The sequence below is a fragment of the Streptococcus sp. Z554 genome, assembly GCF_053010305.1.
In genome coordinates this window covers 1-57,671 of the sequence record NZ_JBRKNV010000008.1, presented here as the reverse complement: position 1 = coordinate 57,671, position 57,671 = coordinate 1, and the positions used below count along the sequence as shown (strand labels likewise).

50 protein-coding genes and 2 tRNA genes (1 of these 52 running past the window's edge) are annotated in these 57,671 nt (G+C 39.5%); 37 read left to right on the top strand and 15 right to left on the bottom strand.

What is annotated here, in order from left to right; all coding sequences use genetic code 11:
- On the top strand, window positions 1-3 hold the 3' portion of the coding sequence (gene nadE, locus ACVC7R_RS07535) for an ammonia-dependent NAD(+) synthetase (RefSeq protein ID WP_447264181.1). Its footprint begins 822 nt before the window's first position; the window shows 3 of its 825 coding nt (coding positions 823-825); its start codon lies beyond the left edge, outside the window; its stop codon occupies window positions 1-3.
- A gap of 338 nt (window positions 4-341) precedes the next feature.
- On the opposite strand, the gene ACVC7R_RS07530 is transcribed toward nadE, so the two are convergent.
- From ACVC7R_RS07530 to ACVC7R_RS07515, 4 genes are all read right to left on the bottom strand, one after another.
- A complete protein-coding gene (locus ACVC7R_RS07530; protein WP_447264180.1) occupies window positions 342-1,424 on the bottom strand; it encodes a M24 family metallopeptidase in 1,083 nt (360 codons plus the stop codon).
- A 114-nt stretch (window positions 1,425-1,538) separates the two neighbouring features.
- The gene (gene gatD, locus ACVC7R_RS07525; protein ID WP_447264179.1) at window positions 1,539-2,321 is read right to left on the bottom strand and encodes a lipid II isoglutaminyl synthase subunit GatD; all 783 of its coding nucleotides are present in this window, start codon (window positions 2,319-2,321) and stop codon (window positions 1,539-1,541) included.
- Window positions 2,321-3,664 (bottom strand): lipid II isoglutaminyl synthase subunit MurT, encoded by a 1,344-nt coding sequence (gene murT, locus ACVC7R_RS07520; RefSeq protein WP_447264178.1) that lies wholly within the window; start codon window positions 3,662-3,664, stop codon window positions 2,321-2,323. The genes gatD and murT overlap by 1 nt, the downstream gene beginning before the upstream one ends.
- Before the next feature lie 97 nt (window positions 3,665-3,761).
- Window positions 3,762-5,078, bottom strand: a complete 1,317-nt coding sequence (locus ACVC7R_RS07515; protein WP_447264177.1) for an FAD-containing oxidoreductase — start codon at window positions 5,076-5,078, stop codon at window positions 3,762-3,764.
- Between the two features lie 342 nt (window positions 5,079-5,420).
- Between ACVC7R_RS07515 and ACVC7R_RS07510 the strand changes: the two genes are divergently transcribed.
- From ACVC7R_RS07510 to ACVC7R_RS07420, 19 genes are all read left to right on the top strand, one after another.
- Complete coding sequence (locus ACVC7R_RS07510) at window positions 5,421-6,995, top strand: DEAD/DEAH box helicase (RefSeq protein ID WP_447264176.1); 1,575 nt, start codon at window positions 5,421-5,423, stop codon at window positions 6,993-6,995.
- Window positions 6,996-7,265: 270 nt separating this feature from the next.
- Complete coding sequence (gene codY / locus ACVC7R_RS07505) at window positions 7,266-8,054, top strand: GTP-sensing pleiotropic transcriptional regulator CodY (RefSeq protein ID WP_214262154.1); 789 nt, start codon at window positions 7,266-7,268, stop codon at window positions 8,052-8,054.
- The gene (locus ACVC7R_RS07500; protein ID WP_142557803.1) at window positions 8,054-8,629 is read left to right on the top strand and encodes a cysteine hydrolase family protein; all 576 of its coding nucleotides are present in this window, start codon (window positions 8,054-8,056) and stop codon (window positions 8,627-8,629) included. The genes codY and ACVC7R_RS07500 overlap by 1 nt, the downstream gene beginning before the upstream one ends.
- Before the next feature lie 77 nt (window positions 8,630-8,706).
- Window positions 8,707-8,792: transfer RNA gene (locus ACVC7R_RS07495), tRNA-Leu, on the top strand.
- Window positions 8,793-8,925: 133 nt separating this feature from the next.
- Window positions 8,926-10,203 (top strand): ABC transporter permease, encoded by a 1,278-nt coding sequence (locus ACVC7R_RS07490; RefSeq protein WP_447264175.1) that lies wholly within the window; start codon window positions 8,926-8,928, stop codon window positions 10,201-10,203.
- 117 nt (window positions 10,204-10,320) lie between these two features.
- Window positions 10,321-10,953, top strand: coding sequence for an ABC transporter ATP-binding subunit Vex2 (vex2, locus tag ACVC7R_RS07485; protein ID WP_006150586.1), 633 nt, complete (start codon window positions 10,321-10,323; stop codon window positions 10,951-10,953).
- A gap of 258 nt (window positions 10,954-11,211) precedes the next feature.
- Complete coding sequence (vex3, locus tag ACVC7R_RS07480) at window positions 11,212-12,591, top strand: ABC transporter permease subunit Vex3 (protein WP_447264174.1); 1,380 nt, start codon at window positions 11,212-11,214, stop codon at window positions 12,589-12,591.
- Between the two features lie 71 nt (window positions 12,592-12,662).
- A complete protein-coding gene (locus tag ACVC7R_RS07475; RefSeq protein ID WP_447264173.1) occupies window positions 12,663-13,319 on the top strand; it encodes a response regulator transcription factor in 657 nt (218 codons plus the stop codon).
- Window positions 13,316-14,635: a sensor histidine kinase VncS gene (gene vncS, locus ACVC7R_RS07470; protein ID WP_447264172.1), complete on the top strand. Its 1,320-nt coding sequence runs from the start codon at window positions 13,316-13,318 to the stop codon at window positions 14,633-14,635. The genes ACVC7R_RS07475 and vncS overlap by 4 nt, the downstream gene beginning before the upstream one ends.
- 147 nt (window positions 14,636-14,782) lie before the next feature.
- Window positions 14,783-15,664: a class II fructose-bisphosphate aldolase gene (locus ACVC7R_RS07465; RefSeq protein ID WP_061862871.1), complete on the top strand. Its 882-nt coding sequence runs from the start codon at window positions 14,783-14,785 to the stop codon at window positions 15,662-15,664.
- Between the two features lie 167 nt (window positions 15,665-15,831).
- Window positions 15,832-16,179: a hypothetical protein gene (locus tag ACVC7R_RS07460; RefSeq protein ID WP_447264171.1), complete on the top strand. Its 348-nt coding sequence runs from the start codon at window positions 15,832-15,834 to the stop codon at window positions 16,177-16,179.
- A 36-nt stretch (window positions 16,180-16,215) separates the two neighbouring features.
- Window positions 16,216-16,614, top strand: a complete 399-nt coding sequence (locus ACVC7R_RS07455) for a hypothetical protein (protein WP_447264170.1) — start codon at window positions 16,216-16,218, stop codon at window positions 16,612-16,614.
- A gap of 53 nt (window positions 16,615-16,667) precedes the next feature.
- The gene (locus tag ACVC7R_RS07450) at window positions 16,668-17,075 is read left to right on the top strand and encodes a hypothetical protein (RefSeq protein ID WP_447264169.1); all 408 of its coding nucleotides are present in this window, start codon (window positions 16,668-16,670) and stop codon (window positions 17,073-17,075) included.
- 219 nt (window positions 17,076-17,294) lie between these two features.
- Window positions 17,295-18,287 carry an ABC transporter ATP-binding protein gene (locus ACVC7R_RS07445; RefSeq protein ID WP_447264168.1) on the top strand — a complete coding sequence of 331 codons (993 nt, stop codon included), beginning with the start codon at window positions 17,295-17,297 and terminating at the stop codon, window positions 18,285-18,287.
- 1 nt (window position 18,288) lies between these two features.
- On the top strand, window positions 18,289-19,107 hold the full coding sequence (locus ACVC7R_RS07440) for an ABC transporter permease (RefSeq protein WP_447264167.1): 819 nt from the start codon (window positions 18,289-18,291) through the stop codon (window positions 19,105-19,107).
- 1 nt (window position 19,108) lies between these two features.
- Window positions 19,109-19,894, top strand: coding sequence for an ABC transporter permease (locus ACVC7R_RS07435; protein WP_447264166.1), 786 nt, complete (start codon window positions 19,109-19,111; stop codon window positions 19,892-19,894).
- Between the two features lie 38 nt (window positions 19,895-19,932).
- Complete coding sequence (locus tag ACVC7R_RS07430; protein ID WP_447264193.1) at window positions 19,933-20,394, top strand: GNAT family N-acetyltransferase; 462 nt, start codon at window positions 19,933-19,935, stop codon at window positions 20,392-20,394.
- A gap of 47 nt (window positions 20,395-20,441) precedes the next feature.
- Window positions 20,442-20,514 (top strand) — tRNA-Thr (locus tag ACVC7R_RS07425).
- Between the two features lie 175 nt (window positions 20,515-20,689).
- Window positions 20,690-21,004 carry a hypothetical protein gene (locus tag ACVC7R_RS07420; RefSeq protein WP_447264165.1) on the top strand — a complete coding sequence of 105 codons (315 nt, stop codon included), beginning with the start codon at window positions 20,690-20,692 and terminating at the stop codon, window positions 21,002-21,004.
- Window positions 21,005-21,036: 32 nt separating this feature from the next.
- Here the strand turns inward: ACVC7R_RS07420 and ACVC7R_RS07415 are convergent, their stop codons facing one another.
- Complete coding sequence (locus tag ACVC7R_RS07415) at window positions 21,037-22,731, bottom strand: N-acetylmuramoyl-L-alanine amidase (protein ID WP_447264164.1); 1,695 nt, start codon at window positions 22,729-22,731, stop codon at window positions 21,037-21,039.
- 106 nt (window positions 22,732-22,837) lie between these two features.
- Window positions 22,838-23,197 carry a DUF3397 domain-containing protein gene (locus ACVC7R_RS07410; RefSeq protein ID WP_447264192.1) on the bottom strand — a complete coding sequence of 120 codons (360 nt, stop codon included), beginning with the start codon at window positions 23,195-23,197 and terminating at the stop codon, window positions 22,838-22,840.
- A 350-nt stretch (window positions 23,198-23,547) separates the two neighbouring features.
- Here ACVC7R_RS07410 and ACVC7R_RS07405 point away from each other — a divergent pair, with 350 nt between their 5' ends.
- Window positions 23,548-24,798, top strand: a complete 1,251-nt coding sequence (locus ACVC7R_RS07405; RefSeq protein WP_447264163.1) for a dicarboxylate/amino acid:cation symporter — start codon at window positions 23,548-23,550, stop codon at window positions 24,796-24,798.
- A 13-nt stretch (window positions 24,799-24,811) separates the two neighbouring features.
- Window positions 24,812-25,753, top strand: coding sequence for an ATP-grasp domain-containing protein (locus ACVC7R_RS07400; RefSeq protein ID WP_447264162.1), 942 nt, complete (start codon window positions 24,812-24,814; stop codon window positions 25,751-25,753).
- 63 nt (window positions 25,754-25,816) lie between these two features.
- On the opposite strand, the gene ACVC7R_RS07395 is transcribed toward ACVC7R_RS07400, so the two are convergent.
- The 5 genes from ACVC7R_RS07395 to ACVC7R_RS07375 are packed head-to-tail and all read right to left on the bottom strand — an operon-like array spanning window position 25,817 to window position 30,521.
- Window positions 25,817-26,680, bottom strand: coding sequence for a YihY/virulence factor BrkB family protein (locus ACVC7R_RS07395; RefSeq protein WP_447264161.1), 864 nt, complete (start codon window positions 26,678-26,680; stop codon window positions 25,817-25,819).
- A gap of 39 nt (window positions 26,681-26,719) precedes the next feature.
- Window positions 26,720-28,774, bottom strand: a complete 2,055-nt coding sequence (locus ACVC7R_RS07390; RefSeq protein ID WP_447264160.1) for a cation:proton antiporter — start codon at window positions 28,772-28,774, stop codon at window positions 26,720-26,722.
- A gap of 11 nt (window positions 28,775-28,785) precedes the next feature.
- A complete protein-coding gene (locus ACVC7R_RS07385; RefSeq protein ID WP_447264159.1) occupies window positions 28,786-29,040 on the bottom strand; it encodes a hypothetical protein in 255 nt (84 codons plus the stop codon).
- Window positions 29,033-29,590: a tRNA (mnm(5)s(2)U34)-methyltransferase gene (locus ACVC7R_RS07380; protein ID WP_447264158.1), complete on the bottom strand. Its 558-nt coding sequence runs from the start codon at window positions 29,588-29,590 to the stop codon at window positions 29,033-29,035. The genes ACVC7R_RS07385 and ACVC7R_RS07380 overlap by 8 nt, the downstream gene beginning before the upstream one ends.
- A complete protein-coding gene (locus ACVC7R_RS07375) occupies window positions 29,574-30,521 on the bottom strand; it encodes a TIGR01212 family radical SAM protein (protein WP_447264157.1) in 948 nt (315 codons plus the stop codon). The genes ACVC7R_RS07380 and ACVC7R_RS07375 overlap by 17 nt, the downstream gene beginning before the upstream one ends.
- 190 nt (window positions 30,522-30,711) lie before the next feature.
- Between ACVC7R_RS07375 and ACVC7R_RS07370 the strand changes: the two genes are divergently transcribed.
- The 5 genes from ACVC7R_RS07370 to ACVC7R_RS07350 all read left to right on the top strand — a co-directional run bounded on the left by ACVC7R_RS07370 (window position 30,712) and on the right by ACVC7R_RS07350 (window position 36,493).
- A complete protein-coding gene (locus tag ACVC7R_RS07370) occupies window positions 30,712-32,898 on the top strand; it encodes a PTS transporter subunit IIBC (protein WP_447264156.1) in 2,187 nt (728 codons plus the stop codon).
- 52 nt (window positions 32,899-32,950) lie between these two features.
- Window positions 32,951-33,769 carry an endonuclease/exonuclease/phosphatase family protein gene (locus ACVC7R_RS07365; protein WP_447264155.1) on the top strand — a complete coding sequence of 273 codons (819 nt, stop codon included), beginning with the start codon at window positions 32,951-32,953 and terminating at the stop codon, window positions 33,767-33,769.
- Window positions 33,770-33,917: 148 nt separating this feature from the next.
- The gene (locus ACVC7R_RS07360; RefSeq protein WP_447264154.1) at window positions 33,918-34,643 is read left to right on the top strand and encodes a CppA N-terminal domain-containing protein; all 726 of its coding nucleotides are present in this window, start codon (window positions 33,918-33,920) and stop codon (window positions 34,641-34,643) included.
- On the top strand, window positions 34,640-35,572 hold the full coding sequence (locus ACVC7R_RS07355; protein WP_447264153.1) for a serine hydrolase domain-containing protein: 933 nt from the start codon (window positions 34,640-34,642) through the stop codon (window positions 35,570-35,572). The genes ACVC7R_RS07360 and ACVC7R_RS07355 overlap by 4 nt, the downstream gene beginning before the upstream one ends.
- 9 nt (window positions 35,573-35,581) lie before the next feature.
- On the top strand, window positions 35,582-36,493 hold the full coding sequence (locus tag ACVC7R_RS07350; RefSeq protein ID WP_447264152.1) for a DMT family transporter: 912 nt from the start codon (window positions 35,582-35,584) through the stop codon (window positions 36,491-36,493).
- 79 nt (window positions 36,494-36,572) lie between these two features.
- On the opposite strand, the gene ACVC7R_RS07345 is transcribed toward ACVC7R_RS07350, so the two are convergent.
- Both ACVC7R_RS07345 and rsmG read right to left on the bottom strand, forming a co-directional pair.
- On the bottom strand, window positions 36,573-37,856 hold the full coding sequence (locus ACVC7R_RS07345; RefSeq protein ID WP_447264151.1) for a uracil-xanthine permease family protein: 1,284 nt from the start codon (window positions 37,854-37,856) through the stop codon (window positions 36,573-36,575).
- A gap of 515 nt (window positions 37,857-38,371) precedes the next feature.
- The gene (gene rsmG / locus ACVC7R_RS07340) at window positions 38,372-39,085 is read right to left on the bottom strand and encodes a 16S rRNA (guanine(527)-N(7))-methyltransferase RsmG (protein ID WP_447264150.1); all 714 of its coding nucleotides are present in this window, start codon (window positions 39,083-39,085) and stop codon (window positions 38,372-38,374) included.
- 94 nt (window positions 39,086-39,179) lie between these two features.
- Here rsmG and ACVC7R_RS07335 point away from each other — a divergent pair, with 94 nt between their 5' ends.
- A complete protein-coding gene (locus ACVC7R_RS07335) occupies window positions 39,180-39,740 on the top strand; it encodes a LemA family protein (RefSeq protein WP_447264149.1) in 561 nt (186 codons plus the stop codon).
- 1 nt (window position 39,741) lies between these two features.
- Window positions 39,742-40,641 carry a zinc metalloprotease HtpX gene (htpX, locus tag ACVC7R_RS07330; protein ID WP_447264148.1) on the top strand — a complete coding sequence of 300 codons (900 nt, stop codon included), beginning with the start codon at window positions 39,742-39,744 and terminating at the stop codon, window positions 40,639-40,641.
- Window positions 40,642-40,684: 43 nt separating this feature from the next.
- Here htpX and ACVC7R_RS07325 read toward each other — a convergent pair whose 3' ends face one another.
- Both ACVC7R_RS07325 and ACVC7R_RS07320 read right to left on the bottom strand, forming a co-directional pair.
- On the bottom strand, window positions 40,685-42,244 hold the full coding sequence (locus ACVC7R_RS07325; RefSeq protein ID WP_447264147.1) for an ATP-binding cassette domain-containing protein: 1,560 nt from the start codon (window positions 42,242-42,244) through the stop codon (window positions 40,685-40,687).
- A gap of 243 nt (window positions 42,245-42,487) precedes the next feature.
- A complete protein-coding gene (locus ACVC7R_RS07320; protein WP_447264146.1) occupies window positions 42,488-42,817 on the bottom strand; it encodes a helicase BlpT in 330 nt (109 codons plus the stop codon).
- A gap of 320 nt (window positions 42,818-43,137) precedes the next feature.
- On the opposite strand from ACVC7R_RS07320, the gene ACVC7R_RS07315 reads away from it, so the two are divergent.
- The 8 genes from ACVC7R_RS07315 to ACVC7R_RS07280 all read left to right on the top strand — a co-directional run.
- A complete protein-coding gene (locus ACVC7R_RS07315; RefSeq protein ID WP_447264145.1) occupies window positions 43,138-43,407 on the top strand; it encodes a hypothetical protein in 270 nt (89 codons plus the stop codon).
- Window positions 43,408-43,527: 120 nt separating this feature from the next.
- The gene (locus ACVC7R_RS07310) at window positions 43,528-44,070 is read left to right on the top strand and encodes a YceD family protein (RefSeq protein ID WP_447264144.1); all 543 of its coding nucleotides are present in this window, start codon (window positions 43,528-43,530) and stop codon (window positions 44,068-44,070) included.
- The gene (gene nth, locus ACVC7R_RS07305) at window positions 44,071-44,700 is read left to right on the top strand and encodes an endonuclease III (protein ID WP_447264143.1); all 630 of its coding nucleotides are present in this window, start codon (window positions 44,071-44,073) and stop codon (window positions 44,698-44,700) included.
- A gap of 209 nt (window positions 44,701-44,909) precedes the next feature.
- Entirely contained in the window at window positions 44,910-45,431 is a 522-nt protein-coding gene (gene pyrR / locus ACVC7R_RS07300; protein WP_000850020.1) for a bifunctional pyr operon transcriptional regulator/uracil phosphoribosyltransferase PyrR, read from the top strand.
- A gap of 17 nt (window positions 45,432-45,448) precedes the next feature.
- A complete protein-coding gene (locus tag ACVC7R_RS07295; protein WP_447264142.1) occupies window positions 45,449-46,372 on the top strand; it encodes an aspartate carbamoyltransferase catalytic subunit in 924 nt (307 codons plus the stop codon).
- Between the two features lie 49 nt (window positions 46,373-46,421).
- A complete protein-coding gene (locus ACVC7R_RS07290; protein ID WP_447264141.1) occupies window positions 46,422-47,501 on the top strand; it encodes a carbamoyl phosphate synthase small subunit in 1,080 nt (359 codons plus the stop codon).
- 336 nt (window positions 47,502-47,837) lie between these two features.
- Complete coding sequence (gene carB / locus ACVC7R_RS07285) at window positions 47,838-51,014, top strand: carbamoyl-phosphate synthase large subunit (protein ID WP_447264140.1); 3,177 nt, start codon at window positions 47,838-47,840, stop codon at window positions 51,012-51,014.
- Between the two features lie 394 nt (window positions 51,015-51,408).
- Window positions 51,409-57,671: SspB-related isopeptide-forming adhesin (locus ACVC7R_RS07280; protein WP_447264139.1), on the top strand; the 6,263-nt coding region annotated here is incomplete at its 3' end.

Below are 57,671 nucleotides of genomic sequence, written 5' to 3'. Positions count from 1 at the left end.
TAAAAACCTCCAGTGGAGGTTTTTACCCCGAGTCTAGAAACAGGAAAACGAGGAAGGTCCGGTAACTCGAAGAGTTCGAGTTCGATTTCCTTGTCTCACCCCCGCAAGGCTGACTAGGCTTGAAAAAGCTTGACAAAGTGTATTTCAAGCCAGACAGCTACTGCGTCAAAGTGTTATACTCAATGAAAATCAAAGAGCAAACTAGGAAGCGAGTCGTAGACTGTACTTGAGTACGGCAAGGTGAAGCTGACGTGGTTTGAATTTGATTTTCGAAGAGTATTAATGTCAGAAAAGGACGAGATTTTACATCCCGTCCTTTTTTATATTTGATATAATTCAGCTTAATCAAAATAAAGCAAATCTTTACTGGTGCTTGTAAAGAGGTCAAAACCATCCTTAGTTACGACACCACAGTCTTCGATACGAACACCGACTTTACCAGGGATGTAGATACCAGGCTCAACTGAGAAGCACATGCCTTCTTCGATAACCATGTCGTTTCCTTCCATGATGGATGGGAATTCGTGTACATCCATACCGATACCATGGCCGAGACGGTGGTTGAAGTACTCACCGTAGCCAGCTTTTTCAATCACTTCACGAGCCGCACGGTCTACTTCATGAGCAGTCACACCAGGTTTGATAAAGTCAAGGGCAGCTTGTTGGGCTTCTAGAGTTAAGTTGTAAATATCTTTCTTGAACTGGTCAGGTTTACCAACAGCGACTGTACGAGTCATATCTGATGCATAACCATTGACCATCACACCGAGGTCAAAGAGGAGAAGGGCATTGTTTTCAACCTTGTTAGCTCCAGGAATACCATGTGGATTCGCAGCATTATCACCAGTCAAGACCATGGTATCAAAGCTCATTTCATAGCCTTCACGTTTCATAGCAAAGTCAATCTGCGCAATGATATCAGTTTCCGTATTATCAAGAGAGATATTGTCAAAACCAACTTTGACAGACTTGTCGGCGTAAACACCTGCAACCATCATCTTTTTCACTTCGTCTGCTGATTTAATGAGGCGCATGCGTTGGATCAATGGAGTCAAGTTTTCAAACTCAGCAGTTTCAAAGACAGTTTTCAAACCATGATATTTAGTCAAGATCAGGTTGTCAAACTCAACTGCTACACGTTTGAAATCAATCTGTGGTAAGGCATTTTGGATTTTTTTCCAAGGGTTTTCAGAGTCCACATAGCCAACTACTGGGAAAGAGACAGTGCTAGTTGCACGCTCAACCTCAAGTGCTGGAACAAAGAGTAATGGTTCCTGGTCAGCAAGGACAAAAAGGAACATTTGGCGTTCGTGTGGATCACTGTAAAAGCCAGTGAGATAATTGATAGTGACGGGGTCAGATACGACAGCGACGTCTAGCTTTTCTGATTCGAGATATGTTAGGATTTGTTGTAATTTAGACATATGCTACCTTCTTTCTACCCCTCTATTTTGGCAAAAAATACTAGAAAAAGCAAGGGAGAAGGGGAAAAGAGCATAAAAAAATTCCAATTGCCGAAGCATATTGGAATCTAATGATTAGTTGAATTCTGCCTTGCTTTTCACATCACTATATTCTTCAGCGACTTCTTGGCTAAGAATATCCTCGTAAGTTGGTAGAACGATGTCCTGACCGTATTTTTTCTTAAGAGCAGTAGTGACCAAGCGATAGGCTAGATTTGCATTGCGGGATAAAATAGGTCCGTGGAAATAAGAACCGAATACATTTTTATAGTGAACACCTTCACCGATTTTCTCTTCGTTATTTCCATTTCCGTAAACAACATGGCCCAGTGGTTTTTGGTCATCTGAGAGGAAGGTACGACCCTGGTGGTTCTCAAATCCATAATAAGTTTCATCAAATTCTTGATTATGAATTTTAATATCACCGATAAAGCGGTTATTGGTTTGGTTGAGTGTGTAGTGTCCCATGACACCCAATCCTTCGATGCGTCTTCCGGAAGCCTCTATATAATATTGCCCCAGTAATTGGAAGCCACCGCAGATTGCAAGAACGACACCGTCATTTTGGATAAAGTTGTCGATACTGTCTTTTTTTGCAGGCAAATCACCAGCAATGATACTCTGTTCGAAGTCTTGACCACCACCGAAAAAGGCGATATCGTAGTGATTTTCATCGAAGCTATCATGGAGTGAAACGATATCAACTGTTACATGAGCCCCAAGTTTTTCAGCTACGTACTTGAGCATGAGGATATTCCCATTATCCCCGTAGGTGTTCATGAGATTTCCGTAGAGGTGGGCGATATTTAGCTGGTATGGATAGTTGCCGTCTTTTGAGGAAAGTGAAGTATAAACCATTAGTTCATCTCCTTTCTAACAATCTGACGATTAGCCAGTAATTCTCGGAATTCCAGCATAGCTGTATAGGTCGCAAGAATATAGGCATGCTTGCAGTCTTGAGCTTCAATCGTTTTAAGGACTTGTTCCAAGCTACTTGTTTCAGTAATCTTATCGGCTGGATAGCCTGTAACACGAAGGCGACGAGCGATTTCTGAATGACGTACTCCTCCGGCGTTAATTTCTGGAATATCCATGTCAGTTATCTGTTCAAAATCAGCATCCCAAATCCAACTAGTATCAATCCCGTCTGCATAGTTGGCATTGAGGAGAACAGATAGACTAAATGGATAAGGTGCTAGTTTGATCATTTCAATAGCCTGTGTAGCACCGACAGGATTTTTAATAAGAACCAGTGTACATTCCTTATCCCCGAGATGGAAGGTTTCTTGGCGTCCAAAAACAGCTCGACTCTTATCGAATCCCTGCTTAATCAGTTTAGAATCAGCGCCTAGGTGACGGGCGATAGCAACCGCAGCCAGGGCGTTGTAGATGTTGTAGAGACCACCGATTTGAATACCATATTCCTGACCGTCAATAACAAAACGAGAACGATTGTTGGTTAACTCAACCAATTCTGTCAGACGGTAGTCCAAGTCAGGACGTTTACATCCACAATTCTCACAGATATAAGCTCCCAAGTTAGCATAAGTGTTGAGCTCATATTTCAGAATACTTTGACATTCAGGACAGAGAATACCTTCAGTATTGTAGTGAGCAAGTTGCGCTGGACCTTTTTCTAGATCAAAACCAAAATACTGAACAGGATTTGAAATTGCGGGCTTGTAGAAAAGCGGACTATCACCGTTCAGCAGAACAGTAGCAGTAGGAACTTTTCGAATAGCATCCAAAATCATGTTATAGGTCGTATAGATCTCACCATAGCGGTCCATCTGATCGCGGAAGATATTGGTAATGACGAAAAGACTGGGCTGGATGTAGTCACAGATATGAGAGAGACTAGCTTCGTCGATTTCAAGGACTGCAATATTTTTTCCAGTTTTTGAAGATTTTGCCGTCAAGAAAGTCGTTGTAATCCCTGTAATCATGTTGGCACCACTAGGATTCGTTAAAACCTGACCATAAATTTCCTTTAGGATGCCGACAGTGAGAGCGGTCGTCAAGGTTTTCCCATTGGTACCAGTTACCACAACAATCTCGTAGTTCTTAGCTAAATGTTGTAAAATATCTTTATCAAATTGAAGGGCAAGTTTTCCAGGGAGCGTACTTCCACGTCCAAGATGACTCAAAATAAAATGAGAAGAACGCCCAGTAAGAAGGCCCAAAGTAGTTTTTAATTTCATGTTTCTATTATATCATAAAAGCCAGAAAAGATAGATTTGAGATTTTGGATAAAAAAACAACCCTAAGGAGGTTGTTTTTTCATAAGTGTATCTTAGGTTAAATCGCAAACAAGTCATTCAAGTTTTCAGCCAAGGTTGGGTGAGTGAAGATTTGTTTTGTGAAGTAAGTGTATGGGATTTTGTTGTCCATTGCAACAGTAATGATGTTGATGATTTCTTGTGATCCTTCAGAGAAGATAGTTGCACCGAGAATTTCTTTAGTTTCAGTATTGACAACAGCTTTGAAGGCTCCACGAAGGTCTCCGTTTACGTGACCACGAGGCATAGCAGCAACAGGGATTTCCTTAACAGCGTATGGAAGTTTCAAATCAGCTGCTTGACTTTCAGTCAAACCAACTTGTGAAAGTGCTGGTGTGATGAACATGGTGTTTGGCACATTGAGACGGTCTTCAAGTGTGTAGCTGCCATCTCCGGCAAGGTAGCTGAAGACAACACGGAAGTCATCTAGTGAAATGTAAGTGAATTGAAGTCCACCGTTGACATCTCCAACTGCAAAGACACCAGGAACGTTTGTTTGACAGTGTTTGTCGACCTTGATAGCACCACGCTCCGTTAGTTCAATATCTGTATTTTCAAGTTGAAGTGGTTCTACATTCGGTTTACGTCCTGTTGCATAGAGTAGGGCATCGAAACGATAAGTTTCTGTTTCAGTTACGACAAGAACTTGGTCACCGTCGTTTTTGATTTCAGTAGTATGGATATTTTGAAGCAGTTCAATGCCATCTTCTTCCATGTATTGTTTAGCAAGAGCAGCAATAGAGGATTCTGCGCGAGGCAAGAAAGTGTCCATTGCATCTAAGACTGTTACCTTGCTTCCAAGTTTGTTGTAAAGGCCTGCAAATTCAAGACCGATGTTTCCACCTCCAAGAATTCCAAGTTTTTCAGGCAATTTGTCCAAGCTTTGGATCTCTGTTGAGTCAAAGACATTCTTACTTGTAGCAAGTCCAGGAATTGGCAAGACGTTTGAAACAGCACCAGTGTTGATAACAATTGTTTCAGCAGTTAGTTCTTGTTTTTCGTCACCTGCTTGGATTTCGATCACCTTATTTGACACGAAATGTGCCTCTGCATCAATGACATCAACGCCATTATCGGCCAACATTTTATAATTCTTAGCGTTAAGACGACCAGTCACCGCACCACGCTCTTTCATAGTATCGTCAAATGACCAGCCCTTTTCAGCCGCTACAATCATAGTCTTGGTTGGGATACAAGCAATATTAATGCAAGTACCACCATACATCGCTTTACTGCGCTCGATGACAGCAACTTTTTTTCCAGCCGCATTCATCTTAGCAGCCAAAGTCTTACCGGCTTTACCAAATCCGATAACAATTAAATCGTATGTTAACATTTTTAAATCCTCCTATTTGATTTCATTCTAGCACAAGAAAAAAACTTTTGCACAAATCTGCTACGGGAAAAAATATTGGACTAAAATAGTCTCACGAAAGCTTTCGGGAATCAAGTTCAAAAAATAGAAAAATCGTTTACATGATTTTCCTTAAAGATTCTACTATCTTTTGGCTCTCTCTTGTGTTATACTAGATAGGTTGCAAAGAAAGCAGTACTTTTCTTTAGTGGAAAAGAAGCAACACGATCTTTCATAAAAAGATATGAAAAACCGTCATGAAAAGAAAAGTATAAATTAAGTGCTATAGGATGGCTTCGCACCATCTTTAGAAAGAAGAAAAACGTGAAATTTAATGAATTTAACTTATCTGCTGACCTTTTAGCAGAAATTGAAAAAGCAGGATTTGCAGAAGCAAGTCCTATCCAAGAGCAAACCATTCCTTTAGCTCTTGAAGGGAAAGATGTTATCGGTCAAGCACAGACTGGTACAGGGAAAACAGCAGCCTTTGGCTTGCCAACCCTTGAAAAAATTCGTACAGAAGAAGCAACTATCCAAGCTTTGGTAATTGCTCCAACTCGTGAACTTGCAGTTCAAAGCCAGGAAGAGCTTTTCCGTTTTGGTCGAAGCAAGGGTGTGAAAGTCCGTTCAGTATACGGAGGTTCAAGTATTGAAAAACAAATCAAAGCTCTTAAATCAGGGGCTCATATCGTTGTAGGAACACCTGGACGACTACTTGACCTCATCAAACGCAAGGCTTTGAAATTACATGATATTGAAACCTTAATTTTAGACGAAGCTGATGAAATGCTTAACATGGGATTCCTTGAAGACATCGAAGCGATTATCTCTCGTGTCCCAGAAAATCGTCAAACTCTACTCTTTTCAGCAACCATGCCTGATGCCATCAAACGTATCGGTGTTCAATTTATGAAAGAACCTGAGCATGTCAAGATTGCTGCTAAGGAATTGACAACAGAATTGGTCGACCAATACTATATCCGTGTCAAAGAACAAGAAAAATTTGACACAATGACACGTCTTATGGATGTTGATCAACCTGAGTTGTCAATCGTTTTTGGTCGTACGAAACGTCGTGTAGACGAGTTAACTCGTGGACTGAAGATCCGTGGTTTCCGTGCAGAAGGGATTCATGGAGATTTGGACCAAAACAAACGCCTTCGTGTCCTTCGTGATTTTAAAAATGGCAACCTCGATGTCCTCGTTGCAACAGACGTTGCTGCTCGTGGTTTGGATATCTCAGGTGTGACCCATGTCTACAACTATGATATTCCTCAAGACCCTGAGAGTTATGTTCACCGTATTGGTCGTACAGGGCGTGCAGGTAAGTCAGGTCAGTCAATAACCTTCGTTTCACCTAATGAAATGGGTTATCTACAAATCATTGAGAACTTGACTAAGAAACGCATGAAAGGTCTCAAACCTGCAAGTGCAGAAGAAGCCTTCCAAGCCAAGAAACAGGTTGCTCTCAAGAAAATTGAACGTGATTTTGCGGATGAAGCCATTCGTGGGAACTTCGAGAAATTCGCAAAAGACGCTCGTAAACTTGCTGCAGAATTTAGTCCAGAAGAATTGGCTATGTATATCTTGAGTCTGACTGTTCAGGATCCAGATAGTCTTCCAGAAGTTGAAATTGCGCGTGAAAAGCCATTACCATTTAAACCATCTGGTGGTGGATTTGGTGGAAAAGGCAAGTCTAGTCGCGGTGGCCGTCGTAGTGATGATCGCCGAGATCGTGATCGCCGTGGCAATGGTCGCCGTGATGATTATCATAAAGGTGGACGCTCAAAGGATCGTTTTGATAAAGAGAAGCGTTACCGTAAGGACAATAAAAAACCACGCAATACTTCAAGCGAGAAGAAAACAGGCTTTGTTATTCGTAACAAAGGAGATAAATAACAAAAAAGCGATTCACTGAGGTGAATCGCTTTTCTATATAAGGAGACCGAGAGTCATAAAAAAATTCATACGAGAATTTAGATTTATAAATTTGTTATCTTGTAATATTATCTTATCAAAAAAATAAAAAGCTGTCAATAAGAAAAATAAAAAAATTAGCAAAAATTTTCCAATAGTCATGAATTGCAATTCAATAAACAATTTTCAGATAATTGTTGAAGTAGTCAGAATTTTATGATATAATGAAAGCGATTATATGCGAGGTAAATAATGGTACATTTATTAGAAAAAACAAGAAAAATCACATCAATCCTAAAGCGTTCTGAGGAGAAGTTGCAAGATGATCTTCCCTACAATGCAATTACACGTCAATTGGCAGATATCATTGATTGCAACGCCTGCATTTTAAATAGTAAAGGACGCCTCTTGGGATATTTTATGCGCTACAAGACCAATAATGACCGTGTAGAGCAATTTTTCCAATCAAAAATTTTCCCTGATGAATATATTCAAGCGGCAAATATGATTTATGATACGGAATCTAACCTTCCAGTAGAACATGATTTGAGTGTTTTTCCAACTGAAAGTCGTTCGGACTTTCCAGATGGTTTGACAACGATTGCTCCAATTCATGTGTCTGGTATTCGCTTGGGTTCTTTGATTATATGGCGTAATGATAAGAAGTTTGAAGAAGATGATTTGATTCTTATTGAGATTGCAAGCACTGTAGTAGGGATTCAACTCTTGAATTTCCAACGCGAGGAAGATGAGAAAAATATTCGTCGTCGTACGGCTGTAACGATGGCGGTTAATACCCTTTCTTACTCTGAACTTAGAGCAGTATCAGCTATTTTAGCTGAATTAAATGGTAATGAGGGTCAATTAACAGCTTCAGTCATTGCGGACCGTATTGGTATCACTCGTTCTGTCATTGTAAATGCCCTTCGTAAACTTGAATCTGCAGGGATTATTGAAAGTCGTTCTCTTGGTATGAAAGGAACCTATCTCAAAGTTCTAATTCCAGATATTTTTGAAGAAGTGAAAAAGAGGGACTATTAATGGCTAAGGCACTAATTTCTATTGACTATACAGAAGATTTCGTAGCGGATCATGGGAAACTGACTGCGGGCGCTCCAGCTCAAGCAATATCTGATGATATATATGGGGTGACCCAAAAGGCTTTTGAACGTGGAGATTATATCTTTTTTACCATCGATGCCCATGAAGAAAATGATGTTTTTCATCCTGAAAGTAAACTATTCCCACCACATAATATTATTGGGACTAGTGGACGAAATTTGTATGGCAAACTAGCTGAGTTCTATCAGGAATATGCTGATGATAGTCGTGTTTTCTGGATGGACAAACGTCACTATTCTGCTTTTTCTGGAACAGATTTGGATATCCGTCTCAGAGAGCGTAGAGTAGATACAGTTATTTTGACAGGAGTTTTGACTGATATCTGTGTCTTGCATACGGCGATTGATGCTTATAATCTTGGTTATCAAATAGAAGTGGTCAAACCAGCAGTTGCATCCATTTGGCCTGAAAATCATGCCTTTGCACTTGGACATTTTAAGAATACACTTGGTGCGAAATTGGTTGATGAAAATTTGCTTGAAATTGCAGAATAATACATTTCAAGATGAAAAAATCTGAAAAAAGTCTTGACAATTTTTTTCAAAGTTGATATACTAGTAAAGTAATCGACGCGGGGATGGCGGAATTGGCAGACGCGCAGGACTAAGGATCCTGTGACCGCTTTAGGTCGTGAGGGTTCAAGTCCCTCTCTCCGCATAGTAGTGAGCTAGCTTTGGCTAGCTTTTTATTTTTCATAAAAAGAGCAAAAATATTTTTGCTCTTTTTTTGGTATTTCATAAACATTTCATATTTGAATATTATAATGGTTTTACAAATATGGAGGTGCTATATGAATCCCACTCAAAGAGCTTGGGCTTACGTCAGCAGAAAACGACTGAGAAGTCTCATATTATTCTTGATTCTATTTGTCTTATTGGCTGGAATATCGGCTTGTTTGACGCTCATGAAGTCCAACAAAACAGTAGAAAATAATCTCTATCGCTCATTGAATACATCTTTTTCTATTAAAAGAATAGAAGCAGAACAGACCTTTCAACTGTCTCAACTAGATGACCTTAAAAAGATAAAGGGTCTTGAGAAGATTTCACCTGAGCTAGAAACAATAGCTAAGTTAACTGATAAAGAAGTCGTTACTGGAGAACAAAGTATTCAAAGGGATGATTTGACAGAGGCTGAAAAAAATCTCATCAGTTTGGTAGCTTTAGAAGATTCCTCTAAGGATGTCTCCTTTACTAGCTCTGCCTTTACCCTTAAAGAAGGAAGACATATCGAAAAAGGGGATAGTAAAAAAATCTTAATCCATGAAGATTTAGCTAAGAAAAACAATCTAAAGCTAGGAGATAAGATTAGTTTAAATCCTGGACCAATTGAAGGAAATAGTGGACAAAAGCTAGACTATGAAATCGTAGGTATTTTCTCAGGTAAGAAACAAGAGAAATTCACTGGTCTTTCTTCAGATTTTAGTGAAAACACGGTCTATACAGACTACGAAAGTAGCCAAACTCTCCTTGGAAATAAGGAAGATCAAGTTAGCGCCGCTCGTTTTTATTTAGAAAATCCAAAAGAGATGGATAGTATCATTCAAGAGGTTGAAAAGTTATCTCTGGAAAACCAAGGTTACCAAGTCGAGAAGGAAAATAAGGCGTTTGAACAAATCAAGGATTCAGTTTCGACCTTCCAAACCTTCTTACAAATTTTCCTCTATGGCATGATGATTGCTGGTGTAGGAGCGCTAGTCTTGGTCTTGTCCCTTTGGTTACGAGAGCGTATTTACGAGGTTGGTATTTTATTGGCACTAGGGAAGGGAAAAGGAGCAATCTTTAGCCAATTCTGCCTAGAAGTCATCCTAGTTTCATTGGCATCCATTTTGCCTGCATTTGTTGCTGGGAATGCTATTACTTCCTATCTCTTGAAGACTGTACTAGCAAGCGGTGACCAAGCTGCACTACAAGATACTCTGGCAAAAGCAACGAATCTTACAACAAGTCTTCTATCATTTGGAGAATCTTATATCTTCCTACTGATTATTAGTTGCTTGTCAGTTGCACTTTGTTTCCTATTTTTATTTAGAAAATCACCGAAAGAAATTTTATCATCTATTAGTTAATACTCTTCGAAAATCTCTTCAAACCACGTCAGCTTCGCCTTGCCGTACTCAAGTACAGCCTGCAGCTAGCTTCCTAGTTTGTCCTTTGATTTTCATTGAGTAGAAGAAGGAGAAATCATGACTTTACTACAATTACAAGATCTTACTTATCGTTACAAGAACACTGCAGAAGCAGTATTATATAAAATCAATTACGATTTTGAACCTGGCAAGTTTTATAGTATTATCGGAGAATCAGGAGCTGGGAAGTCAACACTCTTATCTCTATTAGCAGGACTTGATAGCCCAGTCGAAGGTGCCATCCTATTCGAAGGCAAGGATATTCGGGAACAAGGTTATTCTTATCACCGCATGCACCATATCTCTTTGGTTTTCCAAAACTATAACTTGATTGATTATCTTTCACCCTTGGAAAATATCCGCTTGGTTAATAAAAAAGCTAGCAAGGACACCCTTCTTGAACTTGGTTTAGATGAGAGTCAAATCAAGCGGAATGTTCTCCAATTATCAGGAGGGCAGCAACAACGTGTTGCCATTGCTCGTAGCCTTGTATCGGAAGCACCAGTGATTTTAGCAGATGAACCAACAGGGAACCTAGATCCTAAGACAGCTGGAGATATCATCGATTTGCTCAAATCTCTCGCTGAGAAAACAGGCAAGTGTGTAATCGTTGTGACCCACAGTAAGGAAGTAGCACAAGCATCAGATATTACACTGGAATTGAAGGATAAGAAACTGACTGAAAAATAGAGTCTACTTCTTAAACTTTTGGAATTGCTTTAGTAAACTATTAAGTAATTATAAACGAAGTGATTCTTAAACAGTTATTTCCCGCTATAGTGGTATCCTAGATAATAACTTTGTTATTATCTAGGACGGGATTTTTGAGACAGATGGCTCAAAAATTAGGGATGAAATTCTAAAATGAAGTTGCTCCCGTCCGCACTATTTAAGGGAAATAAAGAAATATAAAAACATATAAGCGAAGTAAATCTAGAAAGGAATCTTATGTTACACAACGCATTTGCCTATGTCACAAGAAAATTTTTCAAGTCTATTGTGATCTTTCTTATCATTCTTTTGATGGCTAGTTTGAGTTTGGTCGGCTTGTCTATCAAGGGAGCGACAGCCAAGGCTTCTCAGGAAACCTTTAAAAATATCACCAATAGTTTCTCCATGCAAATCAACCGCAGGGTCAATCAAGGTACTCCACGTGGTGCGGGGAATATCAAGGGTGAAGATATCAAAAAAATTACCGAGAATAAAGCTATTGAATCCTACATCAAACGGATTAATGCTATCGGTGATTTGACAGGCTATGAACTGATTGAAACGCCTGAAACCAAGAAAAATCTAACTGGAGATCGAGCTCAACGTTTTGGAAGTAGCTTGATGATAACAGGTGTCAATGACTCTTCTAAAGAAGACAAGTTTGTGTCAGGCTCTTACAAACTAGTCGAAGGTGAGCATTTAACAAACGACGACAAATACCAAATTCTCATGCACAAAGACTTGGCTGCTAAACATGGCTGGAAGGTAGGAGACAAGGTCAAACTGAACTCCAATATCTACGATGCAGATAATGAAAAAGGAGCCAAGGAAACAGTAGAAGTAACGATCAAAGGACTTTTTGATGGACATAACAAATCTGCTGTGACCTATTCACAAGAACTTTATGAGAATACAGCTATCACAGATATTCACACAGCTGCCCAACTCTATGGTTATACAGAAGATACAGCTATTTATGGAGATGCTACCTTCTTTGTAGCTGGAGATAAGAACCTAGATACTGTCATGCAAGAATTAGGGTCTATCAATGGTATCAACTGGAAGATGTATAGCTTGATTAAGAGTTCATCTAACTATCCTGCCCTTGAACAATCTATCTCAGGCATGTACAAGATGGCTAATCTTCTCTTCTGGGGTAGCTTGAGCTTCTCTGTTCTTCTACTGGCTCTCTTACTGACACTATGGATTAACGCCCGTCGTAAAGAGGTTGGAATTCTCCTTTCAATTGGTCTTAAACAAGCAAGTATTCTAGGACAATTTATCACAGAAGCAGTTATGATTGCAATTCCAGCACTAATTTCAGCTTATTTCCTAGCCAACTATACTGCTCGTACTATTGGAAATACAGTTCTTGCAAATGTCACATCAGATGTGGCTAAGCAAGCTAGTAAGGCAGCCCAAGCCTCTAATCTTGGTGGTGGTGCAGAAGTTGATGGTTTTAGCAAAACACTATCAAGCCTGGATATTTCTATTCAACCCACAGACTTTGCTATCGTTTTTGTACTTGCTTTAGTTCTTGTAATAATTGTTATGGCGCTTGCTTCCAGCAATCTCCTCTTTAAACAACCAAAAGAACTCTTGCTGGATAGTGAATAAAAAAACCTGCTACCTATTCTCATGCAAATGAGATATAATATAGGTAGCATTTTTGATAGAAAAGGATTTATATGAACATTCTAATTGTAGAAGATGAAGACATGATTCGCGAGGGAATAAGTGATTATTTGACGGATTGTGGCTATGAAACCATTCAGGCAGCAGATGGCCTGGAGGCCTTAGAGCAATTTTCAAATCACCAAGTTGCCCTGGTTCTCTTGGACATTCAAATGCCTAAACTCAATGGTTTAGAGGTTTTGTCAGAAATCCGAAAAAGCAGCCAAGTTCCGGTCTTGATGTTGACAGCCTTTCAGGACGAAGAATATAAGATGAGTGCCTTTGCTGCATTAGCAGATGGTTATTTGGAAAAGCCTTTTTCTCTATCTTTGTTAAAAGTACGAGTGGATGCCATCTTTAAACGTTATTATGATGTAAGTCGTATTTTTACCTATAGGGATACCGAGGTAGACTTTGACAGCTATAGCGCCAAAGTGGCTGGTCAAGAAGTTGCAGTGAATGCAAAAGAACTGGAAATTTTAGATTATCTGGTAAAAAATGAAGGTCGAGCCTTAACACGGTCGCAGATTATCGATGCTGTATGGAAGATGACAGATGAGGTTCCTTTTGACAGAGTGATCGATGTCTATATCAAGGAACTACGGAAAAAATTGGATTTAGACTGTATTCTTACCGTACGCAATGTTGGTTATAAATTGGAGAGAAAATGAGACGTTCAGGTTTATTTAAAAAAATTTTTATCTATACCTTCTCGGTATTTTCTACCTTGGTCATTTGTTTGCATTTGGCCATCTATTTCCTATTTCCTCCGACCTATCTCAGTCACCGTCAGGAGAGCATAGGGCAAAAGGCTACAGAAATTGCCCAGTCCCTCCAAGGTAAGGACAGTCAAGCTATTCAGGAAGTCCTTGAACTTTATTCTAAAAGCAGTGATATTAAGGGAGCTGTTAAGGGGGAGATGACTCAGGATAAGTTGGAAGTCAATGATAATCTTCCCATTGATAAACAACGACAAACGGCCTCCTTGGTTATTGAGGAAAGAGAAGTTCAAACTAAGGATGGTCAGACGATGACCTTGCAGTTTTTAGCTTCTATGGATTTGCAGAAAGAAGCAGAAGACATCAGTCTTCAATTTCTGCCTTATACTTTATTAGCGTCTTTTATCATTTCGCTCCTCATCGCCTTTATCTATGCTAGAACCATTGTTGCTCCTATTTTGGAAATTAAACGAGTGACTCGACGGATGATGGATTTGGATGCAGAAGTGAAGTTGCGCGTGGATTCTAAGGATGAAATTGGCGATCTTAAAGAACAAATCAACAGCCTTTATCAGCATCTCTTGACGGTCATTGCAGATTTGCATGAGAAAAACGAGGCCATTCTCCAGCTGGAAAAGATGAAGGTTGAGTTTTTGCGAGGTGCTTCCCACGAACTGAAAACACCTCTAGCTAGTCTAAAGATTCTTCTGGAGAATATGAAAGCCAATATTGGACGCTATAAAGATCGTGACCATTATCTGGGAGTTTCTTTGGGTATCGTGGATGATTTGACTCACCACGTTCAGCAAATCTTATCTCTTTCTTCAGTGCAAGAATTGAGAGATAAGAAAGAACAAATCAACCTTCTTGAAATGACAGATTTTCTCTTAAAGGATTATGATTTATTAGCCAAAGAGAGGGAAATCTCAGTTGTGAATCAACTGACTGATCAACAAACTTATCTAAATCCTTCGGTACTCAAGCTGATTCTTTCCAATCTTATCAGTAATGCTGTGAAACACTCTGTTCAAGGTGGTTATTTAAAAATTGGAGCAAAAGATGGTTGGGTCTTTATTGAGAACGCCTGTACACCTGAGGAGCAAGATAAGTTTGAACAATCCTTTGCGGTTTCTAGTCGACAAAGTAAGGGAGCTGGCTTGGGACTTTTCGTAGTTAAAAGTTTATTGGAAAACGAAGAAATTGACTATCGATTTGAACGCTATGAAGACCACTTAGCCTTTTATATGAACCTACCTAAAGGCCTATAAAATTAGGACTTTGAGGAGAGTTACATATTTTAAGATAGAAGAAATTCAATTCAAACTACAGGAAAAACTAGCTTTTTTTGTTAAAAAGTGATAAAATGAACAATGTAAATGGGATGTCCCATAAAAATATACAGGAGGCCTGATAAAATGGCAATCGTTTCAGCAGAAAAATTTGTCCAAGCAGCTCGTGACAACGGTTATGCAGTTGGTGGATTTAACACAAACAACCTTGAGTGGACTCAAGCTATCTTGCGTGCAGCAGAAGCTAAAAAAGCTCCAGTTTTGATCCAAACTTCAATGGGTGCTGCTAAATACATGGGTGGTTACAAAGTTGCTCGCAACTTGATCGCTAACCTTGTAGAATCAATGGGTATCACTGTACCAGTAGCTATCCACCTTGACCACGGTCATTACGAAGATGCACTTGAGTGTATCGAAGTTGGTTACACTTCAATCATGTTTGACGGTTCACACCTTCCAGTTGAAGAAAACCTTAAATTGGCTAAAGACGTTGTTGAAAAAGCACACGCTAAAGGTATCTCAGTAGAAGCTGAAGTTGGTACTATCGGTGGTGAAGAAGACGGAATCATCGGTAAAGGTGAATTGGCTCCAATCGAAGACGCTAAAGCAATGGTTGAAACTGGTATTGACTTCTTGGCAGCTGGTATCGGTAACATCCACGGTCCTTACCCTGCAAACTGGGAAGGTCTTGATCTTGACCACTTGCAAAAATTGACAGAAGCTCTTCCAGGATTCCCAATTGTATTGCACGGTGGATCAGGTATTCCTGATGATCAAATCCAAGCAGCTATCAAACTTGGTGTTGCTAAAGTTAACGTTAACACTGAATGCCAAATCGCATTCGCTAACGCAACTCGTAAATTTGCTCGTGACTACGAAGCAAACGAAGCAGAATACGACAAGAAAAAACTCTTCGACCCACGTAAATTCTTGGCTGACGGTGTAAAAGCTATCCAAGCATCAGTTGAAGAACGTATCGACGTATTCGGTTCAGAAGGTAAAGCTTAATCTAGCTGAACCATATAAAAAGAAACCTGCCCATTGGGTGGGTTTTCTCATTTTTCAACTCTTCTCAACCTTATTTAAAAAGTGATATAATGAAGATGGAACGAATCATTTAGTGAATTTTTGGGTAAAACTAGTTTTTTAATCAAACTTTGAAAGGAAAAATAGCCATGATATTCGATCAGTCCTTACAAGCCTACCTTCATGAAGTAGATGATGTTCTTGTAGCTTGGGAAGAAAAGCCAAGTGGAAACTTTGAGGTGGAAGCTCAGTTGCTTGCAGCCAATTACCATAAAAATAGGTCTCGTATTCTTGCATTTATACTGCCTCATTTACAAGAATTTTATGGGTATTTCACAGATAAAGAAGTTACTGAAAAATTGGGCAAACCAATCATCGAGCCAGAGAGACAAACCGTTACTTTCTGTGACCAAACTTTTGATGATATTCATATCTTTTCTTTTGACTATCAGGGGCAGGCATTTGAGCGTCTGGAGAATTTTGCCATTGATGGTTAAGGTCTGTTTTCAGTTTAAAAAGAAGGGGAGAGACTAATGAGTACTGCTGATTTTGTTTTTATTGAAAGTAAAGAATCCATATTCCTAGATTTACAAGCTTTTTGTACTGCTTTGAGAGAAAAATTCCCAGGTATTTTGATCAGAGCAAGGACGAATCCTGAAAAAGCTTACTCGCTTTCTTGGGATTATCAAAGTCCTCAGCTTACCTTGGAAAGTTCACTGAGTAGCAAGAAAAATGTTTTTGTGATAAATTACTTTGATTCAACAAACAGGTTACAAGATTATGCTTCCTATATCATCTGGCTTCGGAAATGGTTTCCAGCTGAAGAGAAGGTTTCCCTTTGTGATGAAGGTTATGAGTATGTGTTTGAACTTCCTAGTGGTTTAGCCCAAAAGGAGTTGGAAAACTACTTACGAACAAGATTTGATGAGTGAAGAAGAAGTTCGAAAACGAACAAGGATATGGAAAAGTGAAAAAGGAGAATCGGATGCTTACAAGAGATGATATTTTACTTGCTTTACAAGATGCAATTGCTGAAGACCAAGAATTTGAGTTGGCAGACGAGATTATCGATGCCATGGAGCTTTATGATCAACCCTTTGATTTGGTTGCCCCCATCTTAGATTTTATTTCCAAGCATCCAGAAGTAGATTTTGGATCTCCAGGTGAGTTAGTTCACTTTGTAGAGAGATTTTATCATCATGGTTATGAGGAATTATTGATGGAGTCAGTTCTGAAAAGACCTACTATGCATAATATCTGGATGCTTCATCGATGCTATAATGCCAATGATCCAGATCTAGTCCGGCAGATTCAGGCTTTGGTTGGAGAACTTAAGCAGGATAAGACTCTTGATTCACAAGTAAGAAGCATGATTGAAGACTTAAATTGGTAGAGGAAGGTGATGCAGCATCACCTTTTTATCTTTTCTTAGGGATTCAAATTTTTGATATAAATTAACACTTGTTTTCTTTAGATATTTGCACTATAATAGGGTGTTATTAGGGCTTTCTTTCCTTATGTTGAAAAAGAAGGCAAGATTTTAGGAGATAAGAAATCGTGTTTGAATGCTCAGGGACATGATTTTACGATTTTTTACGATAGGGAGATCAATATGCCAATGATAGAAGTGGAACATCTTCAGAAAAATTTTGTGAAGACAGTAAAGGAACCAGGCTTGAAGGGAGCTTTGCGCTCCTTTATTCATCCTGAAAAGCAGACCTTTGAAGCGGTCAAGGATTTGACCTTTGAGGTACCAAAGGGGCAGATTCTAGGTTTTATCGGAGCAAATGGTGCTGGGAAGTCAACCACCATTAAAATGCTGACCGGAATTTTGAAACCAACATCTGGTTTTTGTCGGATTAATGGCAAGATTCCCCAGGACAATCGCCAAGATTATGTCAAGGATATTGGAGTCGTTTTCGGACAACGCACCCAGCTATGGTGGGATTTGGCTCTGCAAGAGACCTACACGGTCTTGAAGGAGATTTACGATGTGCCAGACTCGCTTTTCCATAAGCGCATGGATTTTTTGAATGAAGTCTTGGATTTGAAGGAATTTATCAAGGATCCTGTGCGTACTCTTTCATTGGGTCAACGGATGCGGGCGGATATTGCGGCTTCCTTGCTTCACAATCCCAAGGTTCTCTTTTTAGATGAGCCGACTATTGGTTTGGATGTGTCGGTCAAAGATAACATTCGTCGGGCTATCACTCAGATCAATCAGGAGGAAGAGACCACTATTCTCTTGACCACTCACGACCTGAGTGATATTGAGCAACTCTGTGATCGGATTTTTATGATTGACAAAGGGCAAGAGATTTTTGATGGAACGGTGAGCCAGCTCAAGGAAACCTTTGGCAAGATGAAGACTCTCTCCTTCGATCTGATGCCAGGTCAAAGTCATTTAGTCTCCCACTATGAAGGCTTGCCTGATACATCCATTGAAAGACAAGGAAATAGCCTGACTATTGAATTCGATAGTTCTCGCTACCAGTCAGCCGATATTATCAAGCAAACCTTATCTGATTTTGAAGTCCGTGATTTGAAGATGGTAGATACGGATATTGAAGATATTATCCGTCGCTTCTACCGAAAGGAGCTCTAAGATGGTCAAATTGTGGAGACGTTATAAACCTTTTATCAATGCAGGGATTCAGGAGTTGATCACCTATCGAGTCAACTTTATTCTCTATCGGATTGGCGATGTCATGGGGGCTTTTGTGGAATTTTATCTCTGGAAGGCTGTCTTTGATTCCTCGCAGGAGTCTTTGATTCAGGGCTTCAGTATGGCAGATATCACCCTTTATATCATCATGAGTTTTGTGACTAATTTATTAACTGAGTCAGATAGCTCCTTTATGATCGGTGATGAGGTCAAGGAAGGTTCCATTATCATGCGTTTGTTGCGACCAGTGCATTTTGCGGCTTCTTACCTCTTTACCGAGCTTGGTTCCAAGTGGTTGATTTTTATCTCTGTTGGACTGCCATTTTTAAGTGTCATCATTTTGGTGAAAATCTTGTCTGGACAAGGGATTGTAGAAGTACTGGGATCGACGGTTCTATATCTCATTAGCTTAACGCTCGCCTATCTGATTAACTTTTTCTTTAATATCTGTTTTGGATTTTCAGCCTTTATATTTAAAAATCTATGGGGTTCTCAAGTATTTAAGGCTTCTCTAGTATCCTTTATGTCTGGAAGTCTGATTCCCTTGGCTTTCTTTCCAAAGGTGGTTGCAGATATTCTTTCCTTCTTGCCTTTTTCATCCTTGATTTACACTCCGGTCATGATTATTCTTGGGAAATACAATGCCAGTCAGATTCTTCAAGCGCTTTTGCTCCAGTTCTTCTGGCTGTTAGTGATGGTGGGCTTGTCTCAGTTGATTTGGAAACGAGTCCAGTCATTCATCACCATTCAAGGAGGTTAGTATGAAAAAATATCAACGCATGCATCTGATTTTTATCAGGCAATACATCAAACAGATCATGGAATACAAGGTGGATTTTGTGGTTGGTGTCTTGGGAGTCTTTCTGACTCAAGGCTTGAACCTCTTGTTTCTCAATGTCATCTTTCAACATATCCCATCCCTAGAAGGATGGACCTTTCAAGAGATTGCTTTTATCTATGGTTTTTCCTTGATTCCCAAGGGATTGGACCATCTCTTTTTTGACAATCTATGGGCGCTAGGTCAACGCTTGGTGCGAAAAGGGGAATTTGACAAGTATTTGACTCGTCCTATCAATCCTCTCTTTCACATCCTCGTTGAGACCTTTCAGATTGATGCTTTGGGCGAACTCTTGGTCGGTGGAATCTTACTAGCAACAACGGCGACTAGCATTGCTTGGTCTATTCCTAAATTCCTGATTTTTCTAGTTTGTATTCCTTTTGCAACCTTGATCTATACTTCCTTGAAAATTGCGACAGCCAGCATCGCGTTTTGGACCAAGCAGTCAGGCGCCATGATTTATATTTTTTATATGTTCAATGATTTTGCTAAGTACCCGATATCTATTTACAATTCGCTTCTTCGTTGGTTGATTAGCTTCATTGTGCCTTTCGCCTTTACCGCCTACTATCCTGCTAGTTATTTATTGCAGGGCAAGAATGTGCTCTTTAACATTGGTGGTTTGATTTTGATTTCCCTTGTTTTCTTTGTTATTTCCCTCAAACTCTGGGACAGGGGATTGGATGCTTATGAAAGTGCTGGATCGTAAGAGGTAAAGTTAGACCAAAATCAAGAAAGGAACTAATGATGTTTATAATTAAAGAAGTCAAGGATGAAGAGCAAAAAATGGCAGTTGTCGCTGAGATTTTAAGGGATTTGCCAGAATGGTTTGGAATACCCGAAAGCACGCAAGCCTACATCGAAGGAGCCAAGGGCTTGCAAGTGTGGGCCGCCTATCAGGATGGTGATTTGCTTGGCTTTGTAAGCTTGGCCTATTCTAGTGAAGATTGTGCAGAGATTGACTGTCTCGGTGTAAAAAAAGCTCATCAAGGTAGAGGAATTGGTAGTCGCTTACTTGCTACTTTAGAGAGTGAAGCCAGTAAAAATGTTGATTATTTGCAAGTGAAAACAGTAGCAGAAGGCTCTAATAAAGATTATGATCGAACAAATGTCTTTTATCGCAGTCTTGGCTTTAAAAAATTAGAGATTTTTCCACAACTTTGGGGGCCTCAAAATCCTTGTCAGATTTTGATTAAAAAGATGGGTTAAGAATCCCTTGACATCCTTCCTTATAGTGCTATACTATAAGGGTAAATGCCGATTTAGCTCAGTTGGTAGAGCAAGGCACTCGTAAAGCCTAGGTCACAGGTTCGATCCCTGCAATCGGCAGTGTGAAAGAAGTCCTCTTGGACTTCTTTTTTCCTTTTTATAAAATTCTGACCACATAGTCTGCGATGTCTACCAGATAGGCAAAACCTATTGTTTGTGTTTTTTATTTCTGTTATAGTAGTAATTGTCAAAGGGAGATAAAGCTTCCTAACAAATTAGAAAATGAGGTAGAATCATGAAAAAAGTATTAGGTATCGGATTTTTGGTAGTTGCGGCTGCAGTTTTGTATTTTGGAATGGTTGGATGGCCAAGTTTTGATGTTAACATCTGGGCACTTTTTCCAGTAGGTCTTTTCTTATTCTTTACTCTTGAGAATTTGGTTAAAAAAGATTATAAGGCTAGTCTCATGAGCTTGATTATTGCCTTTATCATTGCAAATGCTATTTTTGACATCTTGCCACTTTCAAGTGGTTTGGTTATCGGTGCAGGAGTGCTAGCTTGCGTGGGAATTGGATTTCTCTTTCCTGACGCTAATAAGAAAGAATCATAATACAAAAAGTCTCGAGATTTCTCGAGACTTTTTTACTTGCCTGCGTAATATTTTTGAATACCTTTGACAATACCAGCCACCAATCTATTCTGGTAAGCATCGCTCCGAATTTGTTGGTTTTCGTTGAAATTGTCCATATAACCAAGCTCTAGGAGAACTGCTGGTTTATCTGTTTCTCGAAGGACAGCAAAGCTACTTTGGAGGAGACCTGCATCCTTAGCACCTGTTTCAGCTAGGAGAGAAGAGTGGATATCAGCAGCAAGGCGTTTACTTTCACTGATACGATCAGGATGGTTATGCCAGTAAGGATTTATCTTAGCGCGATAGCCCGGAGCGTCTTCGTAAGAATAGGTCTGAATTCCAGAACGGTTAGAAGCAGGGTTGCCACTAGCATTAAAGTGGATACTAATGAAAATATCTGAGTTTGTACTATTCACCATTTTTGAACGTTCAGTGATAAAGTCGACATAGACATCACTATCTCTCGAAGAAAGAACGGTATAACCAAGTCCCTCGAGTTCCTTGCGAAGTTTCTTGTAAATTTGCATAGTGAGGTCTTTTTCATTCGTGTTATAGTAAACAGCACCTGGATCTTTACCACCGTGTCCTGGATCTAAGAAAACAGTTTTCGTGTATTTTCCTTTTTCAAAACCACGGCTTACAGGAATTTCGCCAATCCATTTCCCATTACTTTGGAACTGCTGAGTTTTTCCGTCGATTTTGCGAGTTCCTGTGACATAAACGCCATTTTCATCTAAATAGTAACGAGCATTGTAGTAGCTGTCGTCAATCCATTCACTCTTAGCCATGTAACCACCTGACTTGAGGTAGTAGGAGCCAATCCATTCACGCGCTGCATAAGTACCACTAGATTTCAAGTAGAACCAGCTATTATAGCCTTTATCGAAAATCCATTCTTTTTCAGCCATAACACCGTTAGCTTTTAGGTAGTAGTTCCCTTGCCATTGGTTGTTTGCCATGCTGGCATCTTTGTTAAAGTAGTACCATGCACCACCAATTTTTTCCCATTTTTGTTGTGCAGCTTTGCCAGAAGCGAGGGCATAATATGATTTTCCATCATGTTTTACCCAAGAGTTTTCAGCCATAGCACCACTGTTAGAAAAGAGATAACCATTGAAAATTGTGTTGCTGAGCATGATACCTTCTTTATCAAAGTAGTACCAAACACCACCAATTTTCTTCCATTCTTGTTTAGCAATTTTTCCAGATGGTTTAGCGTAGTACCATTTATCTTTGATTTTGCCCCAGCCACTATCGACCATAGCACCACTGCTAGTCAGGATATACCCATCATAGATAGTATCGCTGAGCATGATACCGTTTTTGTCGAAATAGTACCATTTTGCGTGGATTTTCTTCCAATTTAGAGCAGGTTTATTAGCTTCATAGAAACGCCAGACATTTTCTTCAAATACCCATCCATTTTTTTTGACTTCTGGAGCTTTAGTCTCTTCTTTCTTGTCTGAACTTGTACTTGGATTTGTAGTTGTAGTTGTAGAAGTTATAGACAGACTTGAACTTGTTTCAGTAGAAGGGGCAGTTTCCTTGGTTGAAGGGGTGTTCTTTTCTGCTTTTTCTGTAATGGTCGTTTCTTGTATCTTTTCTGCTGAAGTAGTCTCTATGTTTTTTTCTTCGGCTAAAGCTGAGTTTGTTGCGAATCCGAGAAAAGAAAGCGTGATGGCACTTGCCAAGAGCGTTTTTTTCACTTGTTTTATCTCCTATTTTTTTAATAATCTCTTTTTTAATATCATAAGAAAAGCACCTCATGTGGAAAACTTGTCACCAACTGTTGAGGTGCTGGCATGCTTTGTATTATTTCATCATAAAGATTTGAACAATCATGATGATGTAGATGAGCAATGTGAGTAGAAATCCAGCTCTCCAAAAGAATTTAAGGAATTTTGGATAATAAAAGCTACGTTTTTTGCTCAGGAAGAAAAAGACTAGAATAATGGCTAGCAAAGATAGGGCTGCTCCCAAAATGGGAAGTTGATTGTGTGTAAAAACCTTCCCAGTAATCAAATAGTATTCAAAAATTAGGAAAGGAAAAGCCAAATCTGCAAAGTTAATCCCCTTTTTCTTTAACTTAAAAAATCTACTAAAGATAATAGCCAAAGCCAAGGTTAATACCAAAAGCAAGACGGAAGCGAGTTTCATTAAAATCATAACAATATTGTATCATAAAATCTGAATAAAAGAAAAGCATATTCCTTGATTTAACAGTGTTTTTCTAAAAATTTTTGTTTAGAAACTGATTTTTTATACTAACTTGAGCATCAATGAGATTCACACTGCAAAACGAGAACAGTTTGAAGGTTCATTATAAATCTTTTTTATGGTGACAATAAAAAATATATATTAGTCAGGATAGATGAATCGTAGTAGAATGAGTAGCAAATAATACTCTTCGAAAATCTCTTCAAACCACGTCAACGTCGCCTTGCCGTACTCAAGTACAGCCCGAGGCTAGTTTCCTAGTTTGCTCTTTGATTTTCATTGAGTATAAAGCAAAGGAGTATCTTATGAAATTAGTTAGTTTATGGTCAAAACTCTCACTTGGCATCCAATTATTGGTGGCTTTAATCTTAGGTGTTGTCGCTGCGGTCATCTGGCCACAATTTGCAGGCTTTTATCAATTTTTAGGTCAGGCCTTTATTAAACTGATCAATATGGTTATTATTCCGCTAATCTTCCCAACCATTGTTGTTGCAGTTGCCAGTGTTATCGGGAAAAAATCTTTTGGAAAAATCTTGACCAAGAGTCTGGTTTACTTTTTCGCAGTCACAACTGCCATTACTCTTTTGTTTGTATTATCTAGTTACTATTTAGGATTTGGACAAGGAGTGAACATCGGTCAAACTGGTGGGAATCTTGATGGGATTGCCAACAATGTAAAATTTAGCGAATTTCTACTTGGTTTTATTCCATCAAATATCGTCAAGTCTCTTTCAGAAGGTGCCCTTTTACCAATTATCGTTTTTGCCATCTTTCTTGGTTACGGAATTGGGAATCTTAAGTCTGATAAATCTCAGAAGATTATCGAAGGTTTCCAAATCTGGATTGAAGCCATTTACAAGATTGTTGCAGTAATTATCAAACTATCACCGATTGGTATTTTTGGATTTATCGCTAAAGATGTTGCAACTACGGGTGTCGACAAGTTGATTGGGCTTGGTCAGTTTGTAATTGGAACTTATCTGGCTTATGCTGTTTTGGTTCTCCTTATTTTCCCTTTGATTGCTGTATTCTTTAAAGTACCGTATTTATCAGCCTTTCGTGAAAATTGGAGTCTCTTGACTTTGGCTTTTGTTACTGGAAGTTCTAGTGTGGTCTTGCCATCACTTCTTAAAGATTTGAAAAAACAGGGGCATGACGAGCATACAATTGATTTAGTTGTTCCTTTAGGATATACTTTTAACTTAGAAGGAGCAGCGGTTTATTTCTCAGTAGCGACAATTTTTATCGCCCGCGCCTATGGTATTCAATTTTCTTTATCAAGTCTCTTGTTTACTGTTTTATTGTTGACTTTGATTGGAAAAACTGCAGCAACTGTGCCATCAGGAGCTATCGTAGTTTTATTAGCTGCAGCACCTCAATTGGGCTTGCCAGTTGAAGGAGTGGCCTTGATTTTTGCAGTTGATTTCTTTGTCAATGCTGGCCGTACTATGATCAATGTTTTGGGTCAAATCTTAACAGTTAGCGTTATCGAAAAAACAGAAGGATATATTTTAGAAGAAGAAAAGGAAAGCCAATTATCAGTCAGCTTTTCTTAGGGAGATATGAATAATGAGTGAAGCAAAAGTTTATGTGATTCATGAGAATATAGAATGGACCCAGCATTTAGTCAAATGGTTGGAAGAATTAGAAGTCCCTTATGAACTATGGGATTTGTCTAGTGGGATTTTAGATTTGCAAAGCCCACCGCCGCAAGGTATCTTTTACAATCGCATGTCTGCATCTTCTCATACCAGAGGTCATCGCTATGCACCAGAATTTACAGAGCAGGTGATTACTTGGTTAGAAGCACACGGACGCAAAGTCGTGAATGGTACTGGTGCTATCAACCTTGAAATCAGTAAAGTCAAACAATATTTGAAGTTAAACGAGTCTGGTATTGAAACGCCTGCGACAGTTGCAGTTTTGGGTCAAGAAAATATCATTGAAGCGGCAAGAAAATTAAATATCTATCCTTTGATTACCAAGCATAATCGAGCTGGAAAAGGCTTAGGAGTTCAACTCTTCCAAAATGAAGAGGAACTGGAGGCTTATGTCAATAGTCCCCTCTTTGAACCTTCAGTGGACGGGATTACCTTGTTACAAGCCTACATCAAGCCAAGTGATGGACGTATCCGTCGTTCAGAGTTTATCAATCAAAAGTTCCTCTATACTGTTTCGATTGATTCTTCAGACGGTTTCCAACTTTGTCCCGCAGATGGTTGTCAAATCGGCAAGAGACCAGAACAACTGGAAACGTCTGAGAAATTCCAGATTACAGAACCTCTACCAGATTCTCGAAGAGAGGCCTATGAAAAATTCCTCAAAAATGCTCAGATTGAAGTTGCTGCTATTGAATGGGTTCAGTCAGAGAGTGGAGACATTTATGTTTATGATGTAAATACTAACACCAACTACAATCCTACAGCAGAAAAAAATGGCAATATTTTTGCTCACCAACACTTGGCACAGTATTTAAAAACAGAATTGCAAGCCCTCACGAGTGGACAATAAAGTAGGAAATTCAAAAATCCCCCAGTATCAAATGACTGGGGGATTTGTTTAATCGGTAAAAAATTATTGATTTGTTTTAAAGCCTGGATCCTTCAAGCTTTGAACACTAGCATTGATGACGGCACCGATAATTAATATCTTGGCAATGATAATGAACCAGAACATCATAACAACGACGACGATTGAACTGAAAAATCTGACGTCAACGAGATAATTGACATAATTGTTGAAATAAGCTGCAAAGATGTTTAATAAAGCAATAGTGGTAACGAGTACAAACAGACTTCCAGGTATGACGTATCGAATCCGACTGACTTTAACATTTGGTAGGAAATAATAGAGCATAATCACGGTAGCAAAAAGAAAGGCATAGATCAGCGGTCCTGTAAAATCTTGTAGATAAGAAAACAGAGCACTATCGGATTTCCAGTAGTTTTTAAGCAAGTCCAATAACATATGGCCGAACATACTGAGGAATAAGGCAAGGGCAAAGAGAATTTGAAGGCCAAAGCTAACCAAGAGACTCATCAGCTGGTGTGAGATAATTCCTCTATTTTTTGCAACTCCATAGGCTTTATTAAAGGCCTTCTGAAGAAAATCCATGGATTTGGAGAAAGTCCAAAGTGCTGATAAGATAGCAAAACTTAGTAAACCTGTTGATGGTTGAGTCAGAACTTCTCTGACAATTTTTGCAACAACTTCATAGATTGTATCTGGTAAAAATTCCTTGATTGTTAATAGAAAGTTTGAGATGGGAATTTGAAAGTAGGGTAAGATATTGACCACTATCATAAGTAAAGGGAAGATTGAAATCAACCAATAGTAGGCAACAGCAACGCTAGTTAACTCACTATCGGAGGCTTGATAGTAGTGCAAAAAAGCTTTTAATAAGGGTCTATCAGTCAGCTGTTTCCACAACTTTTTCATGTTACAATCCTCCAGTTTTTCTCTTGTTTTCTATAGATTTTAATTTCTTCGGACTAATTCCATCATATCATAAGGTAAGGTATTAGCAGATTCTTTTAAGGAATAGGTTTCTAAATTATTGACATTTTGGCGTAGCTTTTTGGCATATTGAGCTGAAATGAGTTTTTGAGCTTCGTATTCAAAGATACACTTACGCTCAAGGTAGTATCCTCTAAGCATTTCATCAATGTTATTGGGTTTGATACGATTGATAACCCGTTCCACAAAGGCTCCACTAGTAATCTGACTGGTTTCGCGAAGACGAGATTCCTGCATAAAGCTGATTAAAGAACTCTTATAAATCCCTTTGAGGTTTTCCAAACTTTCGATGATGATTTCCGTGTTGGCCAGGTAGAGCTCTGCAATCTGATCATAGTCAATAGCCTGAAGTCTTTGTTTTTCCTTGTCTTTCCATGAACGCAATGTTTTTCCAAATGTGAGCAATTCATGAAGTAGAAAACGAAGAATGCGTATGGAAACAAGGAAGTAGTAGGTTAGTCGAGAAGCAAAGTTTCGCTTAATATTTTTCTCCATGTTTTTCAGATAGCGTTGGTAGACACGATAAGCACGATCTCCAATCTTTCCTTCTTCATAGGCTTGCTCCAAACCATCGCTTTCAATACTAAGAATCAAGAGTTTAAGAGCTTCCCAGTCTTCCTGAATTTCTTTGTTTTCTTGACTAAGAATAAGATTTTCAATACGGCCATGATAGTTGTCAATAGCTGCATAGAGTGGAACCTTGTTTTTGGTGTGCTCTAAATCCTTCTCTAGTTCCATGGCGACATCGTTTAAGATAGCGATGTGCATGAGCTGATCCTTAGAGGGTTCTTTCTCTTCAGAAAGGTGCGGGAGTACGAGTAATCCTGTAAGGAAACTGACCAGGGTGACACCAGCTACGAGGAAGAGAAGAAGAGAGTATTCCTGCTCTAAATCGGACGGTATCAAGAGAATAGTGGCAATGGATACCGTTCCTTTAACGCCAGAAAACGTCAGGAGGAGCATGTCTTTGACATACTTATCTAAACTTTTATGAAGCTTCTTAATCCGAAAAGCGTAAAATCCATAGATCATGACAAAGCGGATGGCAAAGAGTAGGAAGGTCAAGAGGAACACACTGACTAAGAGAAGCACTTTGTTGTAAAAAGCACTCTTGAGAATTGGTTCTGCAATCATTTCCAGTTCCATTCCAAGAACGACAAAGACAGAACCATTGAGCATAAAGGTTACAGTGTTCCAAACAGTCTCAGTAACTGTATCAACTTGTGCTTCAAGGAGATTTATTTTCTTGAAACGACTGGCTTTCAGAATCCCAGCAACAACAACAGCGATGATGCCTGAAACATGAATCTCTTCGGCTATGAAAAAAGTCAAGAGAGGTAAACTAAGTTCCAATAAGAGCTCACTTGCGATATCTGTTGCACGGACGCTGAGTAGAAAGGTATGAAGGAAGCGATTGATTAGGGCTGTTATACAGCCGACTGCAAATCCCCCAACGATGGAAATGGCTAATGAAGTTCCGGCTTGGGTAAGAGAGAATGTTCCTGTTGTCCAAGCGATGAGAGCCATCCGAAAAGCTACGAGTCCAGAAGCATCATTCAGAAGACCTTCCCCTTTTAGGATATTAGAAACCCGCTTCGGGAAGGAAAAGCGTTGAGAAAGGGATGCGAAGGCGACTAGGTCAGTAGGACCTAAAGCAGCACCAACTGCTACGCAGGCGGCCAACGGAAGGCTAGCCCAAAGGACATGGGCGACTCCTCCCATGCTCAGGGCTGAGATAAAGATAACTGGGAAAATCAAGTAGAGGACAATGCGCCAGTGTTTTAGGATAGAAGTAATGTCTGCTTCTTGAGCCTCGCGAAAGAGTAGTGGACCAATGACTAAAGCTAGAAATAACTCGGTATCTAAGTGATATTGGTTGTTGGGTAAACAAAGTCCAAGCCCAATTCCCAGCAAAATCTGAATCAGAGGCATGGGTAAAAAAGGAAGCAGCTTGTTGGTTGTACTAGAAACAATGAGAACTAGTAAAAATACCAAGAGATAAAAAAGTAAATTCATTTTCCACCTCCCTATTTTTGTTTACGATAATTTTCAAAAAGTTCCTTTTGTTCTTGGATTTTTTGATCAATTTTTGAGCAGTCCCTATGCTCGATTTTCTTCTGAGAACGCTCCATTTCAAGTGAAATCATTTTCTTCTTAATTTTCAGCATTTTTTTGCTCATATGGGCTTCATCCAAAACACCAACTGCACGTTCGTGTTGGGTTGATTCAACGAATTTGTGACGTAGAGTTTCGATTTTATCTTTTAGGTATTGTTTATCCATGTCGATACCTTTCTAATTTTTCAATCATCACTAAAAATGGTGGATGGTTAATTTGGTTGAGGGTGCGATAGATAGTAGCAGTATATTCTTGTTGCGGTAACTGACTGACATAATCCATGACTGCATCGCGTTCTAAATCTCCACCTTCATGCCCGTAATAAATCATAACAGCTATTCGTCCGCCTTTAACGAGCATCTGACAGAGCTTTTCAAGTGCCTCGATGGTTGTTTGAGGTTTAGTAATGATAGACTTATCAGCAGAAGGAAGATAACCTAAGTTAAAGATAGCTGCTTTTAGCACAGTTACAAACTGATCTACGGTTTCATGACCTTGTAGAAGTAACTCAACATTTGTTAAACAAGCTTCTTGTAGCCGTTGACTAGTCTGTTTCAAAGCTTGTTCCTGTATATCAAAAGCGTAGACTTGTTTCGCTAACTTAGCAAGAAAAAGAGTATCATAGCCATTTCCCATGGTCGCATCAACGACAATATCTTCTTGAGTGATGACTTGGGCAAGAAAATCATGTGCCATTTCAAGTGGTTTTTTCATTCATAAACTCCTGTTTTACAGCCTTGCATCCTTGGACACTACCTCGACGTCTCATTTCAGCTTCTATGCTATTTAGAACTTCCCATTTATTGAGACTCCACATAGGACCAATCAGCATATCTCTAGGCGCATCACCCGTAATCCTATGGATGACTATATGTTTGGGAATGATTTCTAGTTGGTCACAGATAACTTTCACATAGTCATCTTGACTCATAAGCTGCAGTCTACCCTCGTGATAATCACGTTGCATCCGAGTATTGGTCATGAGATGAAGTAGGTGAAGTTTAATCCCTTGAATATCATTGTCAGTCACACAACGGCGAACATTTTCCACCATCATTTCATGAGTTTCACCTGGCAAGCCATTGATTAAATGGGCGACAATCTCAATTTTCGGATACTTTCTCAAGCGCTTGACCGTTTCCACGTAGAGTTCATAGGAGTGGGCACGGTTAATCAATTCAGAAGTTGCTTCATATGTGGTTTGTAAGCCTAACTCTACAGTAACGTGCATTCGTTCTGACAGCTCTGCCAAATATCGGATAGTCTCATCAGGAAGACAGTCTGGTCGTGTACCGATATTAATGCCAACGACACCAGGTTCATTGATAGCTTGTTCATAGCGTTCGCGAATGACTTCGAGCTTTTCATGAGTATTGGTAAAATTCTGGAAATAAACCAGGTATTTTCTGACATCTGGCCATTTGCGGTGCATAAAGTCAATTTCCTTGTAAAATTGCTCGCGGATAGGTGCGTCAGGAGCAACGATAGCATCTCCAGAGCCAGAAACCGTACAGAAAGTACAGCCTCCATGAGCTACCGTACCATCACGATTGGGACAATCAAAGCCAGCATCAATAGGAACTTTAAAGGTTTTTTCTCCAAATAAGTTACGATAATAATCATTCAAGGTATTATAGGATTTCATAGTTCATATTATATCAGAAAACACTAGTAAACTCAAAGTCAGCAAACGAGTGACGGATATCGAAATGATAAAACTAAAAAAATCTTTTAAAAAAACCTTTACAAAAAAATAAAAAGTGGTATAATAGAGTCATAAATAAGTGCAAACGCTTTCGTAAAACGTTTGCCGAATAAATATAAAGGAGATTTGAATGATGAAAGATACATTCAAAAATGTCTTGTCTTTCGAATTTTGGCAAAAATTCGGTAAGGCTCTAATGGTGGTTATCGCTGTTATGCCAGCGGCTGGATTGATGATTTCAATCGGTAAGTCACTTGCAATGATTGACCCAAACCTTGCTCCCCTAGTTATTACTGGTGGCGTACTAGAGCAAATTGGTTGGGGAGTTATCGTTAACCTTCATATCTTATTTGCCCTCGCTATTGGAGGAAGCTGGGCTAAAGAACGTGCTGGTGGTGCTTTTGCTGCCGGTCTAGCATTTATCTTAATCAACCGTATCACTGGTACAATCTTTGGCGTATCAGGAGACATGCTGAAAGATCCAAATGCCATGGTTTCAACACTATTGGGTGGTTCAATCAAAGTTTCTGATTACTTTATCAGTGTTATGGAAGCTCCAGCACTGAACATGGGTGTTTTCGTAGGGATTATTTCTGGTTTTATAGGGGCAACTGCCTTTAATAAATACTACAACTTCCGTAAGCTTCCTGATGCACTTTCATTCTTTAACGGAAAACGTTTTGTACCATTCGTAGTTATTCTTCGTTCAGTAATTGCTGCAATTCTTCTTTCAATTTTCTGGCCACTTGTTCAAACAGGTATTAACAACTTTGGTATCTGGATTGCTAACTCTCAAGAAACAGCTCCAGTTCTAGCACCATTCTTGTATGGTACTTTGGAACGCTTGCTCTTGCCATTTGGACTTCACCACATGCTGACTATCCCAATGAACTATACAGCTCTTGGTGGTACTTATGATGTCTTAACTGGTGCAGCAAAAGGTAGCCAAGTATTTGGTCAAGATCCACTTTGGCTTGCATGGGTAACTGACCTTGTAAACCTTAAAGGTACTGACGCTGGTCAATACCAACACTTGTTAGATACAGTACATCCAGCTCGTTTCAAAGTTGGACAAATGATTGGTTCGTTCGGTATTTTGATGGGTGTGGCTGCTGCGATTTACCGTAATGTTGAAGCAGACAAGAAACACCAATACAAAGGAATGATGATTGCGACAGCTCTTGCAACTTTCTTGACTGGTGTTACTGAGCCGATTGAATATATGTTCATGTTCGTTGCAACTCCTCTTTACCTTGTATACTCATTAGTTCAAGGTGCTGCCTTTGCTATGGCTGATATTGTGAACCTTCGTGTGCACTCATTCGGTTCAATCGAATTCTTGACTCGTACTCCACTGGCTGTTAACGCAGGCCTTGGAATGGATATTATTAACTTTGTTTGGGTAACTGTCCTCTTTGCAGTTATCATGTACTTCATTGCTAATTTCATGATTCAAAAATTCAACTATGCTACTCCAGGACGTAATGGAAATTACGAAACAGCTGAAGGTGCTACTGAAGAAGGATCTAACGGAGAAGGGCAAGTTGCTGCAGCTTCTCAAGCTGTAAATATTATTAATCTTCTTGGTGGACGTGCTAATATCGTCGATGTTGACGCTTGTATGACTCGTCTACGTGTTACTGTACAAGATGCTGAAAAAGTTGGTTCAGAAGCACAATGGAAAGCAGAAGGAGCTATGGGGCTTGTCATGAAAGGACAAGGTGTCCAAGCTATCTACGGACCTAAAGCAGACGTTTTGAAATCAGATATCCAAGATATTCTTGACTCAGGTCAAGTAATTCCTGAAACTCTTCCAAGTCAAATGGCAGCAGCTCAAAAAGATGCTGTTGTATACAAAGGAGTGACTGAAGAAGTTTACTCAGTTGCTGACGGTCAAGTTATCGAATTGGAACAAGTTAAGGACCCTGTCTTCTCACAAAAAATGATGGGGGATGGATTTGCAGTAGAACCATCGAATGGAAACATTGTATCTCCAGTTTCAGGTACTGTATCAAGTATCTTCCCAACTAAGCATGCTCTTGGTCTTGTGACTGCAGAAGGTCTTGAAGTTCTTGTTCACATCGGTCTTGATACTGTAAGTTTGGAAGGAAAACCATTCGATGTGAAGGTTTCAGAAGGCCAAGCAGTAGCTGCTGGTGATCTCTTAGTCAAAGCTGACCTTGGTGCTATTCAGGCAGCAGGTCGTGAAACTACAACTGTAGTTGTCTTTACAAATGGAGACGCAATCAAGTCAGTTAAATTGGAACAAACAGGTTCTCTTGCAGCTAACACACCAGTTGCAAAAGTAGAATTGTAATACACTAAGGGGTTGGAACTGTTTTCCAACCTCTTGTTTATAGGAGAAAAGTATGAAGTTTTTAACACTCAATACTCATAGTTGGATGGAAAAAGATCCAGAAGAAAAATTTCAGCTCTTGTTACAAGATATACTTGAAAATAGCTATGATTTGATTTGTTTTCAAGAAATCAACCAAGAAATTACTTCAGAGCAAGTAGAAGCGGGCCCGCTATATCATCCGTTACCTTCAGCAGAACCCATTCACCAAGACCATTATGTGCGTCTTTTGGTAGAGAAACTAGCTGAAAAAGGTCTGGAATATTATTGGACTTGGGCCTACAATCATATCGGTTATGACCGTTATCATGAGGGTGTGGCTATTCTATCTAAAACACCGATTGAGGCGCGTGAAATTTTGGTTTCAGATGTAGATGATCCAACTGATTATCATACTCGTCGGGTTGCATTAGCAGAAACAGTAGTGGAAGGCAAAGAGCTTGCAGTTGCGAGTGTGCATCTTTCTTGGTGGGATAAAGGTTTCCAAGAGGAGTGGGCACGCTTTGAAGCAGTTCTGAAAGAATTGAACAAGAGTCTCTTGCTAGCTGGGGATTTCAATAATCCTGCAGGTCAGGAGGGTTATCAAGCTATCCTAGCTAGTCCACTAGACTTACAAGATGCATTTGAAGTTGCAAAAGACAGAAGTGGTAGCTATACCGTTCCTCCTGAAATTGATGGATGGAAGGGCAACAGTGAACCTCTAAGGATTGATTATGTCTTTACGACAAAGGATATAGAGGTAGAAAAACTACAAGTAGTTTTTGATGGCCAAGCAAGTCCACAAGTTAGTGATCACTATGGCCTTCAAGCAATACTTTCTTGGAAGAACTAAAAAAGAATTTTACTAAAATATAACTAGCCCCCCTTTTGATAACGAAGGGGGATTACTGATTCAAGGGGTTAATATAGTTAAAGTTTTTAGTTGAATAACTTGTAAAATAGAATAAAATCCTTTAAAATAAAAAGTGTTGGAGGAATTTATGAATGTAAATCAAATTGTGCGTATAATCCCGACGCTAAAGGTAAATAATAGAAGATTAAATGAATTGTTTTATATCCAGACCTTAGGTATGAAACCCTTATTAGAAGAGTCAGCTTTCCTATCACTCGGAGATCAATCGGGTGTTGAGAAATTAGTTTTAGAAGAATCACCAAGTATGAGAACTCGGAAAGTTGAAGGGATAAAAAAATTAGCTAGATTAATCGTAAAAGTGGCAAATCCATCTGAGATTGAGGCACTATTAGCTAGAATGGAAACTCTTCCTCAGTTATACAGAGGGACCAAAGGGTATGGTTTTGAAATCCTTTCACCAGAAGAGGATCTAATCCTTATCCATGCAGAAGATGATATCAAAGACTTGAAAAAGGTTGATGAAACAGTCACTTTTTCAAAAGATGAGAAACTGCAATATTTGACAGCATTTGATATTTCAGTGGAAATTAACTTGCCCGAAGAGACGACAAGCCTCCTTGAAAAAGAGGAAATCGAAAATGGGATAGCTTTTCAACAAGCACACGGTAGTGATTTGCTTGTTGAAAATAATGTAACTTGGGACTTATCTATGTTGAAATTTCAAGTACAAACACTTGACTTAGCTAATCTTCGTCAACGTTTTGAAACTGCAGGCTACTTTGTTCCAAAGTCTGAAAAGTTTTTCCTAACCAAGGATGTCAACAATATTGAATTGTGGTTTGAAGAAGTATGAAGCAAGAAATCATTCAAAAAATAGAGCAACAAATTGAGGCAGGGATTTATCCTGGTGCCTCTTTTGCGTATTATCAGGATGGTGTTTGGTCTGAATGGTGCCTGGGAGTCGCAAATCCGGAAACAGCTGAAAAAACTCGTAAGGGTTTGGTCTATGATTTGGCTAGTGTGAGTAAGGTTGTGGGGGTAGGAACCGTTTTAACCTTCTTGTGGAAGCAAGGCAAGATTGAGCTCGATCAATCCATTAAGACCTATCTTCCAGAGGCGGATTATCCAGATATCACCATTCGACAATTGCTAACGCATGCAACGGATTTGGATCCTTATATCCCCAACAGAGATCAGCTCTCAGCGGACCAGCTAAGAGAAGCCATGTTTCATTTGAATCGCCGAGAGAAGAGAGCTTTTTTATACTCAGATGTCCACTTTCTTTTGCTCGGTTTTCTCTTAGAGAACTACTTTGAAAAAGACTTAGACCAAATTTTACAAGAGCAAGTGTTGAATCCATGGAAGATGAAGGAAACCCAGTTTGGCCCAGTTAGCAGTGCAGTTCCTACAGTTCGGGGACAGAAAGCAGGAGTGGTACATGATCCCAAGGCTCGTTTATTAGGTAGACATGCTGGGAGTGCAGGCTTGTTTTCAACTGTGAAGGATTTAAAAATCTTCCTAGAGCATTATTTACAGGATGATTTTGCTGCAGGATTAAGTCAGAATTTTTCAGATTTGAGTGACAAAGAACGCTCATTAGCTTGGAATCTTGAAGGCGATTGGCTGGATCATACAGGATATACTGGAACTTTTATTATGTGGAATCGCAAGAAGCAGGAAGCAGCTATTTTCTTGTCCAATAGAACCTACGAAAAAGACGAGCGTGCCCAATGGATCATAGACCGTAATCAGATCATGGATTTGATTCGTGAAGCAGACTAGGGAGGAAGAATGTCAAAAGCTTTTAAAGGAACTCTTTTTACCGTGATTGCAGGTATTGCCTGGGGACTATCTGGGACCAGTGGTCAGTACTTGATGGCTCATGTGATCTCGGCTCTAGTTCTGACTAATATCCGTTTAATTATAGCAGGTCTGCTCTTAGTTCTTTTATCGTATATTAAGTCCAAAGAGCAATTTTTAGCTTTTCTAAAGGATACATCAAGTTTATTTTCTCTATTTCTATTTTCTTTATTTGGTCTCTTTCTGAATCAATTGGCTTATTTATCAGCTATTCAGGAGACAAATGCTGGCACAGCGACGGTTCTTCAATATGTCTGTCCTGTTGGAATCTTGGCTTACACTTGTATCAAGGATAAGGTAGCACCTACTCTAGCTGAAATTATTTCTATGATTTTGGCTATAGGAGGAACCTTTCTCATTGCGACTCATGGTCAATTGGATCAGCTCTCTATGACACCAGCAGGTCTCTTTTGGGGCTTGTTCTCAGCTTTAACCTATGCTCTTTATATCATTTTACCGATGAAACTCATTCAAAAATGGGGGAGCATTCTGGTTATTGGTGTTGGAATGACTATCGCTGGGTTTGTAGCAGTACCCTTCACTGGTATTATTGGTGCTAGTTTACCTATGTCTCTTGATATTTTTCTAGCCTTTTCGGGAATTATTCTCATCGGTACTGTATTTGCCTACACAGCCTTTCTTAAGGGAGCTAGTATGATTGGCCCAGTCAAATCTAGCCTCTTGGCATCTATTGAGCCAATATCTGCAGTCTTTTTCGCTTTCATGATTATGGGAGATATTTTTTATCCTGTAGATTTTCTTGGTATGGCAATGATTTTACTGGCTGTGACTATTATTTCATTGAAAGATTTAATACTAGAAAAGAGAAAGAAATCAGAGTAGAAGTTGCGTTTCCTTGTCAAAAAAATAGCATTGAATATAAAAAATCCACTCGAATGAGTGGATTTTTTATGAATACATTTTAGTCTTTATTTTCGTATGGCAAGATCAGGTTCAAAAGGATACCTGTCATAGCTGAGAGGGCAGTACCAGAAAGTGTAACTGGACCAAGTTTAAGGATTGCTCCACCAAGTCCAAGTACTAACATGGCACTTGCGATGATGAGGTTACGCATTTGTCCGAAGTCAACGCGCTCTTTAATCAAAACTTTCAAACCGTTGCTGGCGATAACCCCATAAAGAAGGATAGACATACCACCAAGTACGGCGCTAGGAATTGTAGAAATCAAGGCTGTGAATTTTCCAAGGAAGCTTAGGGCAATTGCGATAAAGGCAGCGTTACGGATAACTGATACAGAAGCGATACGAGTCATACCGATAACCCCTGTGTTTTCACCGTAGGTAGTATTGGCTGGTCCACCAAGGAAGGCAGATACAGATGTTGCGATACCGTCACCAAGAAGGGTACGGTGAAGACCTGGGTCTTTCAAGAATTGGCGGCCACAGATTTGACTCAAGACCGTGTGGTCTCCGATATGTTCAGAAATTGTTACAATTGCAATTGGTAGGATTGCGATTGTTTCTGGACCGAAGTAGAGGTTGTATTCTTTGAAGGCACCACCTGTGTTAAACGGTAGGTAGAAACCAGGAATTTCAAACCAGTTAGCTTGAAGAACAGGAGTGAAGTCTACTAGACCAAGAAAGACTGCAAAGATATATCCACCGATAATGGCAAATAAGAAAGGAATGATACGAAGGAATCCTTTTCCTTTTGTATTGATAAAGGCAGCGATGAGGAAGGTAACCACAGCTACAAGAGCATTTTTCCAGTTGCCATCAGCAACAAGACCAGCATTTGTTACAGCTGAACCTGCAAGACCAAGACCAATTACGATAATCATAGGTCCGATAACGATTGGTGGTAAAAGTTTATCAATCCATTTTGTACCAGCAAAGCGGATGCTAGTTGAAACAAGAACGTAGATTAAACCAGTCAAGATAACTCCTGTTTGAGCAGCAGAAACATCGCCACCCAATTCCTTCATAGCAAGAGACATTGCAGTGATGAAGGCGAAAGAAGATCCGAGATAGACTGGAACTTTAAAGCCAGTACATAGCATGTAAATCAGTGTTCCGACACCTGATGCAAAAAGGGCAACAGACACAGGCATTCCCAAAATCAGTGGCACCAAGATGGTCGCACCAAACATGGCGAAAACGTGTTGGAAACTGAGTAGAATTCCCTTACCAAAAGAAGGACGTTGGTCAACGTCGAGTAACAAATCAACAGTTGATTCTTGTTTCATAAATACCTCACTTTTTGGGCATCAAAAAAGAGCCCATTATTTTACAGCAATAGGCTCTCAGAGTAAGACATCTTTAAAAAGAGGATGAGCTCATTCCTAAAGAATTTCATATATTTCTACGTCTTCGTCACCTCACGGGATGACATTAAAAACCTTTGCTTGTGATAGTATAGCAGAAAAAAATGATTTTGTAAATCATTTTTTCCCGAGCCAAGAAACAAAGACGCGAGGCAAGATTTTGTAAATCATTTTTTCCCGAGCCTTGAAATGAGAAAGCGAGGTGTGACTTACTGAGGAATGCATTTTTGCATCAGGATAGAGGTGACAGATTGACGCAGTGGTTGAGTGGTCCATCTTACGCTATGATTCTAGCTTTGATGGACCTACTCAACTTTGCGGGGGAGGGACGACGAAATCGTCATTTTAAATGGTAATCGATTTCTGTTCCTCTCCCTTTTCCCGAGCCAAGAAACAAAGACTCGATGCATGATTGTGTGGTAAACCTTTAAAAATTTTTAAAGCGGGCGTTTATTTGGCATGCCAGCCTTACGGGGATATTTGTTTGGAGTTTCCTTTTTCTTTTCAACCACAGTGATATAGCGAGGGTCTCCATTTGGAAGTGTGTAGCTGATGTTGTCTTCAACTTTACTAAAGAGAAGGTTGAGAGCATTTTTGGCTTCTGTCAATTCCTCAGGGGCATTACTGGCCTTAAGGGCCAAAAGTTTTCCTCCTACCTTTAGATAAGGAATCGTCAATTCAGACAAGACCTGCATGCGAGCAACAGCGCGGGCTGTCACAATATCGAATTGGGTACGGAAATTCTTGTCTTGGGCAAAGTCTTCGGCACGTCCATGGTAGAAGTGAACCCCTTCTAATCCTAGCTCTTCAGCCAGAAGCTGAAGGAAGTTAATCCGCTTATTCAGAGAATCAATGATGGTCACATCTAGCTGAGGGTAGAGAATCTTCATTGGAAGACTTGGAAATCCTGCCCCTGCTCCAATATCGAGTAACTTAATGTCTTGGTTCGCAATCAACCCTTGAAGAATAGGAGCGATAGAATCATAAAAATGTTTGAGGTAGACTTCTTCTTTATCAGTGATGGCTGTCAGGTTGATTTTTTGGTTCCATTCAACAAGAAGTTCAAAATAACGTTCAAATTGTGCTTTTTGCTGGTCAGTGAGAATAATATTTTGTTTAGCGAGTAATCTGTAAAAAGTTTCTGGTTTCATAGCTGTATCCTTCTTTTATATCATCTTATTTTACCACAAAAACATAGAAATTTGATATACTAGTAGTAATCTTAAATGAGAAAGGAATCCTACTATGTCTTGGATTATTCTTGGAATTTCTACTCTTATTGTTCTCTTTGTGATTGTTAGTTATAACAGCCTAGTCAGAGGCCGTATGAAAACCAAGGAAGCTTGGAGTCAGATTGATGTTCAGTTGAAGCGTCGAAATGATCTTTTGCCTAACTTGATTGAAACGGTTAAAGGTTATGCGAAATATGAAAGTTCTACACTGGAAAAAGTGACTCAACTTCGAACACAAGTAGCAGCAGCAACTTCACCAGCAGAAGCCATGAAGGCCAGCGATGCACTGACTCGTCAGATATCTGGTATCTTTGCGGTGGCTGAGAATTACCCCGACTTGAAAGCTAGTAGCAATTTTTTGCAATTACAAGAAGAATTGACTAACACAGAAAATAAAATCTCTTACTCTCGTCAACTTTATAACAGTGTCGTTAGCAACTACAATCTTAAATTAGAAACCTTTCCAAGTAATTTGGTTGCGGCTATCTTTGGCTTCAAGGCAGCGGATTTCCTCCAGACTCCAGAAGAAGAAAAGGCTGTTCCTAAAGTTGATTTTAGTGGTTTAGGTGATTAAGATGTTGTATCAACAAATCGCTAGTAATAAACGTAAAACTTGGGTTTTATTAATTGTTTTCTTTCTTCTCTTAGCCCTAGTTGGTTATGCGTTTGGATTTCTGTTCATGAACTCAGGATTTGGGGGCGTGACGATAGCCATGATTATTGGCTTTATCTATGCCTTGACCATGATTTTTCAATCTACAGAGATTGTCATGAGCATGAATGGAGCGCGTGAAGTTGACAGTAATGAAGAACCAGTTCTCTATCATGTAGTGGAGGATATGGCTATGGTGGCGCAAATTCCTATGCCACGAGTTTATGTAATTGATGACCCGGGTTTGAATGCTTTCGCCACAGGTTCGAATCCTCAAAATGCTGCTGTTGCAGCGACATCAGGACTTCTAGAGATCATGAATCGTGAGGAATTAGAAGCTGTAATCGGCCATGAAGTTAGTCACATACGCAACTTGGATATTCGAATCTCTACCATTGCTGTTGCTCTTGCCAGTGCCATTACCCTTTTATCGAGTATGGCTGGTCGTATGATGTGGTGGGGAGGTGCTGGGCGTAGTCGTAGAAGTAATGATCGAGATAGTGGGGGACTTGAAGTGATTCTGTTAGTTATTTCTCTCCTAGCCATTGTTCTGGCACCTCTTGCAGCAACTTTGGTGCAATTAGCTATTTCTCGCCAACGAGAATTTTTGGCGGATGCTTCAAGCGTAGAACTAACTCGTAATCCGCAAGGGATGATCAATGCTTTACAAAAATTAGACAATAGTCAACCCATGAGTCATCATGTGGATGATGCTAGTAGTGCCCTTTATATTAACGATCCTCAAAAAAGAGGTTTCCTAAAAAAACTATTTTATACTCATCCACCCATTTCAGAACGAATTGAGCGTTTGAAAAACATGTAAAAAACATCCAGAGGTTTTCCTCTGGATATTTTATTTACACAAGTTAAAGATCTTGTAAATCGACTACTTCCAAACCATGTTCTGTCAAACGATAGATAGTCGTACAAACTTCTTTTAAGAAACGCCGATCATGCGAAACAGTGATCAGACCACCAGGGTAATTGGCAAAGAGTTTTCGGATTTCTGGTTGAGATGTTGGAGAAAAGTTTCGTGTGGGTTCATCCAGAAGGAGAAAGTTTGGTTTTCGCAGAACTAAATTCAAAAGAAGGAGTTTTCCTTGTTGACCACCAGATAAGGAGTGAATCTGGTGGTGCATCTCTGGATAACTAAAATTGAGACTGGCTAAGTGAGATTGGATTTTTTGTAATTCATCTTTGTGTCCAGTTTGGCTGAGAAATTCTACTGGCGATAGCTCCAATTGCAGTGTTTCTAGGTAATCTTGTGGCATGAATCCAAGCGAGATCTCTCTTTTGTCGCTTAGTAGTTGATGTAACTTTGCTAAAAGAGTGGATTTGCCAACGCCATTTGGACCGATAATGCCGATTTTTTCTTGACCACGGATAGTTAATTGTAGCCCTTGAGCTAAAATTCGTTCGCCAATGGATAAAGTCTCATTTTCCAGTCGAACTAAGACATTTGAAGTCGCTAATGGCTCTACATCTGAAAAGAAGAGTTGGATTTGTTCCTCTTCAAGTGGCTTTTGGGTCATGGACTGAGCTGCCTTCTCAAAGCGTTTTTCTTGAGAAAGAACATTTTTCATCTTTTTAGCCAGTAGTCGCCCGACAGTACTATCTTTAGTGTTTCGCAAAGCAGTTTCGACATTTTGCTTGACTCGGCGATGCTTTTCCATGCTTTTATCATAGGAGCGTTGGTCGTTGGCAGCTTGCTGGCTTTGTCTGGCAAAATTAACCCTTCTCTGTTCACTATAACGATCATAGTCTAAATGTTCGACCAGGGTTTCAGCTTCCTTTCGATGCTTGACCAGTCGTAAGTGGATTATGGTATCTGCCGTTTGAGAGAGAAAGTCTTCATCATGAGAAATGAAAATAACGGTTTGTCCAATCTTCTGAATCTGACCTTTTAGCCAATCAATCGTCTCAATATCTAAGTCATTTGAAGGTTCATCTAAAAATAAAATCTCAAAGGGTTTGGCTAACTCATGGATGAGTTGAATTTTCAAGGCTTCTCCCCCAGATAGACTACCAATTTTTTGGTCGCTAGCAAAACGGTCGCTATCAAAGTGCAACTCCTCAGCCAAACGATAAAGAATGCTGTAGTCTAAATCAGCAGAATCCAAAAAGAAGTAGTCATGTAGAGTTTTCTTTTTCAGGTCCTCAGCTAGTTTTTGAGGAATGTAAGCCAGTGATTGAAGGTCAGAATGGATGTCGCCCTTGATAGTAAAATCAGGCAATGCTTCCCCCATTAAAGCTCGTAGTAAAGTCGATTTACCATTTCCTTCTTCGCCTATAATAGCGACCTTTTTTCCGTCTTGGATTGTAATGTTTAAATCGGAAACAAGGTCTCTTAAATCTTTGTTTTGTGTAATGGTCAGATGATTGATTTTTATCATATTATTGCCCTTTCTAGAATGTTCATATTGCATAACAAAAAGCTCTACTTTACCTAGTAGAGCCAATCGTCTATGTCAAAAAAACTCTTTTAAAAGGGCTGAAAATCCAGCAGAAAAAGAGCACACAAAAAGGAGACAGAAACAAGATCTACTAAATAAAGGTTCTTTATTTGATAGACTTAGTTGTTCATGTCTCCCTTACCTCCGAATATTGTTGCAATCATCATACTCTTTTTGAGAAAATTTGTCAAGATTAAGCCAGAAAATCCTCTATTTTTAAAAACCAAAAACAGGTCCATAGAGTGTCAAAACGTGCTTAACTTGAGCGTAGTGGAACTTGTCATAGTTTCTCCAAGCAGTGCGGGCATGGTCATTTAATTTCAGTGAACCAAGTCCAATCAAAAGACTAGTACGTTGGTAAAAGGCTTCTAGTTCAATTAAGATGGCGTTGTCTAGTTTCTCAGCTTTTTTGAGTGCTCTGAGAACTTCGTCTATATTTTGTTGTAAGCGTAGGTCATCAGGCAAGCCCTGTTTACATCTTTGTATTGCTTGGTTTAATTCGGAGACTAATTGATAGGCTTCCGTTAAAAGAGCTTTGTCTTCCATATGAGCGTCCTCCTTTGCTCATGTATTGATGCCTATAGTATAGCATAAAAAATAAATTTATCATAATGAATATATCAAAAAATGATAATTCTCTAGATAGCAGAATTAAAGTCTAGAAATATTTTGAAGCAGAGGGAAAAAATTCTTAAAAATATTTGACATTTATCCGTTGACAGAGGATAATGAGTTGAAAAATATGGTTATTTCTTATGATTCAACTAATTATTAACGCCTTTTAATGGAGAAATTTTTGTTAGCCTTCTATATAGTAGTATATAATGATAGGATGTTTACGATTAAGTTTACGAAAGTGAGTAAAGATGATTAAGATATCAATTAGTTTGTTGCTAGACGCAATTGAAGATAATGTCGATTATGAAATCATTCAATCTATTGAACTTGAAACTGATATTAGAAAAATCACTAGACAATTTCAAGGAGAAAACGGGGAATTCTTAGTTAAAGAGGAAGTATTTGAAGAGTTACCTTTTGATATCAATACAAGGAATGAAATTATTAAACAAATAAAACAAAACAGTCAGAACGTGGATAGAGATGACTTTGATACATTGTTACAGTTATATTATTGAGAACCTAGGGCAATGTAATTACTTTTTGAGGTCGTAACCCTATAAAGCTTTCGCGTTCTATGGTACAATATATCTATACTACATAGTATAATTAAGTGAGTAAATCTTAATGGAGAAAGTATGAAATTAAATATTCAAGAAGTTCGTAAGCAGCCTGAAGGTTTGCATTTTGAGCAAACTCTGGACCTAGCAGCTGACTTACGTGACCGTAACCCAGAAATTTTAGATGTCAAAGATATTGTCGCAGTAGGAAAAGTTCAGTACGAAGACCGTATGTTTTTCCTAGACTATCTCTTGTCTTATACAATCGTTTTAGCATCTAGCCGTAGCATGGAACCGGTAGAATTGCAAGAATCATATCCAGTGACAGAAGTCTTTATGGAAGGTGCTACCAATCAACTGGATCAAGAAGTTTTGGATGATGACTTAGTTTTACCTATCGAAAATGGGGAAATCGACCTGGCCGAAAGTGTTTCAGATAATATCTTGCTAAACATTCCAATCAAGGTCTTAACAGCAGAAGAAGAAGCGGGTCAGGGATTTGTTTCTGGAAATGACTGGCAAATCATGACTGAGGAAGAATATCAAGCTCAACAAGCAGTCAAGAAAGAAGAAAGTAGTCCTTTTGCAGGTTTACAAGGACTGTTTGATGGAGACGAATAGATGGTTTTATCCAAGAAACGTGCCCGTCATGTCATTGAGGAAATTATAGCTCTTTTTCCAGATGCAAAACCTAGTCTAGATTTTCGCAATCATTTTGAACTCTTAGTTGCAGTTATGTTGTCTGCTCAGACGACAGATGCAGCAGTAAACAAAGCAACTCCAGCTCTATTTGAAGCCTTCCCTACACCGCAAGCCATGGCTGACGCAAGTGAGAATGACATTGCTAAACATATTTCTCGCCTAGGCCTTTATCGAAACAAGGCCAAGTTCCTTAAGAAATGTGCACAACAGTTATTAGAAGATTTTGACGGTCAAGTTCCGCATACTAGAGAAGAATTAGAAAGCTTGGCAGGAGTTGGTCGCAAAACGGCTAATGTTGTGATGAGTGTGGGCTTTGGAATTCCAGCTTTTGCGGTAGATACTCATGTGGAACGCATCTGCAAACACCATGATATTGTTAAAAAGTCAGCTACACCATTAGAAGTTGAAAAACGTGTCATGGATGTCTTGCCACCAGAAGAGTGGTTGGCAGCTCATCAGGCTATGATCTACTTTGGGAGGGCCATCTGTCATCCGAAAAATCCAGAATGCGAACACTATCCACAATTGTATGATTTTAGTTCATTATAAGGACAAACAATGAATGTTTTTACTTGCTTTGAACAGGCCTTTGTGATATAGTAAGGACAATAAAATATTCCTTTAAACCTGTCCCGTGAGGCAGGCAAGGAGCTCGATAAAGTTGAAGGGTAAGTCTATGCTGTTTCCAGTATGGCTCGCTTAATGATACATTCTCAAGTCTCCTTGTCTAAGGAGACTTTTCTTTTTGGAGGTTTGTCATGAAGACAAAAGAAGTTGTAGACGAATTAACCGTCAAGCGAGCAATTACGCGTATCACTTATGAAATTATCGAACGCAACAAAGATTTGAATAAAATCGTTTTAGCAGGAATTAAAACACGAGGTGTCTTTATCGCCCACCGCATCCAAGAGCGTTTGGAACAATTGGAAAATATTTCTGTTCCCGTTGTAGAATTAGATACCAAACCTTTCCGTGATGATGTCAAAAGTGGTGAAGATACTTCCTTGATTTCTGTTGATGTGACAGATCGCGAAGTTATTTTGGTGGATGATGTTCTTTACACAGGTCGTACAATTCGTGCGGCTATCGATAACATTGTCGGACATGGTCGTCCTGCTCGTGTGAGTTTAGCAGTCTTAGTAGACCGTGGACATAGAGAATTGCCAATTCGTCCAGATTACGTTGGGAAAAATATTCCAACCAGTCGTTCTGAAGAAATCATAGTTGAGATGACGGAACTTGATGGCCAAGATAGAGTTTTGATTACTGAAGAAGCTTAAAATCTAAAGGAGTAGCCATGTCAGAAAATCAACAAGCAATCAAACATGTGGTGTCCATGGAAGATCTCACTGTAGATCAGGTTATAAAATTGATTAAACGAGGGATTGAGTTTAAAAATGGAGCCCAGTTGCCCTACGAAGACCATCCCATTGTTTCCAACCTTTTCTTTGAAAATTCGACAAGAACGCATAAATCCTTCGAAGTTGCTGAGATTAAACTGGGACTGGAACGACTTGACTTTGATGTGAATACAAGCTCGGTAAACAAGGGTGAGACACTCTATGATACAATCCTGACCTTGTCTGCTCTTGGTGTAGATGTCTGCGTTATTCGGCACCCAGAGGTTGATTACTACAGGGAATTGATTGCGAGCCCAACCATTACGACATCGATTATCAATGGGGGTGATGGCTCAGGGCAACATCCTAGTCAGAGTCTGCTTGATTTGATGACAATCTACGAAGAATTTGGCCATTTTGAAGGTCTCAAGGTTGCGATTGCTGGTGACTTGGACCATTCACGTGTAGCCAAGTCCAACATGCAAATATTGAAACGTTTAGGTGCTGAACTTTACTTTGCAGGTCCTGAGGAATGGAGAAGCCAAGAGTTTGCAGACTATGGTCAGTTTGTAAGTATTGACGAGATTGTTGACCAGGTTGATGTTCTGATGTTGCTTCGAGTTCAACATGAACGCCACGAAAGTGGAGCAGTCTTCTCAAAAGAAGAGTATCACGCTCAACATGGCTTGAACCAAGAGCGCTACAATCGCTTAAAAGAAGAAGCGATCATTATGCATCCGGCTCCAGTGAATCGGGATGTGGAAATCGCTGACCACTTGGTTGAGGCTCCAAAATCACGCATTGTCCAACAAATGACCAATGGAGTTTTTGTTCGAATGGCAATCTTAGAATCCGTATTGGCAAGTAGAAAAGCCAAATAAGACACAAAACGTTAAAAGACGCCAGTGAGCGTCCACGAGAGGTGAAAATATGACAAAACGACTTCTAGTTTTAGAAGATGGCACAGTTTTTGAAGGTAAGGCCTTCGGTGCAGATATTGTTGTAACAGGGGAAATCGTCTTTAACACAGGGATGACAGGATATCAAGAATCCATTACTGACCAGTCTTATAATGGACAAATCTTGACCTTTACTTATCCACTAGTAGGAAATTATGGGATTAACCGTGACGACTACGAGTCTATTAGTCCTACTTGTAAGGGAGTTGTAGTTTTCGAAGAGGCACGTAGAGCCAGCAACTGGCGTAACCAAATGACGCTGGACGAATTCTTGAAGGCTAAGAAAATTCCTGGAATTTCAGGCATTGACACTCGTGCTCTTACAAAAATTATCCGTAAGCATGGAACAATGAGAGCAACTATTACTCATGTCGGTGATAGTATTGATCATATTTCAGATCAACTTCAAGCAACTGTCTTACCGACTGATAATATCAGACAAGTTTCTACCAAGACTTCTTATCCAGCTCCAGGAGTTGGCTTGAGTGTTGTCCTTGTTGACTTTGGACTTAAGCACTCTATTTTACGAGAGCTATCTAAACGTGATTGCAATGTGACTGTAGTTCCATATACAACTACAGCTGAGGAAATCTTGCATTTAAATCCTGATGGAGTTATGTTGTCAAACGGGCCTGGAAATCCAGAAGATGTACCAGAAGCTCTTGATATGATTCGTGGGATTCTCGGGAAAATTCCAATCTTTGGGATTTGTATGGGGCACCAACTCTTTGCCATGGCAAATGGTGCGAAGACCTATAAAATGAAGTTTGGTCACCGTGGCTTTAACCACGCTGTACGTGAAATTGCAACTGGGCGCGTGGACTTCACTAGTCAAAACCACGGTTATGCAGTTAGCCGTGAGGATTTACCAGAGCACTTAATCATCACCCATGAAGAAATCAATGACAAGTCAGTTGAAGGCGTACGTCACAGATACCAACCAGGTTTCTCTGTGCAATTCCACCCAGACGCAGCTCCTGGGCCACACGACGCAAGCTACCTATTTGACGAGTTTATCGAGATGATGGAAGCTTTCAAACAAACAAACTAAAGACGAGTGAGAAATCGTCGGAGAATTTATTTAATGGCAACCTGAGAGTTGCCAAATAGAAAGGCAGGTCGTTTCTTTTAGTCGCTATCAGGCGAGCTAAAAACTCCCTGCACTAGATTTTTTATCGAAAATAATCGTTTCTCTAAAAAATCGTCGGAGAATTTATTTAATGTCGCTCAGTGAGGCGACGAATAGAAAGGAGAAGATACATTGTTCGCGGAAGTGAACACGCCCTAAGAACTGTGTGAAAAAGATAAACATTGTCTTGACGCTGAAGGCGTCTGCACCAAGTTTCCTATTTTCACTGTGTTCTTTACGGGCTTTGTATCATAAACTATGCCTAAACGTACTGATATTCAAAAAATTATGGTGATTGGTTCTGGTCCGATTATTATTGGTCAGGCTGCTGAGTTTGACTATGCGGGGACTCAGGCTTGCTTGTCTCTGAAAGAGGAAGGTTATGAGGTTGTCTTGGTAAACTCAAACCCTGCAACCATCATGACGGATAAAGAGATTGCAGACAAGGTCTACATAGAACCGATTACACTTGAGTTTGTAACTCGTATTCTCCGTAAGGAACGTCCGGATGCTTTGCTTCCAACTCTTGGAGGTCAGACAGGGCTCAATATGGCCATGGAATTATCTAAAAATGGAATTCTAGATGAGCTTGGAGTCGAACTTCTTGGGACTAAATTGTCTGCCATCGACCAAGCGGAGGACCGCGATCTCTTTAAACAATTGATGGAAGAACTCAAGCAACCAATTCCAGAATCAGAAATTGTCAACACAGTTGAGGGAGCAGTTGCCTTTGCAGCAACTATTGGCTACCCAGTTATCGTCCGCCCAGCCTTTACTCTAGGTGGTACTGGTGGTGGTATGTGTGCCAACGAAGAAGAATTGCGAGAAATTGCTGAGAATGGTTTGAAGTTGTCACCTGTTACCCAGTGTTTGATTGAACGTTCCATTGCAGGATTCAAGGAAATTGAGTATGAAGTCATGCGTGACTCAGCTGATAATGCCCTTGTTGTTTGTAACATGGAAAACTTTGACCCTGTTGGGATTCACACAGGGGACTCTATCGTATTTGCACCTGCGCAAACCATGTCCGACTATGAAAACCAAATGCTTCGTGATGCTAGTTTGAGCATTATCCGTGCTCTCAAGATTGAAGGTGGCTGTAACGTTCAGCTTGCGCTTGATCCACATAGCTTTAAGTACTATGTCATCGAAGTAAATCCTCGTGTATCTCGTTCTTCTGCCCTTGCTTCTAAGGCAACAGGTTACCCAATCGCCAAATTGGCGGCCAAGATTGCGGTAGGGTTGACCTTGGATGAAGTTGTTAACCCAGTTACAGGTTCAACTTTTGCCATGTTTGAACCAGCCCTTGACTATGTGGTTGCTAAGATTCCACGTTTCCCATTTGATAAGTTTGAAAAGGGTGAACGCCGCCTTGGTACACAGATGAAGGCAACTGGAGAAGTGATGGCCATCGGTCGGAACATCGAGGAATCTCTCCTTAAAGCTTGTCGTTCTCTAGAAATTGGTGTCCATCACAATGAAATGCCAGAGCTTGCAGATGTTTCAGATGATGCCTTAATTGAAAAAGTTGTCAAGGCTCAAGATGACCGTCTCTTCTACGTATCAGAAGCTATTCGTCGTGGTTATACACCAGAAGAGATTGCTGACTTGACTAAGATTGATATCTTCTACCTTGATAAACTCTTGCATATCTTTGAGATTGAGCAAGAATTGGGCGCACATCCTCAGGATATTAATGTCTTGAAAACAGCAAAACTCAATGGTTTCTCAGATCGTAAAATCGCGGAACTTTGGGGAACTACAGCTGATCAAGTTCGCCAACTTCGTTTAGAAAATAAGATCGTCCCAGTATACAAGATGGTCGATACTTGTGCCGCAGAATTTGAATCAGAAACTCCGTACTTCTACTCAACATATGGATGGGAAAATGAGTCTATCAAGTCTAATAAGGAATCTGTACTTGTCCTAGGTTCTGGTCCAATCCGTATCGGTCAAGGGGTAGAGTTTGACTACGCAACTGTTCACTCTGTTAAAGCTATCCAGGCTGCTGGCTACGAAGCCATCATTATGAACTCAAACCCGGAGACAGTTTCAACAGACTTCTCTGTCTCAGACAAACTTTACTTTGAGCCCTTGACTTTCGAAGATGTGATGAATGTCATCGATTTGGAGCAACCAAAAGGTGTTATCGTTCAATTTGGTGGTCAAACAGCTATCAACCTAGCTGAGCCATTAGCAAAAGCTGGTGTGACTATCCTTGGTACTCAAGTTGCGGACTTGGACCGTGCGGAAGACCGTGACCTCTTCGAACAAGCCCTCAAAGACTTGGATATTCCACAACCTCCTGGACAAACAGCAACCAATGAAGAAGAAGCAGTACTTGCTGCACGTAAAATTGGTTTCCCAGTTCTCGTTCGCCCTTCATATGTCTTGGGTGGACGTGCTATGGAAATCGTTGAGAATGAAGATGATCTTCGTTCTTACATGCGGACTGCGGTTAAGGCTAGTCCAGACCACCCAGTTCTTGTTGACTCTTATATCGTCGGACAAGAGTGTGAAGTCGATGCCATTTCAGACGGAGAAAATGTCCTCATTCCTGGTATCATGGAGCATATCGAACGTGCTGGTGTCCACTCAGGTGACTCCATGGCTGTTTATCCTCCTCAAACCTTGTCGCAAAAAGTTCAAGAAACGATTGCAGACTACACCAAACGTCTTGCAATTGGCCTCAACTGTCTTGGGATGATGAATATTCAGTTTGTTATCAAGGATGAGAAAGTCTACGTCATTGAAGTAAACCCTCGTGCCAGCCGTACTGTTCCATTCCTTTCTAAAGTAACCAACATCCCGATGGCACAGGTAGCGACTAAGTTGATTCTTGGTCAAAGTCTTGAAGAGCTTGGTTACCAAGATGGGCTTTACCCAGAAAGTAGTCGCGTTCATATCAAGGCACCAGTATTCTCCTTTACCAAGCTAGCTAAGGTAGACAGCCTGCTTGGACCTGAAATGAAGTCAACAGGGGAAGTCATGGGTTCTGATACCACTCTTGAAAAAGCTCTCTACAAGGCCTTTGAAGCTTCTTATCTTCACTTACCAACCTTTGGTAATGTTGTCTTCACTATCGCAGATGATGCAAAAGAAGAAGCACTAGATTTAGCTCGTCGTTTCCAAAATATTGGCTACGGAATCCTTGCAACTGAAGGAACAGCAGACTTCTTTGCAAGTCATGGATTGAAAGCTCAACTCGTTGGTAAGATTGGTGATGATGAACATGATATCCCAAGCTACGTCCGCAAAGGAAAAATTCAATCAATCATCAATACAGTTGGTACTAAACGAACAGCTGATGAAGATGGAGAGCAAATCAGACGTTCAGCCATTGAACATGGTGTTCCTCTCTTTACAGCTTTGGATACAGCAGATGCGATGTTAAAAGTATTAGAAAGCAGAAGTTTTGTCACAGAAGCCATCTAAGAAAAAAATGATTCTCGAAAGGGAATCATTTTTTATTTTATGAAAATGAGAATGTTTTTACAATCATTAAAATGTAATCAAAATGAAATAGTAAGTAATAAAATTATAATAAATAATGAGATAGCTAGATATAAATCCATAAATAAAAGGGACTAAATCTTTCTACATATACATATATATTTATATCGAATTTCATATTTTTAACAAATACCTAAAACCCAGTAAAGAAAACGCTTTCGAAAACACGTAATTCTTTGAAAACAGTTTGAGCTTTTGATATGATAGAGGTGCTAAAGTGGGTATTTTATATCTTGCAACATCTGTCCTCAATCTACAGAATTTGTAGAAATATTACTTGCTGAAAGTAAAAAAATATAAAGGAGAACTTATCCATATGATAAGAAAAGAACAACAACGCTTCTCTTTGCGTAAATATAAGGTTGGTGTTGCATCAGTCTTTTTAGGAACAACTTTTAGCTTCATGATGGCTAATGGAGCCACAGCATTGGCGTCCGAGCTTCCGACACAGCCAGTTACCGAAGAGAAAACTGAGTTGGTAAATACGGGTGATTCTAGTGGGGAATTATCAAATAAGGATGTGGAAACTACTGAAGTAGTAGCTGAAGCTAAGGAAGAAGTCGCTGAACCTCAACCGACGGAAACTACTAATGTAGCAGAAGGTCAAGCTGCGCCAGAAGTAAAAGAAGAAATAAAGCCAGAAACTACTGAAGTAAAGTCTGAAGCTGCAACTTCAGAAAAACCTGCTACAGAAACTATCAAAGCTTCTGAAAAAAAGGAAGAAGTAAAACCAGCTGTTTCTGAAGGTAATAAACCAAAAGTTCGCAGTCGTCGTGCAGCAGAAGACCACAACTATACACCGGTTGTAACTGAAAACTATCTAAAAGATGGGGAAAAGGCTACACCAGAAATGACAGACCCAAATGGGGCAACTGTTAATTCTCAAACAGTTCCAGCTGGCTATGAAAGAAAAGAAGGAGATCTTTATACATACAGTATTGTCGAACTAACTGAGTTTAATAAACGTTACAATACAAATTACTACTCTCGTTCATACAAGAAATTTGATGATTCTACTGAAACAACTGTCGAATTAATTGATAAGAATACTGGTAATGTAGTAGAAACTAGAACGATTACTGCTTCAAGTGGAGTTCAAAGCTTTACGACAACTAAGGCTGCCTCTAATGGGGAGCTTACTTATCAAGTTGATTATAATAAAGGTGTTGCTGCTAGTAAGGCTGAAGCACCTCAACCCTTCCTTCAATATGGTTTTGAAGTTGGTGCAAGTATCCAAGCTTTAGTAGCTCCTGGACATAATCTTACTACTGAGGAACAAAAACTATTCGATGCAGTTTATAAAGCTCGTACTTCAACAGATATTATTAACATTGTAGAACCAGCTTATAATGGACGTCAAATTACAGATACAAACAGTAAAATTCCTGGACTTGTTGAAAAAACAACCTACTATAGAGTAGTAGATAAAAATAATGCTACATTTAACGCTAATAAAACAGATAAAACTGTTCAAGACTACGTGCCAAATGGTAATGAGGTAGATTTAGCTAAGTACACAACTAAAGCTATGGAAGGACAACATTTCACAGCTTCAGGTGAGCGCCAATTTGATGGTTATAAACTTTATCAATCAGCAGATCCGGATACCACATCTGGTTATGTCAGTCGTCCTTACAAAGTTGGTACGAAATTTATGGACGCTGAGCGCGCGGGAATTAAACGTATTAAAGAAATCGTAGACGAAGATGGTTCGGTAGTCGTTCGAGTTTATCTTTTAGATCCAAAACAACAAAGCAAACGTTCTGATGGTACCTTGGAAACAGATGGCTACATGTTACTAGCAGAAACCAAACCGATTAAACCGGGAAAAGCAAATACCGAAGATTTGGTAGTTAAGAAGTCTCCACTTTATACTATTCCTTTCACAGATAGTAAAGGTGTAAACTATCCAAACGGTAAAGAAATTCCATTTGACTTCCAAAAAGCTGGTGGATATGTACCATATAAAACGGTATTCGTACCATTCTTAGGAGACAAAATCGGTCACCTTTCTCCGAACGAACAATTGATTCGTGGAGTATATGGTATTGGTACAAACGTTGACTTATTAAACTCTTTAACACCTTATAAACAACCGATTTACTACTATGTAAAACGCGAACCAGCAAAAGTTACACCAGAATTCGAAAAAGAGCTTGCTGGACGTGTATTAACAGATGGAGAATTCAGCTTCAAGTTAACAGAAGAAAAGAGTACTCCAGATAAACATGAAGAAACTGTTACAAACAAAAATGGCAAGGTTACATTTAGTGAATTATCATTTAGCAATCCTGGTACCTATAAATATAAGATTACAGAGTTAAAAGGTTCTGATGCAAACGTTGACTACGATGCTATGACAGTTACAATGACAGTTACGGTAACTGAAAAAAATGCAGTGGGTGATCTCGAAGCTACAGTTAAGTATGATTCAGAAGGTGGATTTAGTGCAGATGCTAATGATAAAATCTTTAACAACTATGTAGTTTCACCAGTAGTTACTAAGTTTGATTTTACGAAGAAACTCGCAGGCCGCAAACTTAAGGAAGGTGAATTTAGCTTTGTCCTGAAGAATGCAGCAGGTGAAGAAGTTGAAACTGTTAAAAATAAAGAAGACGGAACTGTTACGTTCTCAGAATTATCATTCGATAATACAAAAGTTGGTACCCATACTTATACAGTAGAAGAGGTTATCCCAGCTACTAAAGAATTAGGAATGACTTATGACACCATGAAAGCAACGCTTACCGTGGAAGTTGCAAAAAATGGACATACCCTAACAACTGTAACAAATGTCAGCTCAGCAGGTGGTGTGAATGAAAATGGAGAATCAACAGATGGAACGGAAGATATAGAGTTTAACAATAAAATAACTCCTCCAGAAACACCAGAATTCCAACCTGAAAAATTTGTCCTCAGCAAAGAAAAATATGATCTCACTGGTGAGAAATTGCTAGATGATGATAATGAACTAACAGACGAATATGGTGAGACAAATGCTAATCCATATGCTGATACTGCTAAATACAATGAAGTAGAAAATATTAATACTAAGACAGTTGAACGTGGTTCAAAAATTGTTTATCAAGTTTGGTTGGATACAACTAAATTTACTGATAAAAACAATGTCCAATATGTAGGTGTTTCAGATAAATATGATGCTGACAAACTTACAGTTGAGTCTTCTTCAATTAAAGCTTACGATGGTAAAACTGGTGTTGATGTAACTGATAAATTTGATATTACAGTTGAAAATGGTACTATTAGTGCGACATCTAAGAAGAAATTTGTCAATGCTGATAATGTCATTGATACAACTGAATTTGAATTTGGAAGATACTACAAGTTTGATATCCCAGCTACAGTCAAAGAAAATGTTGCTGCAGGAGCTGATATCGAAAACACTGCCAACCAAATCGTTCACGTTTATAATCCAGTAAGTAAAACAGTTGAAAAACCAGAAAAACCTACTCAAAAACGTGTAAATACTGTACCAATTACAGTTGATCTCAAGTTTACTAAGAAGTTGGAAGGTCGTGAACTTCAAGCCAACGAATTCGAATTCGTATTGAAGAAAGACGGCGTTGAAGTTGAACACGTGAAGAATGACGCTGCTGGTAAGATTGTCTTCAAGTCTCTTGAATTCGGTCGTGATGATCTTGGTAAGACCTACAACTACACAGTAGAAGAAACTCCTGGTACAGATGCAACTGTCAAATACGACACAATGGTTGCTACTGTTAAAGTGGTTGTTTCACACGATGGTACAGCGAAAGCCATCGTTGCCAACGTCACAGACGCTGCTGATAAAGAGTTCAATAATACTGTAACTCCACCGGAAGAACCTAAGTTCCAACCAGAGAAATACGTTGTTTCTAAAGAAAAATACGATATCACTGGTGACAAGCTCGTTGATGACGATTCTGAATTGACAGATAAATATGATGATACAAACGCGAATCCATACGCGGATAATACCATCAATAATGAAGTGGAAAACTTAAATACTAAGACTGTTGAACGTGGATCAAAATTAGTTTACCAAGTATGGTTGGATACTACTAAGTTTGACGCAGCTAACAAGGATAACATCCAATCAGTAGGAATCTCAGATGACTACGATGAAACTAAGTTGAACCTTGATGCTACTAAGATCAAAGCTTATGACTCAGTAACAGGCGCAGAAGTAACTGATAAATTCGATATAACTGTGAACAACGGTGTGATTACTGCAACCCTTAAAGATGGCTTCACGAAGTCACTTGGCGATGCAGAAAACACACAAGTCATCGACACAACTAAATTCGCTTTCGGACGTTACTACAAGTTCGACATCCCAACAACAGTGAAAGCTGATGTTCCTGGCGGAATAGATATCGAAAATACAGCGGCTCAAGTAGTGAACTACTACAACCCAACCACTAAGAAAGTTGAAAAACCAGAAAAACCAACTGAAAAACGTGTAAACAACGTACCAATTCAAATTGAACTTGACTTCAAGAAAGCTCTTGCTGGTCGTCAATTGAAAGCCAACGAGTTTACTTTCCAATTGTTAGACGATGATGAATTCAATGTTCTTGAAACAGCAACCAATGATAAGGATGGTAAGGTTAAATTCACTAGCCTTAAGTACACAAACAATGATATCGGTGTTTACCGTTACAAAGTAGTAGAAGTTGCTGGTACAGACTCAACCGTTACATATGACAATATGAAAGCTGTTGTAACAGTCACTGTTTCTCATGATGGTAAGGCTAAAGCTTTAGTTGCTAAGGTCGGAGATATTGCCGATAAAGAGTTTAACAACACTGTGACTCCTCCAGAAGAACCTAAGTTCCAACCAGAGAAATACGTTGTAACTAAAGAGAAATACGACATCACAGGTGACAAGCTCGTTGATGATGATAAAGAGTTGGCAGACAAGTACGCAGATACTAATGCGGACCCATATGCGGACGATGCATCAAACAACGAAAAAGAAAACTTGAACACCAAGACTGTGAAACGTGGCGACAAGTTGGTTTACCAAGTATGGTTGGATACAACTAAATTCGACGTAGCTAACAAGGATAACATCCAATCAGTAAGTATTTCTGATGACTTCGATGAAACTAAGGTTGATGTAGATGCTTCAGCTATCAAGGCTTACGATTCAGTAACTGGTGCGGATGTGACAGACAAGTTCGACATTAAGGTTGAAAATGGTGTTATGACCGCAACTCTTAAAGATGGCTTCACTAAGTCACTTGGCGACGCAGAAAACACACAAGTTATTGACACAACTAAATTCGCCTTCGGACGTTACTACAAGTTCGACATCCCAGCCACTGTTAAAGCAGACGTTGAAGGTGGAGTAGACATCGAAAACACAGCAGCGCAAATTGTAAACTACTACAATCCAACTACGAAGAAAGTTGAAAAACCAGAAAAACCAACTGAAAAACGTGTTAACTCAGTTCCAATTGAAGTCGAATTCAACTTCACTAAGAAACTCGAAGGTCGTGAGTTGAAAGATGGTGAGTTCAGCTTCGTATTGAAAGACTCTAAAGGTACTGAAATCGAAACAGTTCAGAACGATAAAGATGGTAAGGTGAAATTCGCTAAACTTGAATTCACTAAAGCCCAAGTTGGAACTCATAAGTACACCGTAGAAGAAGTTAAAGGATCTGATGCGACAGTCACTTACGACTCTATGAAGGCTGAAATCACAGTAGAAGTTGAACACGATGGAAAAGCTAAAGCACTTGTGAAGACGCTAACTGACGCTCCAGATACAGAGTTTAACAACACTGTGACTCCTCCGGAAGAACCTAAGTTCCAACCAGAGAAGTATGTATTGGATACAGCTAAGTTCTCAATTACTGATAACAAGCTTCTCGATGATGATTCTGAGTTGGCAGACAAGTACGCAGATACTAATGCGGACCCATATGCGGACGATGCATCAAACAACGAAAAAGAAAACTTGAACACCAAGACTGTGAAACGTGGCGACAAGTTGGTTTACCAAGTATGGTTGGATACAACTAAATTCGACGTAGCTAACAAGGATAACATCCAATCAGTAAGTATTTCTGATGACTTCGATGAAACTAAGGTTGATGTAGATGCTTCAGCTATCAAGGCTTACGATTCAGTAACTGGCGCTGATGTGACAGACAAGTTCGACATTAAGGTTGAAAATGGTGTTATGACCGCAACTCTTAAAGATGGCTTCACTAAGTCACTTGGCGACGCAGAAAACACACAAGTTATTGACACAACTAAATTCGCCTTCGGACGTTACTACAAGTTCGACATCCCAGCCACTGTTAAAGCAGACGTTGAAGGTGGAGTAGACATCGAAAACACAGCAGCGCAAATTGTAAACTACTACAATCCAACTACGAAGAAAGTTGAAAAACCAGAAAAACCAACTGAAAAACGTGTTAACTCAGTTCCAATTGAAGTCGAATTCAACTTCACTAAGAAACTCGAAGGCCGTGAGTTGAAAGCTGGCGAATTCAGCTTCGTATTGAAAGACTCTAAAGGTACTGAAATCGAAACAGTTCAGAACGATAAAGATGGTAAGGTGAAATT

Bases quoted from the DNA above. Each gene is read 5' to 3' on its own strand.
- ACVC7R_RS07530 (WP_447264180.1), bottom strand. From the start codon at position 1,424: ATGTCTAAATTACAACAAATCCTAACATATCTCGAATCAGAAAAGCTA.
- gatD (WP_447264179.1), bottom strand. From the start codon at position 2,321: ATGGTTTATACTTCACTTTCCTCAAAAGACGGCAACTATCCATACCAG.
- murT (WP_447264178.1), bottom strand. From the start codon at position 3,664: ATGAAATTAAAAACTACTTTGGGCCTTCTTACTGGGCGTTCTTCTCAT.
- ACVC7R_RS07515 (WP_447264177.1), bottom strand. From the start codon at position 5,078: ATGTTAACATACGATTTAATTGTTATCGGATTTGGTAAAGCCGGTAAG.
- codY (WP_214262154.1), top strand. From the start codon at position 7,266: ATGGTACATTTATTAGAAAAAACAAGAAAAATCACATCAATCCTAAAG.
- ACVC7R_RS07500 (WP_142557803.1), top strand. From the start codon at position 8,054: ATGGCTAAGGCACTAATTTCTATTGACTATACAGAAGATTTCGTAGCG.
- ACVC7R_RS07490 (WP_447264175.1), top strand. From the start codon at position 8,926: ATGAATCCCACTCAAAGAGCTTGGGCTTACGTCAGCAGAAAACGACTG.
- vex2 (WP_006150586.1), top strand. From the start codon at position 10,321: ATGACTTTACTACAATTACAAGATCTTACTTATCGTTACAAGAACACT.
- vex3 (WP_447264174.1), top strand. From the start codon at position 11,212: ATGTTACACAACGCATTTGCCTATGTCACAAGAAAATTTTTCAAGTCT.
- ACVC7R_RS07475 (WP_447264173.1), top strand. From the start codon at position 12,663: ATGAACATTCTAATTGTAGAAGATGAAGACATGATTCGCGAGGGAATA.
- vncS (WP_447264172.1), top strand. From the start codon at position 13,316: ATGAGACGTTCAGGTTTATTTAAAAAAATTTTTATCTATACCTTCTCG.
- ACVC7R_RS07465 (WP_061862871.1), top strand. From the start codon at position 14,783: ATGGCAATCGTTTCAGCAGAAAAATTTGTCCAAGCAGCTCGTGACAAC.
- ACVC7R_RS07460 (WP_447264171.1), top strand. From the start codon at position 15,832: ATGATATTCGATCAGTCCTTACAAGCCTACCTTCATGAAGTAGATGAT.
- ACVC7R_RS07455 (WP_447264170.1), top strand. From the start codon at position 16,216: ATGAGTACTGCTGATTTTGTTTTTATTGAAAGTAAAGAATCCATATTC.
- ACVC7R_RS07450 (WP_447264169.1), top strand. From the start codon at position 16,668: ATGCTTACAAGAGATGATATTTTACTTGCTTTACAAGATGCAATTGCT.
- ACVC7R_RS07445 (WP_447264168.1), top strand. From the start codon at position 17,295: ATGCCAATGATAGAAGTGGAACATCTTCAGAAAAATTTTGTGAAGACA.
- ACVC7R_RS07440 (WP_447264167.1), top strand. From the start codon at position 18,289: ATGGTCAAATTGTGGAGACGTTATAAACCTTTTATCAATGCAGGGATT.
- ACVC7R_RS07435 (WP_447264166.1), top strand. From the start codon at position 19,109: ATGAAAAAATATCAACGCATGCATCTGATTTTTATCAGGCAATACATC.
- ACVC7R_RS07430 (WP_447264193.1), top strand. From the start codon at position 19,933: ATGTTTATAATTAAAGAAGTCAAGGATGAAGAGCAAAAAATGGCAGTT.
- ACVC7R_RS07420 (WP_447264165.1), top strand. From the start codon at position 20,690: ATGAAAAAAGTATTAGGTATCGGATTTTTGGTAGTTGCGGCTGCAGTT.
- ACVC7R_RS07405 (WP_447264163.1), top strand. From the start codon at position 23,548: ATGAAATTAGTTAGTTTATGGTCAAAACTCTCACTTGGCATCCAATTA.
- ACVC7R_RS07400 (WP_447264162.1), top strand. From the start codon at position 24,812: ATGAGTGAAGCAAAAGTTTATGTGATTCATGAGAATATAGAATGGACC.
- ACVC7R_RS07395 (WP_447264161.1), bottom strand. From the start codon at position 26,680: ATGAAAAAGTTGTGGAAACAGCTGACTGATAGACCCTTATTAAAAGCT.
- ACVC7R_RS07390 (WP_447264160.1), bottom strand. From the start codon at position 28,774: ATGAATTTACTTTTTTATCTCTTGGTATTTTTACTAGTTCTCATTGTT.
- ACVC7R_RS07385 (WP_447264159.1), bottom strand. From the start codon at position 29,040: ATGGATAAACAATACCTAAAAGATAAAATCGAAACTCTACGTCACAAA.
- ACVC7R_RS07380 (WP_447264158.1), bottom strand. From the start codon at position 29,590: ATGAAAAAACCACTTGAAATGGCACATGATTTTCTTGCCCAAGTCATC.
- ACVC7R_RS07375 (WP_447264157.1), bottom strand. From the start codon at position 30,521: ATGAAATCCTATAATACCTTGAATGATTATTATCGTAACTTATTTGGA.
- ACVC7R_RS07370 (WP_447264156.1), top strand. From the start codon at position 30,712: ATGATGAAAGATACATTCAAAAATGTCTTGTCTTTCGAATTTTGGCAA.
- ACVC7R_RS07365 (WP_447264155.1), top strand. From the start codon at position 32,951: ATGAAGTTTTTAACACTCAATACTCATAGTTGGATGGAAAAAGATCCA.
- ACVC7R_RS07360 (WP_447264154.1), top strand. From the start codon at position 33,918: ATGAATGTAAATCAAATTGTGCGTATAATCCCGACGCTAAAGGTAAAT.
- ACVC7R_RS07355 (WP_447264153.1), top strand. From the start codon at position 34,640: ATGAAGCAAGAAATCATTCAAAAAATAGAGCAACAAATTGAGGCAGGG.
- ACVC7R_RS07350 (WP_447264152.1), top strand. From the start codon at position 35,582: ATGTCAAAAGCTTTTAAAGGAACTCTTTTTACCGTGATTGCAGGTATT.
- ACVC7R_RS07345 (WP_447264151.1), bottom strand. From the start codon at position 37,856: ATGAAACAAGAATCAACTGTTGATTTGTTACTCGACGTTGACCAACGT.
- rsmG (WP_447264150.1), bottom strand. From the start codon at position 39,085: ATGAAACCAGAAACTTTTTACAGATTACTCGCTAAACAAAATATTATT.
- ACVC7R_RS07335 (WP_447264149.1), top strand. From the start codon at position 39,180: ATGTCTTGGATTATTCTTGGAATTTCTACTCTTATTGTTCTCTTTGTG.
- htpX (WP_447264148.1), top strand. From the start codon at position 39,742: ATGTTGTATCAACAAATCGCTAGTAATAAACGTAAAACTTGGGTTTTA.
- ACVC7R_RS07325 (WP_447264147.1), bottom strand. From the start codon at position 42,244: ATGCAATATGAACATTCTAGAAAGGGCAATAATATGATAAAAATCAAT.
- ACVC7R_RS07320 (WP_447264146.1), bottom strand. From the start codon at position 42,817: ATGGAAGACAAAGCTCTTTTAACGGAAGCCTATCAATTAGTCTCCGAA.
- ACVC7R_RS07315 (WP_447264145.1), top strand. From the start codon at position 43,138: ATGATTAAGATATCAATTAGTTTGTTGCTAGACGCAATTGAAGATAAT.
- ACVC7R_RS07310 (WP_447264144.1), top strand. From the start codon at position 43,528: ATGAAATTAAATATTCAAGAAGTTCGTAAGCAGCCTGAAGGTTTGCAT.
- nth (WP_447264143.1), top strand. From the start codon at position 44,071: ATGGTTTTATCCAAGAAACGTGCCCGTCATGTCATTGAGGAAATTATA.
- pyrR (WP_000850020.1), top strand. From the start codon at position 44,910: ATGAAGACAAAAGAAGTTGTAGACGAATTAACCGTCAAGCGAGCAATT.
- ACVC7R_RS07295 (WP_447264142.1), top strand. From the start codon at position 45,449: ATGTCAGAAAATCAACAAGCAATCAAACATGTGGTGTCCATGGAAGAT.
- ACVC7R_RS07290 (WP_447264141.1), top strand. From the start codon at position 46,422: ATGACAAAACGACTTCTAGTTTTAGAAGATGGCACAGTTTTTGAAGGT.
- carB (WP_447264140.1), top strand. From the start codon at position 47,838: ATGCCTAAACGTACTGATATTCAAAAAATTATGGTGATTGGTTCTGGT.